This is a genomic window from Desulfofarcimen acetoxidans DSM 771 (assembly GCF_000024205.1).
GTDB lineage: Bacteria > Bacillota > Desulfotomaculia > Desulfotomaculales > Desulfofarciminaceae > Desulfofarcimen > Desulfofarcimen acetoxidans.
This window is the reverse complement of the sequence record NC_013216.1, coordinates 4,319,278-4,376,948: the sequence shown is the minus strand read 5'-3', so window position 1 is coordinate 4,376,948 and position 57,671 is coordinate 4,319,278. Positions and strand designations below refer to the sequence as shown.

The window sequence follows — 57,671 nt, the reverse complement described above, 5'->3', positions numbered from 1 at the left end:
TCCCTGTCCTTCCTGGCTCTTAACGTTAATGTTTCCTCCCATTAATTCAACTAATTGCTTGGCTGCAGCGAGACCGATACCCGTCCCCTCAACATTATTAGCGGTAATGGGCAGGCGGTAAAAAGGATCAAAAATAGCCGGCAATTGCGCAGAGGGGATACCTAAACCGCTGTCTAATATGTTAAAACGGATAAATTTATCAATTTTTTCACAATAAAAGCTTACCTTGCCACTGTTATAATTGTATTTTACAGCATTAGAGAATAAATTCAAAAGCACCTGCCTAAGACGGATTGAATCAGCCAAAACATATTGTTCCATACAATCTCTCGGATTAATTGCAATTTCAATATCATTTTCTTTGGCCAGGGGTTTTATAAAAGCAACCGTTTCCTCAATGATCGGCAATATTTTGACAGGTTCAATTAATATATTTAACTTGCCTGACTCTATTTTTGCCAAATCCAGTATCTCGTTGATAAGCATAAGCAAATGATTGCCTGCCTTGACGATTTCTTTTACACTTTCGCTTTGAGAATTATCCAAAGGCGCTGACTTGTCCATTTGCAATATCTGTGAGAAACCCAGTACCGCATTAAGAGGTGTTCTCAATTCATGGCTCATGTTGGACAAAAATTGGGATTTAGCCATGCTTGCTTTCTCAGTCTCTTCCTTGGCAGCGATTATGGACTTTTCCATTTCCTTGCGCTCGCTGATATCTCTCATGGAAACGGATACAGATTTTAATTCACTGGCAATAGGTGCGATGCGAACCAGATACCACCTGCGGCCGTAAAGGGTATCCATCATATATTCGAAGACATCCGGCTCCTGATTTTCGATAACCTGTTTAATTTTAGACAGATAGATGTCAGATTTATCCGGAGCAATTATACTTTGAATGGGATTGCCTATAACCTGATCTACGGGCATCAGCAATATTTTTTCACTATTAGTCCAAACATTTTTGAAGATGCCGTTTTCATCTACTTCAAAAATTATATCATCAATGGATTTTATCAGGGCCTGCAAATCTGATTCCTTTTTTTTGAGTTTAGCCTGGATATGCAGCAGGTTTTCATTGGCAGTTTCTAATTGCTGCCCCATATGAACCAGCAGGGAGGCGGTTTCCTGCAGCTCATGAACCCCTAAGTCTTTTTGCTTTTGAAAATAATCACCTGCAACAATCCTTTGGATTATATTGTTTATCTCCAGCAGCGGTTGGGAAATGCTATTACTCATCTTATGCGATTTCTTGAAGAGAATGAAGAAAAAGATGCAATATAATAAGACCAGACCCGCCAGCATAGAAGATCCTATTTTAAGCAGTCTGCCGTTCATTTTATCCGCGTTGGAATAGATATTGTTCTCAGGAGCAATAATTAATAGCTTCCATCCGGTGCCGGTTACCGTGGCCCATGATACCGCCTGTTTCATTCCGCCGAGGTTAATACTGGCAAAGCCGGTAGTTTTACCGGCTACTTGCTTGCCAAAAGCAGCTAAATCAGGTCTTTTATAAAGATTAAACTGATCGGGTGCAAAGGCGTCTTTTAAAGCTGCTTCATTATAATGATGATTTGTTAATTCATTTAAGACCCAGTCCTTTTCACCTCTATCAGGCAGAGCGAGAACTGTTCCGTCCTTTCCCAGCAATAAACCATATCCTTGCCAGGGCAAGTCTAAATTTAAAATTTGATTGGTAACAGTATTTATTATTTTGTCAGCATTGGCTGCTGCGACGGGGGATATATCTGATATTTGTTCGGATATAATCAGGCATTCGCGTTGGGCTATTTCCTGCAGATGTGCTCGTACTTCATTTTTTAATAAGGACAGCATTTCTCTTTGCGACCAGTTGTTTGATAAAAAGAACATTCCTATAAAAACCAGTTCAATCAACAGCAGTGGAATCAGAGCATTGCGCAAATAGGATTTCCATATCCATTGCAAAATAAAAAGGTTATTGTCCGGTTTTTCTTTCATATATGTTCCTCACCGTCGTCTTAGTTCATTATGTAATAAATTGTTTTAGGAATATTTCTGTCTGATAGCCAGGATATGTGGTATTATCTTTAGAAATATTTCGATTAAATTGGGATCAAAATGAGTTCCGCTGCCCTTTTTCATTTCAGCAACAGCTTCTTCCAGAGACCAGGCATTCTTATAAGGTCTTTTAGAAAGCAGGGCATCAAAAACATCACAAATTGCGGTAATTCTTCCAGCCAGGGGGATCTCATCGCCTTTTAGACCGGTGGGGTATCCGCTTCCGTCCCATTTCTCGTGGTGGTTGAGAGCTATTTGTTCAGCCATTTGCAGTACATCGGAGGAACTGCCGGCCAGTATTTTAGCTCCCTTAGTGGTATGTGTTTTCATTATTTCCCATTCATCAGGTGTGAGCCGTTCCGGTTTAAGAAGTATTTCATCTGCAATACCTATTTTTCCAATATCATGCATAGTGCTGGCATGTAAAATTAACCGGCATTCTTTGTCCGATAACCCGGCGGCTTTTGCCAGTTCAAAGGAATATTTGCCTATGCGGGTTATATGGGCGCCTGTATCGTTATCCCGAAATTCTGCGGCCCGCCCTAAACGGTGGATTAATTCCACCTGCAAATCCTGCAATTCCTTAGTTCTTTCTTGAACCGTATCTTCCAGTTTGCGATTGTGTTCCCGTACTTCTTTATGCAGCAGGCGAATTTCCAGCATATTTCTGATACGCATCAACACTTCTGCATGATCAAAAGGCTTACCGATAAAATCCTTGGCGCCCATTTTAAAGGATTTAAGCCGGTGCTCCTGGTCATTCTGAGCTGTAATAACTACAACCGGCAGGAAATCATCCTGTTTTTCAAGATTTAACTGTTCTAATACCTGGAAACCATCCATATGAGGCATCCTTAAATCCAAAAGCAGTAAATCAGGATCAAGTTCTTTATACAGAGACAATACTTCTCTGGATTCTGTTGTGGTTTTTATATTCTTGTAACCAGAGATTGACAGCAATTTCTCAAGCAATAAAATATTTGTGGAGTTGTCATCCGCTATTAAAATTGTCGCATGGAATAATTGTTCAGGCAGCATATTAAATTAATCACCCACTATAGCTTAGTAACCGGAAAATTTTTAGATTATTTAATTAATAATTATTTAACTATCATATCATAGAAAATAAGGTTTTTAATTCTGAATTTGCTATATTATAAATTTTATTTAGCAGATAATTATGATGGTATGCCTAGCCATAATGAATTTGAGGCTGTTAGTTGTTTAATATGTGCAAAGAGACGCCTGGTGTCGTTACAATGACAGAAGGCGTCTCTTTGCGGTTTAAAAACTTATTTAAGCTTTTTTCTTATTATCATCTTGAAGTATGTTTTAGACTCTTTCAATTACTCCACAGGCCAATTTTTTGCCCGAGTTGCCTGCGGGTTGAGTACGATAATCATCAGGGTTTAAGTGAATGATCACTGATTTGCCGATTACCTGCTCAGGGGTAAACTTATCGGTAAAAAAGCACATTCTGGCCTGCCCGTGATTGGAAAAAAGTACCGGAAAATCACCTGCATGATTGCCATGCGGCTGCTTTGTCGGGTTCCAGTGTTCTCCTGAAGAAGGAAAAGGGTTTTGCGAATTGCCTGGCTGGCAGTTGCCAATTGTATGAATGTGAAAACCGTGCGGGCCGACCGGGCTTTGACCGTCGACAGCCGGTTTATAAGGAGGAAGTCCGTTAATATCCGCACAAACCCAGCTTCCTCCCGGCGCATCAAAAAAATCCACGGTACCCGATATTTGGGGCCTTAACGGACCGCCTCTTATAGCGGCTCTGGCTGCAGGCATTTCAGCGGGTATACAAAGGGTTTCCCCAATCGTTAAATTGCCGGCGTCCATGCCAGGATTAGCCGCGGCTATTTGTGCTGCTGAAACATTATAATACTGAGCCAGTTTGTAATAGGTATCTCCTGCTTTTATAATATGCGGTATTGAGCCCGAGGGGCATTTCGTTGTCATATATTTCACCTCATGAGCGATTTTGTAAATATAATATTCAGATTAAAGTAAAATTGTTAGCCGGATAAATTCAATAAGGATCCTTGTATTTTGACTTAATAAAGGTGCACAAAAGGGTGTGAAAATTTATACAATAAAGAAAAGTGTTTTACATAATCTGAAAAAGGGGGGGCTGTTAAAATGTGGAGGGTTCTTTTGCCATTGGTAATGACACTTGCAAAAGTTAACCATAGTTCTGTGAAAAGCCAGAAAAGGCTTATTCGGATTGGTAAAGATAATGATGTAGATGCTGAAACAAAGGTTGAAACAAAAGCTGAGGCAACGGCTGAAGCTTTGGTTGAACCTGTGGGAGACGATTGCACGGGAGATAAAGTGGAGGTAACCACACAAACAATTAAGTCAAAGGATGAGGTATTTGAAGTTGATTTGCAGATACCGGAGATATCCTGTATTAAGGACAGTACCTTGCAAAACAGAATAAACAGTCAATTCAATAGTGATGCCTTAGCCTTTAGGAAAGAGACAGAAGTATATGTTAGTGCCTATGTAAGGGAAGCAGAGAAAAATGCTATACCAATTAGTCCCTGCATTGCTAAAACAGAATATAAGGTTCATTATAACAGCAACAATATTCTGAGTATCAGCGTTAAATACTATAGTTATACCGGCGGCGTTCATGGTTCTACGGTAATCAAAACCCTTAACATAAATGTTGATACAGGCAAGATTCTTTATTTAAGCGATTTTTACGGAAGTAATTACGAGGAAATAGTCTTGCAGGCAATTCATAGTCAAATAGAAAATAATGAGGATAAATATTATAAAAATGCAAGAGAAAACCTGAATTCCATTCCCGAAAAACAATCATTTTATTTGTTAAAAGGATATGTGGTAGTTTATTACGGTGAATATGATATAGCTCCGTACGCCAGCGGGATTCCTGAATTTAGAATCCCTATAGCAGTAATGCCGTATTAGTTCCTATTAATTGTTGAGATGCGGCTGTGTCCACAATAAAAGCATTTCCAGAATCAATTATGGGCAGCACAGCCGAAAACTTTTCTTTCCGAAACGTGCTGCTAAAAAATGAATATTGACCTCATGCCTGGCTGATTATAGAATTGAGGCCAGGTTACGAGTTTTTATGGAGAAAGGTTCGATTTATATGAGAATAAAATATAAACTGTCAGTTGATACAGGCGGAACTTTTACTGACCTTTGTCTCTTAAGAGAGGATAACGGTGAGTTTCTGGCAACCAAGGTGTCTTCAACGCCTGCCGATCCTGCTGAAGCTGTTATAAAGGGTATAAAAAAGATTATTAGTTTGGCTGAAGAAAGACTGTTCGACATTGAGAGCGGCTCTCAGGCACTTTCGGGGGAAATTAATGCAAAAAGCTATACCGGTAAGGTATCGCAGAAAGATGTTGCCGGTCAAAAAGATTGCTTAACCGGAGGGAGTTCCCTAGGGCGTTTAATCAAGCGTTTTTCAGGAATAAGCGCTTCTGTCACGGAGGACGCCGCTTCAGCCAATAAGGATTTGCGCAAAGGCAATCTTCTTGAGTCTGTTGAGATGGATATTAATTTTTTCCTGCACGGAACCACTGTGGCCACCAATGCTTTATTGCAGGGATTTGGCGCCAGGTCAGCTTTGCTGATCACCAGGGGTTTTCGGGATTTATTATATATAGGAAGGCAGAACAGGCCCCACCTGTATGATTTTTGGGCAATCAAACCGGAGCCGTTAATTCCCCGTCACCTGACTTTTGAAGTAACAGAGAGAATTTTAGCGTGTGGCGGCGTACATCTTTCCTTAGAGGAAGAGGAAGTGCAAAGGATAATTGAGCAGATCAAGGAAAAGGGAGTAGATTCGGTAGCTGTCAGTTTTCTGCATTCCTATATTAACCCTGTTCATGAACAAAGAGTTAAGGAACTTTTTAATGCGGGGTTTCCTCAAATAAACGTTACCCTTTCCTCCGAAATTTTGCCCGAGTTCAGAGAATACGAGCGAACCTCCACTGCTGTAATTAATGCTTTGGTGCAGCCGGAGGTTGATCGTTATTTAGGGACATTGGAGCAGCAATTGGCAGGAGCAGGCCTGGAGGGTGGGTTTTATGTAATGCAGTCCAACGGGGGGGTAATTAGTGCCAGGCAAGCTCGTGAACAGTCAGTCAGAACTGTCCTCAGCGGCCCGGCAGGAGGCGTATTGGCCGGGGTTTGGTTGTCTCGAATAACCGGGCGCCGTAATCTAATCACGGCAGACATGGGTGGCACGAGTATGGATATTTGTTTGATCCACAATGGGGTGCCTAGATATACTAACGAAGGTGAAATCGGTGGCTATCCCCTGCGACTGCCTATGGTTGATGTTCACACTATCGGTGCCGGGGGAGGCAGTATTGCCTGGATTGACGCGGGAGGAGCTTTACGGGTTGGACCGAGGAGTGCGGGAGCAAGTCCCGGGCCTGCCTGTTACGGCCTGGGAGGAGATGAGCCTACTGTTACGGATGCTAATTTAGTGCTGGGCCGATTGCGGCCTTACGCTGCTCTGGCAGGTGACCGCCTGCTTAACCTTGAATTGGCGAGGAAAATACTGGCGGAAAAAATTGCAGAGCCGCTTAAGCTGACTGTGGAAAAAGCTGCTGAAGGGATAATTCAGGTAGTAAATGCCGGTATGCTGCGGGCTATGAGGGTGGTTTCCGTACAGAGAGGCTATGATCCCAGGGAGTTTGTATTGACAGCTTTTGGCGGTGCCGGCCCGCTTCATGCCGTGGAATTGGCTCGCGAGCTGGGGATGTCTCAGGTTTTGGTGCCCCGCTGCCCGGGAGTTAATTCTGCTTTTGGCATGCTGGCTGCCGATGTGAGACATGATTATGTACGAACACGGCTGGCTATGCTGGAGGAGTTGGAACCGGAGGAACTTGATGCTAATTTTAAAGAGTTGGCTTTGACCGCATTGGCTGAATTGCAGGCTGAAGGTTTTGCGGAACAGGACTGTGTTTTGCAAAGATTTTTAGATTTGCGTTATGCCGGCCAATCATATGAATTAACTATAGCCGCGCCTGCCAGAATCAGCCGCCCTGATATTAATATTTTGAAGACAGAGTTTCACTATGTGCATGAGAAAACTTATGGCTTCAAGCGGAAAGAAACTCCTCTTCAACTGGTGGCTTTGCGTTTGGTGGCTACCGGTAAGCTGCCGCAGATTGCCCCCTTTATGCTGCCCGAAGACTTTAAAGAACCCCTGCCCGTTGAGCAGAGGGAAGTTATTTTTGACGGCATGCCGCTCTTGACGCCTGTCTATAACCGTCAAGTACTGGGCAGGAACACCGTTATCACAGGCCCGGCAGTAATTGAACAACCGGATGCTGCAGCTCTAATCTGGCCGGGTGATTTGGGGCGGTGCGACAAGTGGGGAAACTTGATTATTGAACTGGGCAATTAAATCCGGGGTTGTTATATTATTATTTTTACGTGAGCAGATCTAATTGTCGAAGACAAATTTGGCTGAACTTGCAATGAAGAGGTGTTGAAATGACGATAGATGCAATAACACTGGAGGTGCTGCGTAATTCCCTGCAGTCTGTCGCTGAGGAGATGGGCGTAACCCTGATTCGCACGGCTTTGTCTCCCAACATAAAGGATCGCCGTGACTGTTCCACCGCTGTGTATACACCGGAAGGCGAACTGGTTGCCCAGGCCGAGCATATACCTCTGCACTTAGGATTAATGCCCACAGTGGTACAAGCCGTATTAAAACGCTTTCCCCTTTCGGAAATGGAGCCGGGTGACACTATAATCATAAATGATCCTTATGTCAGCGGTTCACACCTGCCGGATATTTGTTTGATCAGCCCGGTTTATTATTTGGATAAGCCTTTGGCTATAGTGGCCAACCTGGCTCACCATGTTGATGTCGGGGGGGCTGTGCCGGGCAGCATGTCAACCGCCGCACGGGAAATTTTTCAGGAAGGCCTGCGTATACCTCCGGTCAAACTGATGCAAAAAAATAAGATTAACCGTGACTTGCTGGATGTTTTAGCCAACAATGTGCGCACTTCGAAGGAGTTTTACGGCGATATAGAAGCGCAGTTGACCGCCAACCGGGTAGGAGAGATCAGGCTCAAGGAACTGGGGGCGAGGTATGGTTTGGAATTATTAAACCACTATATGAACGAAATAATTGCCTATGGTGAGCGCAGGATGCGGGCCGCCCTGTCTGCCTTGCCTTCCGGCGTATACAGTTATGAAGACTATCTGGAAGGTGACGGTATAACCGATCAACCGGTAAAAATAAAGGTTGCTTTAATCTTGGAAGGGGACAGCCTGACTGTTGATTTTGGTGGAACCGATCCGCAAGCTGTCGGCCCGGTTAATGCCGCCAGGGGAGTAATTATGGCCTGTGTTTACTATACGATCAAGGCGGTAGCCGATCCCTGGCTGCCCTCAAGCGCCGGTATTGGTTACCCGATAAAAGTAATAACTCCTGCCGGCAGCCTGGTCAATCCACTCTTCCCGGCACCTGTGGCACACGCCAATATTAACACTGCGCAGCGGGTGGCAGATGTTATTTTAGGCGCCCTGGCCGGTGCCGTGCCCCAAAAAGTTACTGCGGCCGGTACCGGCAGTATGAGTAATTTTACTATCGGAGGAGTCAATAAGCTGAACGGGTGCTATTACTCTTATGTGGAAACTTACGGCGGGGGGCAGGGAGCCAAGCACAATCAGGACGGTATGGATGGGGTGCATGTGCATATGACCAACACGCGCAATACCCCGGTGGAGGTAATTGAAAATAACTACCCTCTAAGAGTAGAAAAATACGGTTTGCTTACGGATTCGGGGGGGCCCGGTGAATACCGTGGGGGAACAGGTTTAGTCAGAGAAATTACCGTTTTGGGCGCTGAGGCTGTTGTCTCGGTGAGTACCGAAAGAGCTGTGTTTGCACCCTGGGGTTTGTCAGGAGGGTTAGCCGGACGCAGAGCGGGCTACGCCATAAAAAACAGTGCCAGTGCGGAGCATGGGGCCAATTTGGGCGGTAAGTTTACAGGACAGGTTGCGGCAAATACCACAATCGTTTTGGAAACCGCCGGGGGAGGCGGTTTCGGTAATCCTCTGAAAAGGGATCCGAGCAAAGTTCGGCAGGATGTTTTAAACGGTCTGGTCTCTTTTAAAGCAGCCCGTGATTATTACGGTGTGGTTATTTCGAAGAGTTATGTGGTGGATGAGGAGTCAACAAAGCTTTTAAGGGATGAGTTAAGGAGAAGCAGTCCATGAAACATCGCCTGCGGGAAATAGACTATTTGCGCGTCTTCGCCGCGTTTTCGGTTATTGCCATTCATATAACGAGCGGTTACACGGTAAACAGCAGAGCAGCCTTTGTTTTAAATCAGGTTGTGCGCTATGCGGTACCTCTGTTTATTATTCTGTCAGGGTTTGCTGTGTATCATAGCGGTTCCGGGCGGGATTATTCCAGCAGCGGTTTCTGGCGGCGGCGCCTGGGTAAAATCTTGTGGCCCTATGTTTTTTGGTCATTGTTTTATTCTCTGTATGCCTGGCGGGAGTTTTTTCGGGTTTCCGGTTGGGGTGCTTTGTTGCAGCCTGACCGGCTGCTGTTGCTGAGCCGGCAGCTTTTGTGCGGCACCGGGTATTATCACCTGTACTTTCTCTTAATTATTGCTCAGCTCTATCTTTTATATCCGTGGTTAAGAAGATTGCTGCAAAAAAAGCCCCTGTCTTTCCTTGGTTTAACGTTTTTTCTCACACTGCTGTCCCAGGCCGGTATCTATTTGCATCAAATAAAAATCATTACGCTGCCGGATATAGGTATACCGTATGTTAGCCTGTTTCCTCTCTGGTTGTTTTATTTTGTCCTGGGCATGTATCTGGCTGCAGTGAAAGAATGGCAAAGCTTTTTACGGGGCAAGGGGATACTTTGCGTTGTTATCTGGCTGGCAGGCCTGTCGCTTTTGCTGGTGGACAGCAGCCGGACAAAGACGGGTGATTCCTCTGTTAAGCCATCCATTATGCTTTACTCACTGTCAGCTTATTTTTTCTTTTATGGGCTGGCTGTCCGGTTCAAAGCTATGAAAAAGGTCATCCGGATAGGGAAGAGCAGAGTATTTGCAACCATAGATTTGGATAAAACGGTAAACCGGCTGTCTGCCCAATCCTTTCTCCTTTATCTGCTTCACCCGTTGGTATTGGACCAGCTTCTGCTTTTACGAAGCGGGATGCCTTTCCTATGGCAGGGTAAAGCAGGCATGTTCGGTTTGTTTATGGCTGTTGCGGTGATTACTCTTGTTCTAACGTATATTGCCTGTTATATCCCCTTTATACACCTTATCGGTGGTGTTTATGTCAAAGGAACCAAACATAAAATGTGACTAACTACCCTTAGAAGCATTGTTGGAACATTTGGGGTTGCCTTTGTGTTTTATTAGCGGAAATGAATAAAAGAAATATATTGCAGAAATTAATAGATTATGGTATGGTTATGGTGAGGTGATAACGATGCCATATAAACCAAAGTTTAGCTTTACTCCGGAGATAATTTCACTGCTATCAAAAATTGAATATCTGCGTGGCTCAATAACAGGCAAACAAATACCGTTACATATTGAAAAAGATATAAAATTCCGGGCAAGATTAAAAAGTACTCACTACTCAACGGCAATTGAGGGAAATCCTTTAACAATAGGAGAAGTAGAAAGTGTTATTAAACAACGTCCGGGTGAAACTGAAAGCCGTTATGCCCAGGAGGTGAGAAATTATTGGCGGGCTCTTATTTTCTTAAATAAATCAGTTAAAATAAAAATAATCAGTGAAGATTTTATTAAGCGTTTACACCGGATTATAGAGGTGAGAGGCCCGGGCCGAAGAGGAAAGTTGAGTGAGTACAGAGTGGCAACACCGCCGGGTTATTTGTTTTGTGTGCGGGATAATGTTACTGGTGAGATAGATTATATCCCACCGGCATACGAGGATGTTCCAAAGTTAATGGCTGAGTTAGTAATCTGGATTAATACCGATCATTCATTGCCTACACCTGTAAAGGCTGCTGTTGCCACATACCAGCTGGTAACTATACATCCTTTTGATGATGGAAATGGGCGGTTGGCAAGGGCACTGGCTTTATTTATCTTAATGCAAGGTGGTTATGATCTAAGCGGTTATTTCACGGTCGAAGAATACTATGTAAAAAATATACAACTGTATTATGGCAGCTTACAAATGGGGTTGCCGGTGGAGTATTATAATGGCCGCAATGATGCTGACTTAACGCCCTGGATTATTTTCTTTCTCAATACAATGGCTGAAGCATACGAAAACATAGCTAATACGGCAAATCGTTTGCATGAGGCATCACAAGGAAAACTTTTGGAGCTTTCGAAAAAGGAAATTAAACTTTTGCACTTAGCTTTGCGCTTCGAGGATCGTCCTTTAACGCTGGCTGTGATGGCTGAATGGTTCGAAGTAACTAAGAGAACTATGCAGGAATGGGTTAAAGATTGGTTAGAAATAGGATTGCTGCAACCGGCCAGCGGAACAAAGAGAATAACCTCATATAAGTTGGGCGAAAGGTATCAGTGTCTAAAGTTAGAGGATATTAACTGAAAGTCAGACAAAACAGCGGAAAAATGTGGTAAGAGGGAATATGAGAATACAACAGACCCTTAAGCTGCTGCGAACAGCCTAAGAGTTCTAAATAAAACCTCTGCAGTAAGAGAGGGTTTGATTTGAAAATCTCTGGTAATTAACCGCTTCAAATCTCCAGCCCAGCCCTGATCTCTCCGGTTGCTTGACCCGGTTTACCGTCTCCGATGCTTTTCCCGTCCACTTCCACCAGGGGCATGACCACCATCAGCGAGTTAGTCAGAAAACACTCTTTGGCCGAAAACAACTCCTCCGGCAGTACAGCCCTTTCCCGGCAGCGATAGCCGGCGGCAGCGGCTTTCCGCAGCACTTTAGCCCTCATAACTCCGGGCAGCAGGCCGGAAGAGACGTGAGGAGTAACCAGCTCTTTATCCCCGGTTACCAAAAAGATATTGCTGACAGTTCCCTCGGCAAGACATCCGTGAGTGTTTAGAAATAATCCTTCATTCCAGTTGCTGGATATAGCCTCCTGTCTTCCTAAAAGGTTCTCCAAATAGTTGAGAGACTTAAGATAAACCAGGGGAGAGCGCTCGTTCCTCGGGTTTTTCAGAAAACCGGCCCGAAATCCCTGTTGGTAATGCTCGCTGCGATATGCCGGGGCTTTTTTAACGGTTATAAGTATACCGGGCCTGCGTTCGCTTTCCGAGCCCGCAGTAACCGTCAAACGCAGACTGCCCTCCTGTAAACAGTTCTTTTCTATAACTCTGTTTATACCGTTAATGATTCCGGTTTGACAGTCTTCTTCCGATAATAAGAGACCGAGTTTAGGCGCGGAGCTGCTCAGTCTCTGCAGGTGTTCCTCAACAAAAACCGCCCGGCCCTTTTTAACCATGAAAGTTTCAAAAAGCCCGTAGCCATAAAGTAAGCCCCTGTCTGCTGCCGGCAGTGAAGCTGCTTCTGCCGGAATAATTTCACCGTTGCAGCAGACATAAGTTGTATCACCGGGTGTTTTTTGAGCGGCGGGCGGTTGCCCGGTATCCTGAGTGCTGCTTATCTGGACGAAACGCTCCAAGAATACTCCTCCTTCTCCTCTAATCCCAGTGCTTTCATCAAAGCTCTCGCCTTATCCAGCGTCTCAATATACTCGGCATAAGGATTTGAGTCAGCCGTAATACCACCGCCCACCTGGAAGTAAAAACGGCCGTGCCTGGCGATAATAGTGCGAATAACAATATTCAAGTCAGCATCCCCGTCAAAGCCGATATAGCCGATAGACCCGGTATAGATTCCCCGCCGCACAGGTTCCAGTTCTTCAATGATTTCCATGGAGCGGATTTTAGGTGCTCCGCTGATTGAGCCGCCGGGGAAAGCCGCCTCCAGTAAATCTATGGTGGTTTTATCTTCCGGCAGTTCGCCGACTACCGTGGAAACCAGGTGAAATACGGTCGCGTATTCTTCCAGCCGGTAAAGCTCGGGCACCTTTACCGAGCCTATTTTACAGACCCGTCCCAGATCGTTTCTTTCCATATCCACAATCATAACCAGTTCCGCCCTGTCCTTGATGCTCTCCCAGAGTTCACGCCGCATAAGAGCATCCTCAGCTTTTGTTTTGCCCCTGGGCCTGGTCCCTTTAATAGGCCTGGTTTCCACCTGCTTGCCGGTAACTTTTAAAAACCGTTCGGGGGAAGCGCTTATTACCTCTACATCAGCAAAAGACAGGAAGGCGGCAAAAGGAGCGGGATTAATCTCCCGCAATTTCTTATACAGTTTCCATGAATCAGTGGTCTGGCGTATAGAGAAGCGCTGGGACAGGTTAACCTGAAAAATATCGCCTGAGGCAATATAATCAATAGCTTTTTGTACTGCGGAACAATAACTCTCCTGGGTAAAATGGGATTGAGGCAAACTGATTTCCTGCCGCTCGGGATAGGAAAAAATCCTGCCGGGTGTCGCGATCCCGGCAGGCGCGGGCCGGGCGTCCTTTTGAGATTCCGGGCCGCACAAAAGCTTTTCCGTTTCTGCCAGTCTTTTTTCCGCCCGGCGGAAAGCCAGTTCCGGGTCTTTTTCGGGCAGCCCGGTGGAAACAACAAATACTTCCCCGGTCAGGTGATTGACGGCTGCCAGGACATCATAAAAGCCCAGTTGGCAGTCGGGCAGTTCCAGGTCATCCACGGCCCGGTCAGGTATAACTTCTATCTGTCTGCCTAAATCGTAACTGAAGAAGCCCACGGCACCCCCGTTGAAAGGCAGTCCCGTGTCAACCGGAGGCATTTGATATTCGGCTAAAAGTCTTTTCAATTCCTTTAAAGGAGATCCGGTAATGTTTTGCCGCCGTCCGTTGCTGGTTATCGTAATTAGATCGTCTTTAGTTTCGAACAGCAAAAAGGGATCTGCGCCTACAAAAGAATGGTGACCGAGGCCCGGTGATTTCATGCCGGTATCGAGAAAAAAACTATAAGAACCGGATTGCAAACGCTCATACAAGAGAACCGCGTCGGCGGCGACATCTATTTTTTTAAGCAAAGGCAGGGTTTTCACGCCAGAGACCCCCTTTCAATTCTAAAAAATTAGCCAGCAGCTCTTTGCCGGCGGTTGTCAAAATTGATTCCGGGTGAAATTGCACACCCTCCACTGTGTATTCTTTGTGTCTTACCCCCATTAATTCACCTTCCGAAGTTTCCGAAGTGATTTCCAGAACCGGCGGAAGATCTGATTTTTCGACTATAAGAGAGTGGTAACGGGCGGTAGTCATGGGGTTGGGCAGGTCTTTATAAACAGTGCGCCCGTCATGTCTGATCCGGGAGGTTTTGCCGTGCATCATGCGGGGAGAGCGCAGGACCCTGCCGCCGAAAACCTGTCCAATGGATTGGTGTCCCAGACAAACCCCCAGCACAGGAATTCTGCCGGCGAAATAGGAAATAACCTCCATGGAAATACCTGCCTCGTTGGGAGAACAAGGCCCGGGCGAAATGATTATGTGAGAAGGTGAAAGGGCTTCAATTTGTGCCAGTGTGACCTTGTCATTGCGAAAAACCAGAACTTCCTGTCCCAATTCGCACAGGTACTGGTAAAGGTTGTAAACAAAGGAATCATAATTGTCTATTAATACCAGCATGCGTGAACCCTCCTTAAACAAATTTATAGATATAGAAACGGCTTAAAAAATAAAAAAAACCAGCACAAATAAGCTGGTTCTCACTCCGCGTTCTCCGAGTCGTCTCATCTTCTCTCATCTCAACTGATCTAAGCTCAACTAAGCATATAATTTTCAGAAAAATCTAATTACATTTTACTATAAGCTTATTTTATCTGTCAACAGCTTAATTATTAACTTAAACAAATATCAAAGCAGCTTTTGAACGGCCTGGTAGGTGATTGCAATGCCTGTGCCAATAATCAGCAAGCTGCTGGCGGCGGAGAATTTGCTCCAGGCTGCGGCGCTTATAGATTTTCCGGCCAGAGCGGAAAGCTTAACAAAAATAATGCCTACGGTAATCAAGGCTGCTGCACCGCCAACACCAAAAGCCAGTACCAGCAGCAGTCCTTGAAAAAGATGTCCGGTACTGAGAGACATCAGAAGAACCGCTAAAGCGCTGGGACAGGGAATCAGCCCGTTTGTGAAGCCTACCAGGAGTAAATCCAGCAGGTTTACTTTTTGACCTGCCTGTCCGACCGGTGCATGAGCATGAGGATGATGATGCTTGCAGCAGGTGTGTTTTCTGTTAAAGGGGAATAATTTAGTTCCTATGATTGTCATTAAAATGCCGGACAGCAGCTGCAGCCAGATTTCCATTTGTCCGGCATCACTGAGATGAGTGCTTACCTGAGCGGCAGCAAAAGCAAATTGTGTTGTTGCCGCCATAACCAGGATAACCGCGGTGTGGGTGGCCGCTGAGGTTAAACCCAGAGCGACCGCGTCGATAACACGGCCCCGTGACATTATCAGATAAGCCCCCATAAGGCTTTTGCCGTGGCCTGGTTCCAGCGAGTGCAGAGCTCCTATGCCGAAAGCTGTTAAATAATAGAACAGGTTCATTTCCCCACCCCTTTAGATAAGCATATTCATAACAATATGTTTTATATAACCAAAACATATTGACAAAAACTATATTTTTTGATAAATAAGAAGCATACTTAGATAAGAAACAAGATTAGTTGAGTCAATAAATTAAATAATAAGAAAGATTAAATAAGAATAAATATTATTTGGGAGGCGTAATTATGAGTATGGAGGATGTGCTGGATAAGCTAAAGTCTTGTGGTATAAAACTCACTCCGCAGCGCCAGGAAGTGGTCAGAGTCTTTTTGGAAGATAATAAGCACTTTAGTGCCGAGGAGGTATTAAAAAAAGTTCAACAGACCTTTTCCAGCGTCAGTTTTGATACTATTTACCGTACTCTTAATTTATTCAAGGATCTGGGAATAATTATTGAAGTGGACTTTTTTGATGGCTGCCGTCGTTTTGAAATGAACGATGAAAATAATCATCATCACCATTTAGTTTGTTTGAAATGCGGGAAAGCCAAGGAAGTTCATCACTGCCCGGCGGAATGTATTCACAATATCCTAAAACAGAACCCCGGCTTTAAGGTGTCCGGCCATACGTTTAGCATTTTTGGCTACTGCCCAAACTGTCAGTAGTTGTATTCCGCGGTGTCAGGTTTTATTAATTAAATCAGAGCAGATGTATAGATGGTTTCTATTTAGATATATAGTTTGTAGATTATACAGGGTTGGATAGGAGGTTCATTGTGAAGAAATTGTATTTTGGAGTGCTGCTGGTGCTTGCCGCGGTAATAATAACCGCCTGTGGGAATAAATCCGAGCAGGCTCACGTTCAAGCGCTTAAAAACGTAAATGCGGACGGTAAGCTTAAGGTTGTGACAACCTTTTACCCACTTTATGAATTCGCTTCTCAAACCGGTGGTGACCGGGTGAATGTTTATAATTTAATGCCGCCCGGCGCGGAACCCCACGACTGGGAACCCGCACCCAGAGACATGGCCAGCATAGAGCAAGCGGATCTGTTCATTTATAACGGAGCGGGACTGGAGCCCTGGGTGGAGCAGCGGCTGCTGCCTGTTTTAGCCGGCAAAAAGGTGAAAGTGCTGGATGCGTCTGCCGGTCAAAAGCTCATCAGTGCATCAAAAGGTACTTACGACCCTCATTATTGGCTGGACCCGCTGATGGCCAGACATACAGTAGAGAGCATTGCTGCGGCAATATCTGAAATTGACCCGAACAACGGGCAGTATTACCGGGAAAGAGCCTCGGCTTACGGTGAAAAGCTGCTTAAACTGGATAAGGAGTACAGTGCGGCTGCACAAAGCTTTACAAGCAAAGACCTGGTAACCTCGCACAGTGCTTTTGCGTATATGTGCAGGCGTTATGGAATGCAGCAGGTTTCCGTATTGGGTCTGTCGCCGGAGGCCCAGCCTTCACCCGCTCAACTTAAAGAGGTGGTGGAATTTGTTCGCCAAAATAAGGTACGTTGTATTTTTTTTGAGCCTTTAATCAGTTCGCAGCTTTCAGAAACGGTGGCCCGCGAGGCAAAAGTTAAAACCGGTGTCCTAAACACGATAGCCGGTTTGACTGAAGAACAACAGGCTCAAGGTGAAAATTACATTTCTTTAATGTACAGCAACCTGGCGGCTTTGAAGGAGGCCTTGCAGTAGTGGAGCAAATCGCTCTGGTGGAAATAAAAAACCTGTACTATTCTTTTACGGAAAAAACAATTTTGGAAGCAATTAATCTGGAAGTATACCAGGGTGACTACCTGGCTCTGATTGGACCTAACGGTTCCGGCAAGACAACGCTGCTAAAATTGATTTTGGGACTATATAAGCCCCTGCGAGGCGATATCAAACTGTTTGGACAGGATATAGGGCAATTCAGGGATTGGCCCAGAGTGGGTTATGTACCCCAAAAGGCCACTCACTTCGATCACCGTTTTCCGGCTACTGTGGAGGAGGTGGTTGCCGCCGGTCGGTTCGGGCGAGTAGGTGTAGGCCGTCGTTTAACCGCTGCGGATAAAGAAGTTGTGCGGTATTCTTTGGAACTGGTAGGTATGCGGGATAACAGCAGCGCTTTAATTGGGAGACTCTCCGGCGGGCAGCAGCAAAGAGTGTTTATTGCCAGAGCTCTGGCCGGCAGTCCCGAGCTTTTGATATTGGATGAGCCGGTGGTTGGTCTGGATGCAGGCGCTCAAGAACGTTTTTACAGCATGCTCAGCAGTTTAAATAAGGATCAAAATATGACTTTGATTACCGTGTCTCATGATACCGGCGCTATCGGGGCTCAGGTAAACAAGCTGGCCTGTATCAACCGGCGTTTGATTTATCATGGCAGTCCTTTGGACATTCCGGCGGGAGAAACTTTAGCCTCTTTATACGGAATGGCGGTGCGGGCAGTATCTCACCATCATTAAACATAAGGGAGAGCATATTGAATTCAGGGGTGGGTAAATGTTAGAAATGCTTCAATACGATTTTATGGTGCGCGCACTGGCAGCCGGTGCCATTGTGGGTATTATATGCCCGGCAATCGGCGTGTTTTTGGTTCTGCGCCGTTATTCTTTTATGGCGGATACCCTGGCTCACGTATCTCTGGCAGGTGTGGCTCTGGGACTTTACCTGGGTGTAAACCCCTTCGCGGTCACAGTAGGTACGGCCCTGACTGCCGCGCTGAGTATTGAGAGAATGAGGGAAAACCAGAAACTGCCCGGTGAAGCTATACTGGCCCTGGTTATGTCGGCCGGTCTGGCGTTGGCTGTAGTTTTAATCAGTTTGTCGCAGGGTTTCGGCGTTGATCTTATGGGCTATCTTTTTGGCAGCATTCTCACTGTCGGACCGCGTGATGTTTGGGGCATATTATTACTGGGCCTGCTGGTTTTGCTGGTACTGTTCTTCTTATTCAAAGAATTCTTTCTTATGGCCTTTGATGAGGATTATGCCCGTGTATCCGGACTGCCCTATGACAAGCTAAACCTTGTTTTTATTATTTTGACTGCTCTGACCGTGGCCATATCTCTTCGTATTGTCGGAGGTCTTTTGGTAGGCGCTTTAATGGTTATCCCCGTACTGACCTCGCTGCTGGTTTCCCGCAGCTTCAAACAAGTTTTCTTTTTGTCGATGTTTTTGGGGATAAGCGAAATCTTAACCGGTCTCGTTGTTTCCTATTACTGGAACCTGCCTTCCGGCGGCGCTGTAGTTTTGACCGCGCTGGCTGTGTTTTTCGCAGCCTATTCCTCTGGAAAGCTGAGAAGTATTTTTCTCAAAAAGACCCCGGCAGCCCCGAATACGGAAAAAATTGAACCGGCCTAGTTTTGAATAAATGCATTGCTAAACTTAAAGTTGAATTTCGGGTGGTATGGAATTGAAACAATTACAGACAAAATGCTGGCGGGTTGACGCAAAAAAACCTGAGCGGCAAATAATTCAGGCAGCGGCGCAAATTATTAAAACAGGCGGTTTGGTGGCATTCCCTACCGAAACCGTATATGGTTTGGGCGCAAACGCCCTGGACAGCCGGGCCGTGCGGCGGTTGTTTCAAGCCAAGGCCCGCCCCGCGGATAATCCCCTGACCCTCCATGTTGCGGATTTGAAAACCGCCTTTGCCTACTTAAAGGACATTCCGCAGGAGGCTCACGCGCTGGCGGGACAATTCTGGCCCGGTCCTTTAACTCTGGTTTTGCCCTTTCAGGGCCACCTGCCCGCGGAGGTCACCGGCGGCAGGCCGGCTTTAGGAGTGCGCATGCCGGATCACCCGGTAGCCCTGGCCTTAATCGAGCAGTCCGGAGTCCCTCTGGTAGCGCCCAGCGCAAATCTTTCCGGCAGACCCAGTCCTACAACAGCGGACCATGTATTGCAGGATTTGAGCGGCCGTATAGAGGCCGTGTTGGATGGCGGGCCTTCTGAGTGGGGTTTGGAGTCCACAGTGATAGATTTTACCGGCGAAAAGCCGGTGCTTTTGCGTCCGGGCGTGTTGACCCAGGAAGACCTTCGCCCCTTTACAGGCAGCCTGGAACTGACAAACAAGGCAATCCCCTCGGCAAAATATGCCCATTATACTCCACATGCCGCTTTCCTGCTGGTAGAAGGTGAGGATGACCGGGTTGTACTGGAGAAAATAGGCCAGATGGCGCTCCACTACGAAAAACAGGGACAAAAAGTGGGACTTTTGCTGTACGAGGAAGACGCATTTTTATTTCAAAGTTATATCTATACTACAGCAGGCAGCAAAAGCAGGCCTGTCTCTGTGGCGGCAGGTCTTTTTCAAGCCATGCGTGAATTGGATAACCGCTGCGTAGATATAATCATCTGTGCCGGTTTCCATGGGCAAGGCCTGGGCTTAGCCATTCAAAACCGACTGAGATTGGCCGCCGGCAGTAATACAATTAAGGTATAGGGTCAAAGGAAGGTACAAGTCCCCATTAAAAGTTATAGTTCTCAGCCGTTTTATTGAAAATAAAATTATATTGGATTATAATTTACATACATGCCTTAACGGCAAACTGGAGGGAAAAAAGTGAGCGAAATTACCCTGGTCTTGCTGGCAATGGCTTTGGGCACCGACGCCTTTTCCATGTGTATAGGTATCGGTATGGCCGGAGTCAGGCGCAGGCAGACGGCCGTTATAACAATGACAATCTTTATCTTTCATATATTTATGCCTCTGATTGGCTGGTATATAGGGGGGGTTCTCGGCAACCTGTTGGGGCGTGTGGCAGTTGTGGCCGGGGCCGCCTTGCTGGTTTACCTGGGGGGCAGAATGATCCTGGCTGTTTGGCGTGAGGGTGCGGATAATTCGGCCCGTTCAATGATCGACAGCCTGTGGGGAGTAGTGTTACTGTCTGCCGGTGTGAGTATGGATGCTCTAAGCGTCGGCTTTACACTTGGCACCAGAAATGTCAACCTGCTTCAGGCTGCCGGCGTAATTGGTCTGGTAGCCGGCTTAATGACCTTTACCGGGCTGGTTTTGGGACGCTTTATCGGCAGTTGGATAGGTTCACGGGCTCAGATGGCAGGCGGGGCCGTTTTGGTTGGTATCGGAGTAAAGCTTTTCTGGGGTTAGCCTTTATCTGGAGGTGGAAGAATGTCCTCGAAAATACTATTTGTCTGCACCGGCAACACCTGCCGCAGCAGTATGGCTGAAGCGCTGGCCAGGAAAATCTTAAGCATTAAACAATCTGTTCCGGATATTATTGTAGCTTCCGCCGGGGTAGCCGCCTGGCCCGGTGGCCCTGCTTCTCCACAGGCAGTTGAGGCCCTGTGGGAATACCGTATTGATCTTTCCTCACACCGGGCAAAAATGGTGAACTGGCAGGAAGTTGACGGAGCGGATTTAATATTAACCATGACTGCCTCACACCGCCAAATACTCATCTCACGTTTTCCTTCTGCCGCGGGAAAAATATTTACCCTGGGTTCCTATTCAGGTGAGGAAGGGGATATAGTTGATCCTTTCGGTCAGACAGTGGCTGTCTATCGCAAATGTGCCGCTTCGTTATGGGAATTGCTTGAAACGGCCCTGGACAAGTTCTGCCGTCAGCTGGAGAAAGAATAAACATAGGTTTAAAATTTGACAGTATAAAAAGGGAATCCTCTCTTTATGGAGAATTTTAAATAATTAAAGTACAATATGCGAGGAAAGAGGGGTTTTAATTTTGCGAGTTGCCATAGCCGCTGATCACGGGGGCTTTCAGTTAAAAAAAGAAATTATTGAGTGCCTGCGTGCTGACGGTTTTGAGTATAAAGATTTTGGTACATATTCAGAGGAGTCAGTTGATTACCCGGATTTGGCTCTGGCTGTGGCGGAAGCCGTCAAGGCCGGGGATTATGACAGAGGAATAATTTGCTGCGGTACAGGCATAGGAGTCTCCCTGGCGGCAAATAAAGTGCCGGGCATTCGTGCCGCCCTTTGTCATGACACTTTTTCCGCGCGTTGTGCGCGGGAGCATAATGACGCAAATATTTTAACTTTGGGTCAGAGGGTGATTGGCGCCGGTTTAGCTGCGGAAATTGTCAGGATCTGGCTGAATACTGTTTTTGCCGGTGGACGTCATGCCCGCAGAGTAGAAAAGATTGCCCAAATAGAAGCAAAATATAATAAGTAAGCTTTTAGCCTGTTGGGGGGAGAGTAGATGACCTTGTTGCGCAGCTTAGCCGACACTGACCCGGAAATCTTGCGGGCCATAGAATTGGAAACTGAGAGACAGAGAAACAAAATAGAATTAATAGCTTCGGAAAACTTTGTCAGCCGGGCTGTCATGGAAGCACAGGGTTCGGTCATGACGAATAAATATGCCGAGGGCTATCCGGCTCACCGCTATTACGGCGGCTGTGAATATGTGGATGTAGCAGAGAATATTGCCCGTGAAAGGGCCTTAAAGTTATTCGGAGCGGAGTATGTTAATGTTCAGCCTCATTCCGGTTCACAGGCCAATATGGCCGTTTATTTTGCTTTGCTGAAACCGGGAGACACTATATTGGGCATGGATTTAGCTCATGGCGGTCACCTGACACACGGCAGCAAAGTTAATATTTCCGGCAAATATTTTAATTTTATTTCTTACGGCGTGGAAAAAGACACGGGCCGTATAGATTATGAAAAAGTACAGGCCATTGCTTCAGAGTACAAGCCTAAAATGATCGTGGCCGGGGCCAGCGCCTACCCGCGGGAAATAGATTTTGAGAAATTAAAAAAAGCCGCGGACGAAATAGGAGCTTATTTAATGGTGGATATGGCGCATATCGCCGGTTTGATTGCGGCCGGCCTGCACATGAGTCCCGTACCTTACGCGGATGTTATTACCACTACAACACACAAAACCCTGCGCGGGCCCAGGGGCGGCATGATTTTTTGCAAGGAGTGCTACGGGCCGGATATTGATAAGGCTATTTTCCCCGGTATACAGGGCGGGCCGCTGATGCATGTAATTGCGGCCAAAGCGGTTGCTTTCGGTGAAGCACTGAAGCCGGATTTCAAAGAATACCAAAAGCAAATAATTAAAAATGCCGCCGCTCTGGCCGAAGCCTTGACCGGTTACGGTTTTTCACTGGTTTCCGGTGGTACGGATACCCACTTGATGCTGGTGGACTTGCAGAATAAAGGTATAACCGGCATGCAAGCGGAAAATATGCTGGATGAAGTCGGCGTAACCGTAAATAAAAATGCCGTGCCTTTTGACCCTCAGCCGCCGAAAATAACCAGTGGGATCAGAATCGGTACGCCTGCCGTAACCACAAGAGGTTTTGATGAAGAAGCCATGCGGCAGGTAGCGGAAGTGTTCCACTGTGTATTGGATTACTTTGGAGACAAGCATTATCAGGAAAAAGCCCGTGCCCTGGTGCGGCAAATCTGCGGCAGGTATCCTCTCTACTAGGGAAGGGGGTATCATATGAAAAGAATTTCCTGGCACGAGTACTTTATGGGCCAGGCTAAAATAATAGCTCTGCGTTCCTCCTGCTCCAGGCTTTCTGTAGGATGCCTGATCGTAAGAGACAGGAGATCAATTGCCGGCGGGTACAACGGTTCGGTTTCCGGAGATGTGCATTGCCTGGACGACGGCTGCCGCATAGATAACGGGCACTGCGTCCGCTGCGTGCACGCCGAGGCTAACGCCATAGTACAGTGTGCAAAATTCGGCGCTTCGACGGAAGGCACTGATATATATGTAACCCATTTCCCTTGTTTAAATTGTGCCAAACTGATCATTCAGGCAGGTATAAGGCATGTCTACTACGAACAGGATTACCGGATCGATCCGTATTGTATGGAGCTTTTTAATCTGGTTGGAGTTAAGGTGACTAAAATCACCTGTAACTTGTCTGATTACCTGAAGTTAACTGACAGTAATTTGTAAAATTGCATAAAAGCCTTGTTTGGAAAACCGAACAGGGCTTTATTTTACTCTGGGAAATTATGCTTGTGATGGAGCTGTGGCTGCTTGAAAGTCGCTTAAGGCGGCTTTCCCGAGGTTAAGGAGCGTGACTTTTTTTGGAGAAGAAAATCATTGCACTGCCCCGTTTAAACAATTTATCTCCCACCATGGAATCCACAGCCCTGAAGCTGATGGAGGAGGCGGGGGAACTGGCTCAGGCTATTGGCAAATTGCGTGGCTTAAGCGGGGAAAATACCGTTCATAGCCAGGAGGAAATAATGCTGCTTATCACCAGGGAGTTGATGGATGTGGCTCAAACAGCGGTGTCCATGATGTTTGTACTGGAAGAGCAATACGGGGTGGATTTGGAAAAATCCTATGAGAACCATATCAATAAGCTGGTTAAAAAAGGCTATCTAAAGCTTTAAATCCGGGATTAATAATTATAAAAATTTATTTTAAAAATAAGCATATGTATGTTATACTTGCAACGGGAATAAATTTTCCATGGAAGCAAGTATAAACTGCACTTAGCGGTCCGAAAACTGTTGTTTTCTTACCGAGTGCAGTATACAATGTTTTGGGAGTTATAACTTGGCCGGAATTACATATAAGTTAATAAGAACGATTTATTATTTTGCTGCAAGGGGATTCATATGCTGAAAATAATTACAATATTTGGAACCAGGCCGGAGGCTATAAAAATGGCCCCGGTAGTCAAGGAACTTAATAAATTGGCAGATCAAATCGACAGCAAAGTAATTGTCACCGCTCAGCACAGGCAGATGCTGGACCAGGTCCTGGAGCTGTTTTCTATTTATCCCGAGCATGATCTGAACATTATGCGGCAGGGACAGAACTTATTTGACATTACCAGGCGTGCTCTGGACGGCCTGGGAAAAATACTGGAGACAGAAAAGCCGGACTTAGTGCTGGTGCACGGGGATACCACCACAACTTTTGCCGGTGCCTTGGCGGCCTATTATTTGCAAATTTCAGTGGGGCATGTGGAGGCCGGGCTGCGTACCGGAAATAAGTACTCGCCTTTTCCGGAAGAAATGAACAGGCATTTGACCGGAGTCTTAGCAGACATGCATTTTGCCCCTACCGCGGCGTCTGCCGCTAATTTAACACGCGAGGGGGTGCCGGAAGAGAAAATATTTGTTACAGGCAATACCGTTATTGACGCGCTGCGGGCCACTGTCAAGGACGGGTATGTCTTCAGTCAAAACAGTATTTTAAGCGGTATAGCCTATGAGCAAAAAAGAGTCATTCTGGTCACCACACACAGGAGAGAAAATCTGGGTGAACCCCTGAGAGAAGTCTATCGCGGCATTCGACAAATTGCAGAGAACTATCCGGATGTGGAAGTGGTTTTCCCTGTACACATGAATCCCGCCGTTCGCGGGCCGGTGCAGGAAGAGTTGGGCAACAACCCGCAAATCCACCTGATAGAACCGTTAGATTATGAACCCTTCGTCAATTTAATGAATCGCTGCTGCCTGGTGCTGACAGATTCAGGCGGTATGCAGGAAGAAGCACCTTCTCTGGGTAAACCGGTATTGGTTTTGCGAGATACCACGGAACGGCCGGAAGCCTTGGATGCCGGAACCGTATGTTTGATCGGTTGTGACAGAGGGAAATTGGTTGATATGACCGCAAATTTACTGGATAATCAAAATTTATATTATAAAATGGCTAATGCCGTAAACCCTTACGGTGATGGTTTGGCTGCTGAAAGAATCGTGCAGGCGATAAAATTTAAATACGGTCTGACCGATAAACCACCGAAAAAATTTATTCCGGCCTAAAGAAAAAATTTCGAGGAGAGAGAATATTTGAAACTCTCCTTCTTTGTATGATGTTGAAAAGATTTTATTTGAGGCAACATGCCGTTTGGTTTGTTGAGCAGAGGACTTTCAAATTTTCAGAATATATGGCCTAATTATAAATATTTTTCTTAGCAATAAGCAGAATTAATCAATAAAAAGTTGATTAGTTTAGAAAAATGACATAAATCCAGCAAATGAGAAAGGTGTTTTTTAAGAATACACAAAAAAAGTCGTTTGCTGCAAGAAGGAAATGTCCTCATTTGTGTAGAACATATAAGATACAGCAAAGGTAGGTGGGTGTATGTCCGTTTATGGCATGTTTTTGAGTGTAAATTATGGTATACACTTGCTTGAGGTTGGTAGCCATGGCCAAGGAAGGTAAAGGCAAAGGCTTGCAGGCCCTGGCGCTTACATCAACTATCAGTATGGAGATTGCGGCGACTGTTACGCTGGGTTTTCTTGGGGGACGTTATTTGGATCGTCACTTCGGGACAGAGCCCTGGATTATGGTAACAGGTGTGCTCCTGGGGGTGGCACTGGGCATATTGGGTATAGTGCAGACCCTGGAGAGGTTTTTCAAAGATAAGGAGTGAGTTTATGCTGACCCCGGCACCCATACCTGATTTGACTACTCAGTTTTCACGTACCAGAAAAATTACGCTCATAATTACCGGGTTAGTGGTAGCAGGTATTGTCTTGACCTCCGGGTCACCTTTTTTATGGGGTTTGTTAATTGGTCTTGCCGTAGGCCTGTATAATGCATTTACACTGCACAGGCGTTTAGGCAGGATAGGAGAGTTTTCTCCCCCCAGGGCTAAAAAGTATATGTTTAAGGGTATGGCCATGCGCTTTACAACAATTTGTGCAGTGTTGTTTGCGGTAAGGAATATAGCTTGGATAGATTTGCACGGGATAGGAGCAGGTCTGCTCATACCGCCGCTGGTTGCTATATTCGATCTGGCTGTCAGTTCCTTCAAAGAATCTTTTCAGCAAGCTATGGCAAGCCAAGCCATGCAAGTAAATTCCAAATTAAGACGAAAAGGGGGTGAAAATGTATGATGAGTTTGGAACAGGTGGAAGAGCAACTAAATTTTTGGGGTTTTCCTTTAGGACATCATTTGCCGCATATTAACTTAATGGGTTATAACACTCAATATAACCCGAAAACCCTCGTGATGACCTGGATTACCATGATTGTGGTAGCAGTCTTTTTGTTAATGGCCACACGTAATATGAGTATGCGCAAACCTGGTAAACTGCAAACAGTGGTGGAATTGCTTTATGACTTTATCAAAGGCTTAGCTTTTGATAATATTGGGGCTAGAAAGGCCGCGCCTTTAATGCCATTACTTTGTACTATATTTATTTACCTCTTATTCTCCAACCTTTTAGGTTTGATACCTACCATGAGTTCATCAACTGCCGACAAGAACACCACTATCGGCATGGCATTGTTTGTATTTTGTTTGCTTTGGTATCAGGGATTTAAGTACAAGGGCCCCGGTCACTTAAAGCATTTTATCAAGCCATTTCCTTTATTCTTACCTTTAAACTTAATAGAAGAAGTGGCCCGTCCCACTACTCTGGCCTTCCGTCTATTCGGCAACATATATGGCGGTGAGGTTTTGATTGCGGTACTGCTGGGGTTGATACCTACTTCGGTAGTTTTCTTTGGCGGCTTCATTCCATCTGTAATATGGCTGGCATTTAGTATATTTGTTGGTTTTATCCAAGCATTTATTTTCACGATGTTAACTATAGCCTATACTTCTCAGGTTGTAGCGGAACATCACTAAGTTATTTTTAATGTCCATGTTAGGTAACAAAACAGTTATCTATAATTAAATTAAAAAACTTATATTTTTGAAGGAGGCCAAAATCATGGCAGTAGAAGTAGGTTCAGGTTTGGTTGCAATGGGTACAGCTTTAGCAGTAGGTTTAGCTGCTATCGGCGCAGGTGTTGGTGACGGTATGGTTACCGGTAAAACTGTTGAGTCCATCGCTCGCCAGCCGGAGGCAAGAGGCGTGTTGCAAACAACCATGTTTATCTCCGTAGGTTTGATCGAAGCGCTCCCCATTATCGCTGTTGTTATTGCATTTATGCTTCTCGGCAAAATGTAATTTGTGGGGTGAGGGTAGGAAATTTTTATGGTATTACTCGTCCGTTCTATTAAGTCGGTACGGCGGGTTATGCCCGCTGCTGCCTTCTTAATCTATTGCCTTAGTTGCCGGAAGGAGGGGAACTTGTGCTAGACGCTTTAGGTATTAATGCAACATTGTTTGCTCAGATATTTAACTTCATTATACTTTTAATTTTTCTGCGCATTGTTGCATGGAAGCCGCTCATTAACATGATTGAACAGCGGCAAAAACATATTGAAAATACCGTGAACGCAGCTGAAGATGAGAGGAAAAAGGCCGAAGAACTGAGAGCATCTTATCTTGCTGAAATGCAGCGGTCCAAAGAAGGCGCCCAGCAGATTATTGCTGATGCCAATAAAGCTGCGGAAGCTCAGAAAGATCAAATTATTGCCGCAGCTAAAGCCGAATCCGAAAGAATTAAGGAAAACGCTACCGCTGAAATTCAGCGTGAAAAAGAAAAAGCCGTGGCTGAGCTTAGGGAGCAAGTGGCATCACTGGCTATTCTGGTGGCAGGTAAGGTAGTTAGCCAGAAGATTACCGAGGATCTGCAGCACAGTATGGTGCAGGAATTTATTAAAGAGGCAGGCGATCTGCCATGCTAAGAGGTGCTGTGGCCAGACGTTATGCTCATGCCATGTTTGAACTTGCCCTGGAAGGCAATATGCTTGACAGTTTAGAAAGCGATTTAAAGGGTGTCTTAGAGATTATTGAAAGCAACCCTGAACTTAAGAGAATCATTTATCACCCGCAGGTTACCTCCAAAGACAAAAAGGATTTGGTAGGAAATATTTTCTCAGATTATATTTCTCCTGTGGCCAAGAATTCTCTTTTCTTTTTAATAGATCGTCGTCGGGAATCATTTTTAGGTGATATAGTTGCCGCGTTTGTTCTTTTGGCCAACCAGCATCGTAATATTGTAGAAGTGCATGTCACCTCGGCAATTGAAATGAACGAAAAAGAACAGAAAAGCCTGGCCAAAGTATTGGATAAGCTTGCTGGCAAAAAGGTTCAGCCGGAATATGCAGTTGACCCGTCCCTTATCGGTGGCGTGGTTGTCCGTATTGGAGATAGGGTTATTGACGGCAGTGTTAAAACCCGCTTGGCTACCTTGAAAGATCGCCTCATTCAAAACCAAGTTAACTAGATAGGGGTGAACCAGTAGAATGAATTTGCGACCTGAAGAGATTAGCTCTATCATTAAGCAGCAGATAGATAAATACCAGGCCCAGGTTGAAGTAACCAGCGTCGGTTCGGTTATTCAGGTGGGTGACGGTATTGCCCGTGTTTACGGTCTGGAAGATTGTATGTCTAACGAATTGCTGGAATTCCCCGGCGGTACAATGGGCATGGCCTTAAACTTGGAAGAAGATAACATAGGTTGCGTTATTTTAGGACCTTACACCCACATTAAAGAGGGCGACCCTGTTAAGCGTACCGGTCGTATTATCTCAGTGCCTGTTGGTCCGGAACTTATTGGTCGTGTTGTTAACCCGTTGGGTCAGCCTATTGACGGTAAAGGCCCGATTAAAACTGATAAATATCGTTCTATTGAGCGTATTGCACCGGGTGTTGTTACCCGTAAGTCGGTTAACCAGCCCATGCAAACCGGTATTAAAGCTATTGACGCAATGATTCCTATTGGCCGCGGACAGCGGGAATTAATTATCGGTGACCGCCAGACCGGTAAAACTGCTATTGCAGTTGACACCATTATTAACCAAAAGGGTCAAAACGTTGTTTGTATTTATGTTGCTGTAGGTCAAAAGAACTCTACCGTTGCTAACGTTGTGCAGATTTTGTCTGACCACGGCGCTATGGATTACAGTATTGTGGTATCAGCTACTGCTTCCGAGCCTTCTCCGCTGCTCTATATCGCTCCTTACTCAGGCTGTGCCATGGGCGAAGAATTTATGGAGAACGGCAAGGACGTATTAATCATCTATGATGACCTGTCCAAGCAGGCTGCCGCTTACCGTGAACTTTCACTTTTGTTGCGCCGTCCTCCCGGACGTGAGGCTTTCCCTGGCGACGTATTCTACTTGCACTCCCGCCTGTTAGAGCGTGCTGCCAAGTTAAATGATGATTACGGTGGGGGTTCTCTTACTGCCTTGCCGATTATTGAGACCCAGGCCGGTGACGTTTCCGCGTATATTCCGACCAACGTTATTTCTATTACAGACGGTCAGATCTTCTTGGAGACCGACCTCTTTATGTCAGGTCAGCGCCCTGCGGTTAACGTAGGTCTGTCTGTATCCCGTGTTGGTGGTGCCGCACAAACTAAGGCTATGAAGAAGGTAGCCGGTACACTGCGTTTGGATTTGGCTCAGTATCGTGAATTGGCTGCTTTTGCCCAGTTCGGTTCCGATTTGGATAAAGTTACTCAATCCCGTCTGGCCCGTGGTCAGAGAACTACTGAGGTTTTAAAACAGAATCAGTATGTTCCCTTGACAATGGCTGAGCAGGTTATGTCTATATTTACGGCTATTAATGGCTATTTGGACGACCTCTCGATAGAAAAAATCAGACCGTTTGATGATGCATTTCTTAAGTATATGAAAGCCAATAAGCCGCAAATTGCAGATGAAATCAATAAGAGCAAGGAATTAAGCGATAAAACTGTAAGCGAACTCAAGGCTGCTATTGAAGAGTTCAAGAAAACTTTTGCATAAAAGTCATTGGCAGTCGTTGTAAGGTGGTGAAAAATTATGGCTAGTGCACAGGATCTGCGGCGGCGTATTAAGAGTGTTAAGAATACCCAACAAATCACTAAGGCTATGAAAATGGTTGCCGCGGCCAAGCTCCGCCGGGCCCAGGAGGCTGTTGTTGCATCAAGACCTTTTTCCCGGATGATAAAGGATGTATTAGGCCGTGTAGCTAAGTCCGCCGGCGGTGTAAATCACCCCCTGTTGGAAGTACGTGAGCCCAAAAATATAGCCTATATAGTAGTAACTGCTGATAGAGGTCTATGTGGCGGTTTTAATGCCAATGTTATAAAAATGGCATTTAACGAGGTAAAAAGCATTAAAGATCCGGTTTTAGTAGCTGTGGGAAGAAAGTCCAGAGATTTCTTCCGTCGCCGTAATTATAATATTGCCCAGCAGTATGTTGGTTTAGGTGAAAATATAAAGTTTTCACAAGCCCAGGATATTGCAAGGTTTGTTATTGATAAGTATTCTTCTGCAGAATTTGATGTGGTTTATTTGTTCTTCAGCGAATTTGTAAGTGTTATGACCCAGCGTCCCACCATGATTAAACTGTTGCCTGTTGAGCCGCCTCAGGAGAAAGAAGAGGCCAAGCCGGTGGAGTATATCTATGAGCCAAATGCTGAGTCAGTATTGTATGAATTGCTGCCAAAATACGTCGAAACCACTATTTACAGTGCATTATTGGAGTCCAAGGCCGGTGAGCAGGCAGCCCGTATGACTGCTATGGATTCGGCAACCTCTAACGCGGCAGATATGATTGACAGGTTGACACTTGTTTTGAACCGTGCCCGTCAGGCCGCGATTACCAAGGAAATTGCTGAAATCGTCGGTGGGTCTGCAGCATTGGAGTAAAAATTATGAAATAGTTATGGTATTTAAATCTGACGGCAAGGAGGTCGGAAGAATAAATGAGTGAAGGCCGTTTAGTTACAATTATCGGCGTGGTGGTAGACATTGAGTTTCCACCGGGTCAAGTGCCTGAAATATATAACGCTGTAAAGATTCTCGGCAAAGATCAGGAAGGTTCTATACTTCCGGAAGACTATGATCTGACACTGGAAGTAGCCCAGCACTTGGGTAATAACCAGGTTCGTACTGTTGCTATGTCTTCCACCGACGGTCTGGTTCGCGGTATGAAAGCAGTAGACACTGGAAAACCTATTGCTGTGCCAGTAGGCCGTAAGGTGCTAGGTCGTATGATGGGTGTATTGGGTCAGCCAATTGATGGCAAAGGACCGATTGTCTCTGATGAGTATCTGCCGATTCACCGTCCCGCTCCCAAACTGGTAGATCAGTCCACCAGAGCGGAAATGTTGGAAACAGGCATTAAAGTTATTGACTTGATGACCCCCTTCTTGAAGGGTGGTAAAATCGGACTCTTTGGCGGTGCGGGTGTAGGTAAAACCGTTATCGTTATGGAGTTAATTAACAACATTGCTAAGCAGCACGGTGGTATTTCCGTGTTCTCAGGTGTGGGTGAGCGTACCCGTGAAGGTAATGACCTGTACCATGAAATGTTAGAGTCTGGCGTTTTGGATAAAACCATTCTTGTTTTCGGTCAGATGAACGAGCCCCCCGGAGCCCGTCTGCGGGTTGGTTTGACAGGGTTAACCATGGCTGAATGTTTCCGTGATAATGAAGGTGCTGACGTGCTTTTATTTGTGGACAACATCTTCCGTTTTACTCAGGCAGGTTCCGAGGTTTCGGCGCTTCTCGGACGTATGCCTTCCGCGGTAGGTTATCAGCCTACGCTGGCTACTGAAATGGGGCAGCTACAAGAGCGTATTACATCAACAACCAAGGGTTCTGTTACTTCTGTGCAGGCTATTTATGTGCCCGCGGACGACTTGACTGACCCTGCTCCTGCCAACGCGTTTGCTCACCTGGATGCGACCGTTGTTTTGTCCCGTCAGATCGCTGAGTTGGGTATTTACCCGGCTGTGGATCCGCTGGATTCCACATCCCGGATTTTGGACCCCAACGTATTGGGTGCGGAACACTATAACTGTTCCCGTGGTGTGCAGGCTGTGCTGCAGCGTTATAAAGAACTTCAGGACATCATCGCTATCTTAGGTATGGACGAATTGTCTGATGAAGATAAACTTATTGTTGTGCGGGCACGGAAACTGCAACGTTTTCTCTCTCAGCCCTTCCATGTGGCTGAAGCCTTTACCGGTACTCCCGGTGCTTATGTAACACTGAAAGATACTATTCGCGACTTTAATGAGATTGTTGCCGGTAAGTGGGATCATCTCCCTGAGCAGGCTTTTTATATGGTGAGTAATTTAGCAGAAGCCGTTGAAAAGGCCAAGAAATTAGAGGGAAGTGTATAGTATGGCGGAAAAAACACAAAGACTCGATATCGTTACTCCTGAGCGCAAAGTGCTCAGCGAAGACATTGGGTTTGTGGTAGTTCCCGGGGTTGCCGGTGAACTTGGTTTCTTGCCCGAGCACACCCCGCTGGTCAGCGCCCTGAAAACCGGTATCGTAAGGGTTCAGCAGGATGGCAAAGAGTTTAAGATTGCCATCAGCAGCGGCTTTGTTGAAGTTAAAAACAGCAGGGTAGTAATACTTGCAGATGCCGCGGAGCGGGCTGATCAGATTGATAAGAGCAGAGCAGAAGCCGCTAAAGCGAGAGCTGAACAGCGTCTGTCCTCATCTTCTTCAGATATTGACGTGGCAAGAGCGGAAGCGGCTTTGAAAAGAGCTATCAACCGCTTAAGACTGTTGCACTAATCTGCACAGTGTCATGTTGATATACATTGGTATTCTTGCTACAGCTTACGTTAATTTGCATGTGGATGTTAAGGGCTTGACCATGTCTCTTAACAGCCGGCACTTTTGTGCCGGTTTTTTTTTTGCCGTTGGATTAAAAACAAAAAAGTTTTGTATAATACAGTAAAATGATGGTAAAACTAGGCAAAAACCATTTATACGTGACACAGGAGTGTTCAAATTGCCTAAACTTATAGTACAGGGAGGCAGGCGGCTCAGCGGTACCGTTAAAATTAGCGGTGCCAAAAATGCAGTGCTGCCGATAATTGCTGCTGCCCTTTTAACCGGTGAAACCAGTGTGCTGCATGAAGTGCCGGATTTATCGGATGTGTATACTATCTGCTCAGTTATTGAAAGCCTGGGTGCAAAAGCTGTGCGAAAGGATAAAACGCTGCAGATTCAGGTTTCAAATATTGCAAGCAATGAAGCGCCCTATGATTTTGTAAGAAGAATGAGAGCCTCCTTTTTAATTATCGGGCCGCTGCTGGCAAGAACCGGTGAGGCGAGAATCCCGCTGCCAGGTGGCTGTGCTATTGGTGCCAGGCCAATAGACCTGCATCTTAAAGGTCTCAAGGCGCTTGGCGCAAAAATCACCAGTGAACACGGGTATATTCGCGCGACAGCAGCAGAACTCCATGGAGCTCAGATTTACCTGGATTTTCCCAGTGTAGGGGCGACTGAGAATATAATGATGGCGGCAACACTGGCCAAAGGAAGGACTGTTCTGGAAAACTGTGCCGAAGAACCGGAAATAGTGGATCTGGCAAATTTTCTTAATGGCATGGGCGCTAAAATAAAAGGCGCGGGTACAAAAGTAATTCGCATAGAAGGCGTCAACAAATTAAGTGGAACAACACATGTTATAATTCCTGACCGGATCGAGGCAGGTACTTTCTTAGCGGCGGCTGCCGTGACCGGCAGTGAGATAACCGTTGAGAATATAATTTTTGATCATTTAAAGCCGGTTATAGCCAAGTTACTGGAAGCCGGAGTAAAGCTAACAGAGAATGAAGGCAGCATAAAAGTAACCTGTCCCTGCTCTTTGCGGGCGGTAGATATAAAAACAATGCCTTACCCTGGCTTCCCGACAGATATGCAGGCACAAATAATGGCATTGATGACGGTAGCTAAAGGCACCAGCATATTAACGGAAACTGTTTTTGAAAACAGGTTTATGCATGTAGCCGAGCTTAAAAGAATGGGTGCAAGGATTAAAACAGGCGGTCGCACCGCGGTAGTGCAGGGTGTGAGGGAACTGGCCGGAGCGCAGGTGAAGGCAACGGATTTACGTGCCGGCGCGGCACTTGTAATAGCCGGTCTGGCTGCCCGTGGTGAAACTGAAATAGATAATATTTATCATATAGAAAGAGGCTATGACAGGCTGATTCAAAAACTCTTGGATTTAGGTGCGGCAATAAAAAGGGTAGATGAATAATCTGTTATTGGAATAAATTTCAATCATCTGCATATATTTATTAAAGGACCTCGGAGATTATTGCCTCAGTGGCGGTGATTATAATGAGAAGAAAAATATGCGCACTAATAATCCTCATAGCCGCACTCTTAATTGGCATACCAATGGCGGTTACACTAATGGCACCGGTACAGATTAAATCCGCCGGCACATTAGTGCGCCTGTATAGCCACGAAGATGACCAGGTGCATGAAATATCACTGGAAGATTATTTAATCGGTGTTGTAGCGGCCGAAATGCCGGCTGAATATCCGGAAGAAGCTTTAAAGGCTCAGGCTGTTGCCGCGAGAACTTATATTTTAAAGCGCATATCAGTTGCGGGAGTGGAAAACCCTGCTCATCCCGGAGCTGATGTTTGTGATGATCACCGTCATGGCCAGGCCTGGATTTCCGAAGAAGAAATGAAAAAACGCTGGGGGACTGTGGATTTCTACCGTTACTACTACAAATTAAAAGCCGCTGTCAGAGATACGGATAAGGTAGTCATTACCTATGATAATGTTTTGATTGATCCGGCCTATCACGCTTCATGCGGTGGCGGAGGGACGGAAAACGCCGAGGATGTTTGGAAATTCAAAATTCCTTATTTGCGTGCGGTGCCCTGCGCGGGCGATGAGAGCAAATCAGAAAGAACAATTCATATACCCCTGTCCGAGGCGGGAAAAAGATTGGGAGTGGAACTTCAGACAATGCCGGTTTCAACAGAAAGAAGCCTCATAGCGGTAGTGGAAAAAACAGCAGCCGGTTATCCTAAAGTTCTTAGAATAGGTGATAAAGAAATACCGGCCACAACAGTCAGAGATAAACTGGAGCTGCGCTCAACCAAATTCTCATGGGAAATAGCTGCCGGTCAATTGAGTATTACAACAACCGGTTACGGACATGGTGTTGGAATGTGTCAGTATGGAGCCAGAGAATTTGCGCTGCAAGGCAAAAACTATCGAGAAATTTTAACTCATTACTATACCGGAGTGAAGCTGGTTAAAATGACTAATTGAATGTATAAAAAGGAAATAAAAGGGTCACAATAAGCCCAAAGAGGTGAAGCTATATTGTGGCCTTTTAACAATAATTTAAAAGAAATGTTTCTTAGCGGCTGGTTTATCTATGCGGCAATATCAGTAATCCTGCTGGCTATGGTCATGATTCCGGCTATAAGCGGACAAATCTCCCAGTGGCAGATTAACAGATTGATAAATGTAGTTGTATCGGAAGAATCAAACAAACAGCCATTAACGGCAGTCATAGAAGACGACAGCAAAGACAGGCAAGAGAATAATGCCATACAATCAAGTGATAAAAAAGCCACTCTTGAGAGACCAATAGGTGAAGAAAAGCAAACAACCGCGGAAAATAGCCGGAATAAAGAAAATATAGACAGCAAAGAAAAACAGCCCGTTGCGGCGGCAGGGACGACAAACAAAATCAATAATGAGCAGGTAATACTGACTAATCTGGCCAGACCTGTGGAAGGAGCTGTAATTACGGGCTATGGAGAAGGTTACTCAGAGTTATATCAAGACTACCGATTCCATGACGGTTTGGATTTTGCCGCCAAACCGGGCAGCCAGGTAAAAGCCGCTGCTAAAGGAACAGTTGCGGCGATAACAGAAGACGACTTTGGCGTAACCATCATAATTGAGCAAGGAACCGATTATACTACGAGATATTCTTGTCTGTCCCAGGCAAAAGTTGTTAAAGGGCAGTCAGTTAAACCCGGAGATTTAATCGGAACTGTTGGCAGCGGCACAGGTGATTTAAAGGACACACACCTGCATTTTAGCCTGCTGCTGTCTGGAAAAATCACCAATCCAACGCCATTTTTTGATTTTAACTAAAAAATGCTATAAATTACCTGATAAAAAAAGAGCAAATGCCATAAAATGGCTGGGATTTGCTCTTTTTTTTTGTTATCCTATAGTAGGAGTATAAAAAGGGGGATGGTGTTGTGCGTAAAGTAATTTTAATATTGATTGCCAGTCTGCTAATACTGCTGCCGACACAGGCTTTCGCCAAAGAATTCAGTGATGCTAAAAGTCACTGGGCCTTACCGTCAATCAGTGAGTGTACAGCTGTGGGGATAGTTGAGGGATATCCTGACAGTACCTTTAAACCGCAGAATTCGGTTAGCCATTTGGAAGCCCTGGCCTTAATCATAAAAAGTATGGGACTGGAGGAGCAGGCCAAAGCACTGGATTTAAAAAAAGGGGGTTACAGCTTTCCGCAAGGAGTTTCCTGGGGCAAAGAGTACATCGCGATGGCCGCTGATAAATCTATAATCAATAAAGAGAAAATGGCAAATTTGAAACAGGACGCGCCGACTACCAGGGTTGAGATTGCGGTAATGTGTGCCAATGCCCTGCATTTATCCGGGGATGCCGCGGAGATGTCCTTTTCCGACAAAGAAGAAATACCGGAATCATTGAGAAGCAGTGTGGCCGGGGTTGTAAAAAACGGTATTATGGTTGGTCAACCGGGCAATAAATTCGCACCCTCCGATAAGGTTACCAGGGCGGAGATTGTTACCATGATCAGCCGCTTATTTGAAAAAGGTTTAATCAATCCTGATCCCAGCAATTACTTTATTAATGAAGTTGCGGGAATTGATAAAACTAACCAGTTGATTGCGCTGCGTAAATCAGATACTGTTACCCACCCGTATATTCTGGCCGATGATTGCGTTATTTATCGGGACGGTAAAAAGGCTGAGTTAGTGGACTTTCAGGAAAATGATAATGCAAAAATAGTTTTGAACGACAAAGGCCGTGTAATATATTTAGCCCAATTTACCGGGCAGCTTCAGGCAAATAACGGCACAAATACTGATACAAATACCGGCACAAATACTGATACTGGCTCAAATGTGAATAATTCACAATCATCGTTTTCAAGTGGCAGCGGTATGATTGATTCCATAATATATGGATATCCAATTAAGGTTATAATAACTAAAAGTGAAGGTGGTTCAGACTTATATGAGCTTGAATCGGTTGTCAAGATTTCAGTTAACGGCGTGACCAAAGACACAGCATCACTGGTTAAAGGCAGCATAATCGAATATGATTATACCGGCAATAAAATAAGTGAAATCAGAGTGCATTCGGCCTCACTGGAAGAAACAGGCAGTCAGAAGACTGATAAGGCTTATATAATCAATCTTACTTTTGATCATTTGACATTGCATTTTGAGAGCGGCTTGGAAATAGGCTATTATATTGATCAGAACGTTCATTTCTTTAAGGATAATCAACAGATAAGTATGAGTGGTCTTAAAAAAGGTGATTTAGTGGAAGTGAAGAGGTATTCCAACCGGGATGAATTAATATCAATAACAATAATGAGCGGAAAACCCCGTAAAATTTTCGGTACAATTATATCTAATGTGGATAATTGCTTAACTGTTGAAGACTATGACGATGTAGAGACCGATTATGATGTGGGCAGTAATGTGGAAATAACCAATAAAGACGGTATTGATCTTACGGTTACAGACATAGATATAGATGATAAAGTAGAAATTACTCTGACAGACAGCGGCAAAGTGGATTCTATAGTAGTTGACGAGTATGGTTCCAATATCTCGGGGACAATCATTACACTGGATACATCAGGGGACTATTCTTTGACTTTAGAGCGAAGCAGCGGCTCATATAAAAAATATGAGGTAAAAGATAATGTGAAGGTAAAAGAAGGTACAAAATCTCTTGATTATGATGATCTGGCAGAGGGAAATGAGGTTAAGCTCTATACAAACGGCAGCAATGAAGTGACCGATATAGTGCTTGTTGACGACAGCAGAGTCATTAAAGGTACTGTTGCATCAGTAGATGATGAGGGCACATATGGCATAACTATAAAAAAACTGGACAAAATAACATCTAACTATGAAGTGGATGATGATGTAACAGTAAAAGAAAATAGTAAATCGCGTGATTTTTCTGATCTGGCTAAAGGCGATGAAGTAGAATTAACTATTGATGACGATGATGTGGTAACGAAAATAATAATTACCGAGGGTGACAGCTCATCTGTTTCAGGCGTAATTACTGATTTTAACTGGGATGATCAAGAGATTGCCATTGAAGAAGATGATGATGAGAATGATTATGATATAGCTGACGACGCGAAGATTACTAAAGACGGTGATGAAATCGGCCCTGAGGATCTCCTGATTGGTGCTGAAGTTGAACTGGAGATAGAAGACGGTGAGGTTGTTGAGATAATTATCGAAGACGATGAGGACATTGAGACCAGCGGTGAGATTACGAAAGTTTACAGCGATGCGATAAAAATAGAACAGTCCAGCGGCAATGAGTTTAAGCTCTATTTTGAAAGCGATGCCTCATTGGAGGATGAAGACGGTGATGATATGGATATTGATGATTTGGATGTGGGGACGGATGTTGAGCTAAGGTTAAGGGACGGTAAAATTCGGAGTCTGAATGAAGTTTAGATTTTAAGCGGCAGGTAACTACTACCTGTCGTTTTTTATCTGCAATTAAGCATTTCCTGCTTCCTGCCGCATATATATGTAGTAGCTTTTTTGTAAGCGCCAGGGAGGTAAGGCCATGCAGGAGTACATACAGAAAAGGGTTCTGGATATTTGCGCCTACATCCTGGATACCCAGGCCACCGTGCGACAGGCTGCCAATCTATTTAATGTGAGCAAAAGCACCGTACATAAAGATATGACGGAGAGATTGCCTTCACTTAATAAAGAGCTAGCTAAAAAGGTTAAACAGATACTGGAATATAATAAATCGGAACGCCATCTTCGCGGTGGAGAGGCCACGCGCAGAAAATACAAAGATATGGCATAAAAAAGGCAAAAATTTTAAAGGATTTTGGCAAAAAATGAAGAATACATACCCTTATTTTATAAATTGACTGGGCTTAAGAAAGTCGTTTTAAACGATTTTCGAGCAGCCACCCGGCACTCGTGTTCACTGAAAATTATGCGCTGCTAATCTTAATTTATTCACAGATTCATCACAAGCATAATTTTCCGGAGCGGAGTAAAACAGTGCCGGGAATTGTTGTTATCAGAAAGGGGACAAGTATTATTATGCGTGGCTTTGGCGCTGATATGGGAATAGATCTGGGCACAGCCAATGTACTGGTATACGTTAAAGGCAGCGGTGTTGTATTGCGTGAGCCATCTGTTGTGGCTATAGATAAAAATAACGGCACTATCATTGCCGTGGGTGCGGACGCGAGGCGCATGCTGGGAAGGACCCCCGGCAATATCGTAGCCATCAGGCCGCTGAGAGATGGCGTAATCGCCGACTATGATGTTACAGAAAGAATGCTGCGTTATTTTGTACAAAAAGCCGGCGGTAAAAAAATATTTTTAAAACCCCGCGTAATGGTTTGCATTCCGTCAGGTGTTACCGGTGTGGAAGAGAGAGCGGTTAGGCAGGCCACTTTGCAGGCGGGAGCAAGACAGGCCTACCTGATAGAAGAACCGGTTGCGGCTGCTCTGGGTGCCGGGCTGGATATTTCTGAGCCAACCGGTTCAATGGTTGTCGATATCGGAGGCGGCACCACCGATGTGGCCGTGCTTTCTCTTGGCGGTATCGTATGCAGCCGGTCACTGCGAGTGGGCGGGGACAAGTTTGATGATGCCATAGTGCGCTTTATAAAGAAGGAATACAATCTGCTGATAGGTGAACGCACCGGTGAGGAAATCAAGATGGATGTGGCTTCTGCCTACCCGCTGGAAGACAGAAGTATGGAAATCAGAGGCCGTGACCTGATATCCGGCTTGCCTAAGAGCATAACCGTTACTACCGGCAGCGTTTATCGTGCCATTCAGGAAGCATTGGACGCGGTGGTGGGCGCCGTAAAAGAGGTATTGGAGCAGACCCCGCCGGAGCTGTCTTCGGATATAGCTGACCGGGGAATTATTTTGACCGGCGGCGGTGCTTTGCTAAATGGCATAGATACTCTGATTTCGGATAAAACAGGGCTGCCTGTTTATGTAGCTGAGGATCCTCTCTCCTGTGTGGCAGTTGGTACGGGAAAGGCGCTGGCTACTTTGAGTGTACTGCAGCAGGCTGAGAGCAAGAAGACGATAAGAAAAAAAAGGTACACTACCGCTTAGGCGGAGTGTATTTTTTTTCTTTTTAAGTGAAACATTCCGGGCTTCTATGTCGTCTATTATTCTAGGCAAGAAAATCGCTTAAAAAACAGTTAACCCTCTTAATAATCAAATAGGATAATTAAAAGGGAAATTAATTAAAGTTGTAGAATTAATAAGTTAAGCAGTGTCAATGTTTCTGGATATGTTTGGGGGGATGTTATTGAATCAATACATAAAGTTTTCTGTTCTGCTGGCCGGTTTAACACTGTTTTTTTGTCAGGGAATAGTTTTAAATCCTTTCCGGTGTACAGCAGAGGAGCAGATTTCGTTTTTAAATGACCGGGCCAGGGATATTGCCGGAGCAACGGCAGTAAACACTCCGGGATTTTTAGTTCCCGGCGGTCTAAGCGGGGAAGGGCAAATAGTTGCCATTGCCGACAGCGGGCTGGATAAAGGTTCTCTGGAGGACATTCACCCCGATTTAAAAAGCACACCCGGCAAAATGCCTAAAGTGGTAATGCTCAAGTCCTGGGCAGGCCGTGACGTGCCGGATGACCCGATTGGTCACGGTACTCACATGGCTGCTACGTTGGCCGGTACAGGTGCCGCTTCCGGAGGCAAATTTCGCGGCATCGCCCCTGGCGCCAGCTTGTACTTTCAGGCTATTTTAAATAAGTATGGTGAATCGCAGCCGCCGGAGAATCTGGCGGATCTGTTCCGGCCCGCCTACCAGGCGGGAGCCAGAATTCATGTGGACGGGTGGGGCGGCGGATCGGATGTTTACCGGGAATCATCCTCTCAGGTGGATGATTTTGTGCGCAGCCATCCGGATTTTCTGGTTATCTTTGGTGCAGGCAACAGCGGGCCTTCGGACAGGACGATTACTGCTGAGGCCAACAGTAAAAATGCTCTGGCCGTAGGGGCCTCCGTTTTGCCCCGGCCGGCTCTGGTGCCCGGCGCAGGCGATACTTCCTCCCAGGCCGTGTTTTCCTCACGCGGTCCCACAGGCGACGGGAGAATCAAGCCCGAACTGCTGGCTCCCGGTTCAGCCGTGATCTCTGCCCGTTCCAGTTTGATAGAAGGAAACTTGACCGGGTTTCCCGAATACACGAGCATGCAGGGGACAAGCATGGCATCGGCGGTTGCCGGGGGGTCGGCAGCTCTGCTGCGCGAATATATGAAGAAATATCTGATTATACCAGATCCGTCGGCGGCGCTGCTGAAGGCGATTTTGATTAACGGGGCCAGAACTGCTGAAGGCGGGCCTTCCAAAGAAGGCTTTGGCGTGCTTGATTTGTCCGCAAGCACAATTGCCCTAAAGGACGGTGCTTTTCAATTTACCGATGAAATTGCCGGAGTGGCGCAGGAGGAAGAAAAGACATATACCTTCCATGTCGCTGATCCTTCGGCGCCTGTAAAGGTAACTCTGGACTGGACTGATCCGCCTGACACCGCGGGCAGCGGGAGCACACTGGTTAACGATCTTGATTTAATTGTTAAGACACCGGACGGAAAAGTCTTTTATGGCAATCATTTTCTGGGTGCCAATACCCCGGACCGGTTAAATAATGTTGAGCAGGTATTTCTGCCCTCACCCGAGCCGGGTGAGTATACAGTTCATGTGGTCGGTGCGGCCGTGCTTAAGAATACAGGGTATAACAGCAGTAAACCGGCGCAGGACTATGCGCTTGTTTACGGGCAGGCGCCTGTTGAGGGAGTGCTGCAAAAGACTGCCGGCAAACCTGTTATTAAAAAAGACGGTAAAACACTGAGCATGCCCCAAAAACCGCTTATTAATCTGATAGATGACGGTATTATTGCGGCGGATGACGCGCACCTGTTTACCGGAGCGGAAGTCCTTATGACTGAAAAGCAGGTTTATTTAGTATCTCGAGTCTGGCGGGCCAATGCTGTGAAGGTGCTTAACACTGCTGAAGGAACGGTTTTTTCGGAAATCAATCCTGATAACAGGTTGGGAGGCTTCTATTTAGCTCCGGACGGAGCGGACCTTTTGTTAAATGACAGTCCGTCTTCTCCCGATAAATTTCCCACGGGAGTTGAAATCAATGCCGTAGTCAACCCGCTTGACCAAAAAATCAGATGGGCGCGTGCTGCCAACAGCGAGCGTAAAGGTGTAATCTTGGAAGTGCAGGATGAAAACGGCTTAAAGAAGATATCTCTTGCCGGCGATAAGACTTCCTATCAGGTTATGCCCGGCGCCGTTTATTCCTATGAAGATGATTACGGAAAATCTGAGCTGGCTGATATGCCCTTTGGTACCGGGGCGCTGGATGAATTGGAGGACGTGTTGCCCGGTATGCCGGTTACCTTCAGGCTTGCACCCTCCACCAGACAGGTGCAATACCTGGCCGTGCAGAGGCAGGTAATTCTTGGGACTGTGCGCGGAATCACCGCTGCTGGTGAAATTAAAATGGAAAACGGTTCTCTTTTGCGGCTTTTTCCGGGTGCTCCGGTAAATAAAGATAAGGAAAGTTCTGATGTAAGGAGTTTGAAACAAGGCGACCACATATCAGCCGTAATTTTGCCTGACACAGGAGAAGCTATTGGATTAGTAGCCTATAGCAAGGTGTTTTATGGAAAGGTTATTGACTGCAGCAAAAAAAGCGGCAAGCTCTATTTACAGGATGACAGTGGTTCCTATCTTTCGTTTGATCTTTCTCCCCAGTCAATTATATATCGTTGGGGTGTGAGAGGCTCTGCTGAGTCAATTGATGTCGGGCTCAGAATCAGGATCACTGTGGACCCGCTGCAAAATGAAGTGTGGCGCTTGGATATAGCGGATACTGCTTTTGAGCAGGGAACACTGGCAGGCTATAATAAGACAGACAATATTATTACCATGAAAGAATCCGGTAAGTATCTGATTTCCGATTCGACCAGGTTCTCCAAAAACGGGTATCAGGTTACGCCGAATGATTTGCTGACCGGTGAGAAGATTGAATTGGAATATGCCGCGGTTCCGCAGCTCGGCAATGTTTTGCTTTCCGTAAGCGCTCAAAATAAGGTGCCGGCTCCTTTATTGACAACCGCCGGTTTATTTGCGGACAACAAATTAAAATTGTCAGGCAAAACCGATCCTGACACTAAACTTTATATAAGAAATAAAGATGGTTTAATCCGGACACCGGTTGTGGACGACTCGGGAAGGTTTACTTTTAGCATGCCAATAAGGGAAAAAGAGGACCAAACTATTAACCTGGTGGTTTTAAACGAAAAAACCGGGGGAATTAACGGCAGTCACTTAACCCTGGCTAATCTTAATAACAATCCTATAAATGCAATGTCTTGGGCAACAACTGAAAAAAAGACGACATTGATGAGCGGTACCTTGTTTGATTGGCCCTTGACCAGGAGCGAAGCCACAGTTGCAATGTCACAGGTGTTTAACTGGTCTGATATAAGCAGTAGGAGGCTTTCTTTTTCCGATATAAATCATTTATCGCTGCCTTACCGGACAGCTATTGCCGAAGCCAGTGCCCGCGGTATCTTTAAAGGCTATGCGGACGGCAGCTTTCACCCCGACGGTATTCTGAATCGCGCTGAGGCCGCAGTGATTTTAGCGGCATTAATAAAGGATTTGAATATTAAAAGCCAGCCTGCTTCTGCCGGGGTTTATTCGGACATTGGTGAAATACCGCATTGGTCTGCTTCTGCTGTTGACTTGACTACAGCCTCAGGCATTTTTCACGGACATGCCGACGGCAGCTTTGCACCGGACGAGACGGTTACCGCAAGAAAATTTGAAACTCTTTTGGAGCGTGTGATTGAATTATATATAAAATAACTAATACCCCGGCAGATGCCGGGGTATTAGTTATTTTATATTCTATTTTTTTTCTATCCATAAAACTATTACCCTCTTACCGGCATCAGCTTCATATGAATCCATAGTCCTCTTAAAACCTGCCGCCTGGTTTTCTAATTGCCTGCGCTCTTCTGTATCAGTCGATGCACTTATTCTGGCTTGCAGTTCGGCATATTGTACAGAAGCTTTGTTGTAAGAAGAAGTTATGTCCCTGTTTTCATCTTGTCTGTCCATCGTCGTGCCTAATCCGGACAGCCCGTTGATGAGCTGTTGTGCCTGCTCAGCCGGAGTAGCCAATCTCATGAGCAAGCCGCCTTCCTCGGGAAACAGCTGGTTTGAGGCTCCTGCGCCGGCGGCCAAGGCTACTGCTTTTATCTTGGCTTCGGACAAGTCATTTACCGAGATTTTTAAGACGGTACTGGTTATCACCATATTTTTACTGAGAAATGCGGTTTTCTCTGCATATGAAGGTGTTGCTTTAACAGAAGGGGAACTTTGACCAACTTCTGTAGGCTTCTTGGTTGTGCCTGACGGAACCTCTCCGGTGTTGCTTTCCGTGTTTGTCATAGCCGTGCCGTTCTTTTTGACATCGTTGCCTGACGTGGTTTCTTTAGATGAAACATCAACTTTTGATTCATTTGCGTTACTGTCCGGCTGTTGCTCGGCATCTTTGGACCGGTTTGGATCATGCGTCTCAGGTTTAACTTCTGCCGCAGCGCCGTTATCAGTTGAGGCAACTTGTGAGGGCCGCGCCGCATTCGGCTTATCATTGTTGGCTACCGGCAGCAAGCTGCTTGTAATCCCTGAGGACATGCCTGCCATAAGCAGTATTGCGGCAACCGCGGCAATTGTTCTGCGCCAGGCGGCAGGAAGCAGGTGGAAAACTTTTTTGCGCTCCTGTTTTAGTTGCCCCATGATATTGGCGCATAAATCAGGCGGTGCTGTTATATCCTCACTCTTAAAACTATTCATAGCGGTGGAAAGCCTTTTTTGCAAAGCAAACTCGCTGCTGCAGGCTTTGCAAGCCGACAGGTGATCTTTTATAGCACGGTCGTCTGGTTTATTGTCGAGACTGCCGTCTACGTAGAGTGATAATAAATTCATTGTTTTTTGGCAGTCCATAAATCATCACCTTCTCCCTGCACTTGCAGTTGTTTTTACTACGGTGTCACTCGCCATATTCTTTAAACTCCGCCTCATTGCTTCACGGGCCCGACTGAGTCTTGACTTAACAGTACCAAGACTGCAACCCAACATTTGTGCCACTTCCTCATAACTGTAGCCTTCAATTTCGCGCAGTACCAGGACAGCCCGGTGTTCCTCCGACAATGTTCTCAACGCACTGTAAACCATACTGCTGAACTCTTTTTCCTCCAGCAGCTGCAACGGATCTCCGTCCCCCGCAGCTACCTCGCGCTTTAGAGAATCACCGTCCTCACTCTGGTAGTGTTCATCCAGAGACAAAAGCTGATGAGAGCTTTTTTTGCGCTTGTGATTCAGCCAAACATTGACGGCAATGCGGTGCAGCCATGTTCCAAAATTAGCTTCGCTGCGAAAGCTCGCCAGAGCTTTGTAGGCCCTGATAAAGGCTTCCTGAGCTAAATCCTGGGCATCATCACGATTTCCGGCCAGATTGACGCACAGAGCAAAAACCTTGTTCTGGTAAATGTGCACCAGTTCTTCAAAAGCAGCCAAATCGTTTCTTTGAGCTTTTTTTACCAGAATCCTGGTATCGGTCACGGAAAGCCACTCCTAACAAAGCAGAAACTCCCCGTTTTACCTAATTAGACACAGGTAGGCCGGCTAAAGTTCCAGCCAAGGGAGGCTCTGCAAAAAAATGTTTGAAAAATTAAGGAAGGTTTTGTGTTAAATAATTGATTGGCATATTATAATTATGTAGCTTCTATTATAGCACATATTCGGGTTATAGTTAGTTGTATACTATTAGCAATATATCTATCTTGGTTAGTTGTGTGCGGCTAAAACTTGTACGAATCAAGCAATCTGCCATATGTCTGTAAGACTGTTTATTTGTTAGAAGAACTTTTGCATAAAGCATGCAATCTATATGTAGATAAAAAGCCTCCACGCAATTATAAATGTATAGAGCTATCGTGTCAAATGCAATGTTTTCAGACAGAAAATTATTAAAACGAAAAAAATTTTAAGATTGACGGAACTTTTAAAGAGTTAGGGCTGTCTAACTAATCAGGTAGCAAAAAAGGGCGAATATTTTACACGGCAGGAATTTGAATGCCGATGTAGAATATGTTATTTGGCCCGATTGCACCACCGTATGGGCTAGTTATTAAAGAAACGGCAAAAGTGGCTGTTCATCTGACACGATTGCTGTAGAGTAAAGTTTATTAGGAGGTGATGCGAGTATTAAAGCCGGTTGTATTAATGGGGTAAAGTGACCGGTGCCTAAGAAAGCCCCTAAGCAAAATTATTAAATCTATTTAGGAGGGAAATAAGTGAGGAACAAGAAAAGTAGAAAATTTATGTCTGTTCTGCTGACATTGGCTATGATGGTAACCATGTTGATGCCTTTAGCTTCTCCGGCGGCAGCAGCAGATGATTATTCATCCTTAAAAGCTCCCACTGTGGATGATAACGCTGTAAGAGAATTAGGTACAGTATTTATGCACTTCACTGCAGGTCAGTTAGAAAATGGTGACTCAGTTACTTTCCGTTTGCCGTCCGATTTTATCTGGACCACAGCGGGAGTAGGATCTAACGAGACAACTGCTAAGGCAGCTTATCAAGCAACATGGGCATTTAACCACACAGCAAGTTCCGATAAATATGGTACTGCAAACTATATTGAAGTACCTGCAGTTTATTCCGGCGACAACAACGGTTTGTATGACGGAACTCAAATGCTTAAATTATCCCCTGTAAGCGACAAAGAAGTAAAAATGGAAGTTGTTGGTACACCTGTTTCCGGTCAAGATTGCTGGATTTATCTCTATGTAAAAACCGCATTTGTAGCCAGCGGACATACCGGTGAAATCCCTGTAATAATTGATTCTCCGCCAGGTTCCGGTTTCTCAGATGGCAGCGTAGCCGTTGGTACTGTTAGTGACGGTGCTGTAACTGTTAGTGTCAGCAGTACTGATTCCTTCAGCGATAGCGATGAAATCAAGCTGCGTATTACTGAAGACCGCGAAGGTTCTTTAGAAGATGGAAATGATTCCTTGAAATTTAAGCTTCCTAACGGTTTTGTATGGTCCGGTACCCCTACAGTCGAAACTATTTGGGGTGATGCTGGTCTTAAAACCGAAATACTTGCAAATTATGAAGGTATTAATGATGATGAGTTTGTAATCAACCTGCCGAAGGGTTATGCTACCACCAAGGCAACCAGCGTAGAAATTACCATTGATATTAGCGTAGATGATGAGACTGACGCCAAAACCGGTGACGTTACTATGAAGATTAATGGCGATACCGATGTTACACCTTCCGAACTGGTAGTTGGAAAATATGGCGACTATGAAACCAGCATTGAATGCACTGAAGCTCCTACCGTTATTGCCGGTATGCTCGAACAAAAAATCGGTGATATCGTGATTAAAGAATCAGTTGCAAAAAGTATTTCTGACGGTCGTACCCTGACCTTGGAACTGCCTGACAATGCTAAATGGGGTAAATTAGACTCTGACAACGACAGCAGTTTAGACGTTAAACCCGAATCTTTCCCCGGTACTGACGGCAAAACCGCCAAGTTTAAGTTTAACGGACCTTCCAGCGATGCTGCAGAATTGACACTGGAAGATATGGAAGTTGTTCTTGAGCCGGGCTACACCGGTGACCTGACAGTAACTGTGGCCGGTACCGCCGGTTTGACAGGCGAACTGACCGTAGCTAAGATTGTTGCTCCTATAACAGTTGAAGCTTCTGCTGCTCCGGAAGTGAAAATCGGTGCTGTGGCAGATGCCGGTGATGTAACCATCACTGAAAATGAAGCTGGTGCAATCAAAGATAACAACTATTTAATTCTTGATCTGCCGCAGGGTGTTCGTTTCGCAAGCACTCCTGACGTAGAAGTTGTTGAAGGTGACCTGAAAATCGCCTCTGGCAGCGTGAAGACTCAGAAAGACGGCGAAGAAGATGACAACCAAGTATCTATCACCATTGATAGCGACAGCAGCACAGCAAGTAAGATAGAAGTTACCGGTATTAGGTTAATCGTTGACCGCACTGTTCCTGAAGGAGACGTAGTCTTCAAGATTAAGGGTGATGCAGTAGCAGAAGTTAACGATAAGTCTGAAGTTGAAGATTACTATGGTACCATCACCGGTGGTGCTGTATATGTTGACTCAATCCATGCTTTCGATGTTGATTCATCCGACAAGCAAATCTTCCCGAAAACCACCACTGCTGCTAAGACCGTTAATGCCAAGTGCGTAACTCCTGGCGATAGCAATTATAAAGCAGATGCAGCCTTTGTAATCGGCCAGACCACCTTCACAATGAATGGTGTAGAGAAGACTATGGACGTTGCTCCTTACCTGAAAGACGACCGCACCTTCCTGCCTGTTCGTTTTGTAGCTAATGCTCTGGGTGTAGACGATGCTAACATTATGTACAATGCTGTTGACCAGAGTGTTGTAATCATCAAGGGTGACCGCGTGGTTAAACTGACCATCGGAAGCACCACCATGCTTGTAAACGGTGTAGCGTTCACTATGGACACTGCTCCTGAAATCGTAGACCCGGGCCGCACCATGCTGCCGTTGCGTTGGGTTGCTCAAGCTCTTGGCGCTAGCGTAGAGTGGGATGCAGCTACCCAAACTGTAACCGTAAAAACTCTGTAATTAGCTGTTGAAAAAATATAAAAACCGGGCTCACATGAGCCCGGTTTTTATTAACTATTTAATATATTACCTTATATGTTTGAATTATACAATTAATCGTAATATTACATCTTGCCAAAGAATGTGTAATTTTATGGAGGGATAGAAATGCTAGCAAGTAAAAAATCAATTCCGCTCATATTAGCAATCATGCTGGTTGCAGTGATGCTTTTATCATCACCTGTCCTGGCCGCCAGTCCCTATACTTCCTTAAAATCACCGAATGTGGCTGATAACGGAGTAAGAGAACTGGGGGTTATATTTGCCCATTTCACAGCCAACCAACTGGAACAAGGGGATATTGTCAATTTTATTTTGCCGGATAATTTTATTTGGACTACAGCAGCTATAGGTGCGGGTAAAAACAGTGCACAGGCAGCCGCGCAAACTACTTCCGAATGGAACGCAAGTGTTGTGAGCGCGGCCTATTATGTGCGTTATGGGACTGCTAACTATGTTGAGGTGCCTGCATCCTACTCAGGGGATAGCAATGGGTTGTATCAAGGTACCACCAAAGTACTGGCTTTTACCAGAATCAATGATGAAGAAGTAAGGATGCAGGTAATAGGGACACCTACTCCGGGCCAGGATTGCAGCTTCTACATTTATTATAAGCGTATCTTTGTACCCAGCGGCTTTTCCGGTCAAATACCTTTGAAGTTTGACTCACCCTCCTCCTCTGGGTTTGTCGGCGGAACTGTTTCCGAAAATAAGTCAGGCAGTGATGTAAAAAAGATTTCACAATCTCAGCAAAATGATGAGGAAAAGTCTGTTCAACCCCCGAATGATGAATCCATGAAATCAATCTTTGTTGTCGGTCAGGATTCATTTACTCTTAACGGGTCTAAGATATCCATGGATGCCGTACCTTACATAAAGGGCAGCCGTGTATACTTGCCTGTCAAGTATGCGGCGCAAGCGCTGGGTATTAATGACGCAAATATTAAATGGAATGAGGAAGAGCGGAGTGTTGTAATAAGCAAGGAAGAACAGGTTGTTAAAATGATCATAGGGAGTACTAAGATATATATTAATGACAATCCGGTAACTGTTGATGCAGTTCCCGAAATAGTGACACCAGGTCGAGCCATGGTCTCGCTGCGGGTTCTGGCGGAGGCATTGGGCGCAGACGTGCAGTGGGATGAGTCCGGCAAAGAAATAACTATAAAAACAAAGCAAAATGCAGATTATTTACAGAAACAGGATTAATAAAAGTCATGATTATATTGTTGACAAACCAGGACAGGGAAATTATACTTATGATAGTAGACAGTTAAGCTACTTAACTAATTGTGATGTTTTTGAGGGGGTTGATTAATGCGTAGATTCACCTTGATACCGGTTCTGGTTTTACTGACCCTAATGATGGCGATAATCCCTGTCCAGGCCGCGGAAAGAGAACCTGCCACGCCTGAATTTACAATGCAGCAGGCTGTGGAAAAAGCAATGTTTCTGAATAAAGGTCTGAAAAGTTCTCAGTATGATGCCGACCGCAGCGAAGAAGTGCGCGATTATGTATCGGACAAAGTCGAATATAACGCCACCGGTCCGGCACCCAATTCTAAAGCGGAAAGTTTAGTTATAAGTGATGTTCAGGCGGGAATCAACGCCAGCATGGCTAAGAAAAACCTTATGGTTCAACAAGACAGCGTGGTAATGTCTGTTTACAATGCTTATGACACTATTTTGCAGGCGCAGGAAAAAGTTAAGGTAGCCGAGCTTACTCTTAAACAAAAGGATTGGCTCAAGCGCATGGCTCTGGTTGGTCAAAAGGTAGGTACAGTGGATATTATGGCCGTTGTTCAGGCAACAACCAACTATGAGTCGGCAAAATCCTCGCTGGAAGCGGCAAAAAAAGCATTGGATGATGATTACCAGAAATTTAACCAACTGGTGGGACTCTGGCCCGATGACCGTCCGGTACTTGTAACCATTCCTGAGATAACTCCTCTGGAGGTTGCCAATTTGGATTATGAAGTAGCTAAAGCTCTTGATGTCAGCCCAACGGTCTGGTCTGCTCAAAGAAAAATTGATTTAGCTAAGTTGACTAAACAATTATATGACTTTACTGATTCTAATTCCGAACCCTACAAAGTCAAGCAAATAGATGTGGAGAAAGCCGAGGTAGCTGCAACTGATACTAAAGACAGTGTAAGTAAACTGGTGCGCACATTGTATTATTCCGCTAAGCAGTTGGAAGAGCAGTATGCCGGATCTCAGGAATCACTCCGGCTGGCGGAAGAATCACAGCGGGTGGCGAAAGTGAAATTTGAGGTAGGTATGGCTACCAATACGGAATTATTGGAAGCTGAATTGGGTTTGGCTCAGGCTAAACAGAGCTTGTTAAATATCAGCTGTCAGCATGAAATCCAGGTTATGGCCTTTAAAAAGCCCTGGGCTTATAGCTCCGGAAGCTAATAATATATTAAAATAATTAATATTATCTAAATAAAAGAGGGTGTTATTAACACTCTCTTTTATTAGTTAGTGTTTTTTCTAAGTCAATCCTTGACACGGGAGGAAAGGCAGCATTATACTTAATAATGTAAATCATTTAATCTATTAATTATATATTTATGGTGGAGGAAAAGTGATGGCGGGAGATAAATTAGAAATATACATGAAGAGGTGGGAGGATGTTTTTCAGAGCATCATTCGCAGGCTACATAATGAATTAGGAAAAAATCTTGTGAAAGGTATTACAGGCAGCCAGGTTTTTGTTATGAAAAAAATACATGAACGGGGTCGCTCTACAGTTTCAGAAGTGGCGGAAGATTTATGTGTTTCATTAAGTGCTGTTACGTCTCTGGTGGATAAGCTGTGTAAATTCGATTATGTGAACCGCCAGAGAGATGATAATGACCGCCGCTTGGTTTGGTTGGAGTTAACGCCAAAGGGCAATGATATCCTGGGGACTTGCCTTAGTGCCAGAAGGCAGGTGGTTCAAAGGTATCTGAGACAGTTGCCGGAAGAGGATATTGAGAAGCTCCTGGACATTTATGAGAAGCTATTAAAAATAATGCAGGCTGAGGATGCCGGGGATAAGTAAGGAGTGAATAATTTGAGGAAGTTAGTTGTGATAATAGCATGCCTGGCAGTCGGACTTTTTATTTTAACGGGTTGCCAGTCCACCAAGAGTACGGCGAATAAAAATTCCGCTGTCTCTGTGAATACCGCTAAAGCAGTCAGAGGTCAGTTGGATGATTCCACAACTGTCAGCGGCAAGCTGGAGGCGCTTGCCTCAGCCGATGTAGTGCCTAAAGTGGCCGGCAAGGTAAATAAAATCCCGGTAGATATAGGCAGTGAGGTTCACGCGGGAGATTTATTGGCAGCCCTTGATGCTCCTGAGCTGCTGGCCGCGGTGCAGCAGGCCGAGGCCAATTTGGAAAAGGCCAGACAATCTGATTTGATAACAATGAAAAACCAGGCACAGTCAAATCTTGCTACAACGGAAACCACCTTAAAAAATGCCGAGGCAGATTATAACCGGGCAAAAGCGCTTTATGAGCAGAAAGCTGTGTCCCAGCAGTCATTTGAACAGACGCAAAAAGCCTATGAACTGGCGGAGAGCGCGTATAATTTGGCCAAACAGAACCTTGACACCATAGAAAACGGCACTATTCCTAATACGATCAAGGTAAGTGAGGCGGCTCTGGCTCAGGCCCGGGCCAATTACTCCAACATGATCATTACCGCTCCTATCAGTGGTGTGATCACTGCTAAAAACGTCAACATCGGTGAAAAAACTCCTACAGATAAACCGCTAGTAAGTATTGTGAACCTGAATAAAGTGGTAGTGGTGACCAACATTAGTGAGAATATTGTTAATAAAATAAAAGTTGGTCAAAAAATCCCTGTTTTATTGCAGGCTGTTTCAGACAAGCCTTTTCAGGGAGAGATAACCAACATTTCCTATGCAGCTGACACTGCGACAAAAGCCTACCCTATCAAAATACAGATTGACAACCCGGAGCACAAGTTAAAGCCGGGTATGTTTGCCGAGGTTAAGTTGGAAGGAAATAAAGAAAGTTTTCTCCTGGTACCACGTGAGGCTGTATTGAATACCGATAAAGGCAGCTTTGTATTCACAACCGATGGACAAAAGCTGCAGCGCAAAGAAATCAAAACCGGCCGTTCGGACGGTAAGAACATTGCTGTTATCTCAGGTTTAAACGAAGGCGAGGTTATTGTCGCAAGCGGAGTTGACTCTTTGCAGGACGGTATGAAGATTGTGCTTCAAAACAAATCTAAATAAGGGCCGTTAAGAGGTGGTATTGTGAAGAAGAAGATGATATTTATCCTGGTCACCATTCTGATGATTGTAAGTCTGGCCGGGGTAGCTCTTTACTACTGGTATCAGAGCAATCACTATGTAATTACCGAGGATGCCAGGGTGACCGGTACTTTATATAAAGTCAGCCCTCAGGTGGCGGGAAAATTCCTGGAACTGAATTTTGAGGAGGGAGATATTGTTCAAAAGGGACAGGTATTGGCCAGGCAGGATGATACAACTCTCTCAGAGGATCTTAATCTTGATTTGACGCTGGTCAGAGCACCAATTGGCGGCATGATTCTTAAGAAACTGGCCCATGTGGGTGAAGTGGGAGCAGCCGGGCAGTCTATAGCCATGATGGCTGATCTTAATGATTTGTATGTTGAGGCTAATATGGAAGAAACCGACATGTACAAGCTAAAAGTTGGTCAGGCAGTTGACTTTACAATTGACAGCATACCCGGTCACAGGTTTACAGGAGAAGTAACTACTCTGGGAGAAGCTACAGCTGCTACCTTTTCATTGCTGCCGACACAGAATACCAGCGGCAGCTTTACAAAAGTGGTTCAGCGCATACCGATAAAGATTAAGATCGATGATTTCAAAGGACAGCATCTGCTGCCGGGGATGAATACGATAGTGAGGGTGCATTTGCAGTAGGCTTGGCCTTATAAAAGATGGAGTATACATTGAATGTCTTGTAATAAAATGGATTTATGTTATAATTACCTCATCAATAGCATGTAGAGATAATTTATGAGAATTGCCTTCTGATATAATTTCTTTACATGGAAAAGGTGGGGTGTTTTTATGTCTATTCTAATGCCTGAGCGGAAATTTAATGTAGATGATTATATGAATTTGCCTAATGATGAGCGGTATGAGCTAATAGAGGGGGATTTGCTAGTGGTTCCGAGACCTGTCCCAAGACACCAGAAAATAGTTTTTAATATTATTTTTGAATTAGGGCTTTATATTAAGCAGAATCATACTGGGGAGTTTTATCAGGAAGTGGATGTAATTATGGGTAATAACGTAGTGGCGCCGGATATAGTGTTCATTTCTCAGGATAGAACAAATATTATCGGTGAACGAAATGTGCTGGGTGCGCCTGATTTAGTAATAGAAGTATTATCCCCCTCCACCAGAGTCAATGACAAAAAGAAAAAAAGCGCATTGTATTGCCGGTATGGCGTAAAGGAATACTGGTTGGTTGATCCTGAGGCCAGCCTGGTAGAGATTTTTTATTTAAACGATATGGGCTGGCGCTGGGGTGGTGTTTTCGACTCAGAGGATGTCCTAGTTTCGGATTTATTGCCCGGTTTTGAACTTCCTGTAACAAAGATATTTGAGGTTTAAATTATTTTTGGTTCCTTAACAGGTTTTGTCACTTAAAACATAAAAGTAACGTTCGATAACTAGTCCCGACTCGTAAAAGTTACCAAAAGGAGGAGTCCCGCGTTGTATTGAATTACTATTTAAGACAGTTCTTTTGCAAAGGGGGCTCAGTTGCTGAACATGCGTTATATCAAGCAATATGTGAATAAGACCGCTGCGGCAATAAGCGCGGCAGCAATTCTTACTTTTGGAGGAATGGTGCAGCAGGACAGCTTTTTAACAGCAGCGGAAGCGGTACCGGCCAAGGCCTTCACCAGCCAGTTTGCTGATGTGGCGAACCACCCTTGGGGGGCCGCGGATATGCAGAAAATGATTCGCCTGGGTATACTGCAGGGTTACAGTGAGAACAACTCTTTTTACGCCAAACCGGAAAAACTTATTAGCAGGGCAGAGTTTGCTTCTCTGCTGGCCCGCAGCATCGGGTTGCCGGATAAAACCGGTGAACTGCCGTTTGAAGACTCCAAGAGCATTCCCGAATGGGCCAGGGGTTCGGTAGGGGCGCTCTATGAGAAAAAGATAGTGCAGGGTGAAAGCGGCCTTACCGGCAAACCTTATTTTAAGCCACAGGAAAATGTGACGCGAGCAGAAATAGTAGCCATGGTCTCCAGAGCGTTAAATTCCGAGCAAGAAAGTGAGGTAACCAATCCCTTTAAAGATGTGCATGAGAATGACTGGTATTATAAAAATGTTTTAGCAGCCAACAAGCTGGGAATTGTCTCAGGACGAACTGCCGGTACCTTTGTTCCTAATGGTACGGCAAAAAGAGTAGAGGTAATGGCTATATTGTCCAGGTTTTTAGAGAAAGACATATCCAGGGCCGATCCGGACAGTGATATAGTTGACACGGTAAAAGATTTTCATGACCAATTGAAGGATATGTATAATAGGAACAAAGGTGACAAGGATTTACTGGCGATGACAACCGGTGAAGCAGAACTTGGCTTAAGAAACGGCGGTGCCGGCATATGGGAGTCGATTCCCTGGGAAGGTTCTTCTGTGACCATAAGGCATCCCTTTGGTGCAGCCTCGGTAGCCAGCAAAAGCGATCGACTGGCAGTGGTCAATTACAGTGTAAGTGTGAGTATATCTCCGGATGATGATTCTGCGAATATAAAGTCGGGTATAAGCGAGAAAGTTTATTTAACTAAAATCGATAACAAATGGGTAATCTACGCTATTGACTTGATATCCGCAAATACTGAATAACAAGTTAAACAGTTATGAGAAAATAGGAACCCCAAAAAACATGTTTGTTGAGAGACATATCAAAGAAGCCCGGGGCTCTGAGGAGGTTCCCGGGTTTTTGTATTATATTTCCTAAAAAAAATAGGTTGTTAAAAAAAGCTAATCCATGTAAAATTAATTAAGCAGCTTAACAATTAAAATCGGGGGTGTGTCAAACTTTCATGTGGAGGTATCTATACAAGTTAAGCATATACGCGGCAGTGGCTTTGGTTTTAATGACAGTCACTACTCCGGCTCATGCAGTAAACCCGCTTTATTTTAATGACTGGTGCCAGGGTAAGAGCAATCAGGTCTTGCCGTCCGGTTATCCTGCCTGGCTGGAAGACAATGCGCAGGATAAAGAAAATGTGGCAAAGGCAATAAAATTTGAATTATATACCGGTTACCCGGATCAAACTTTGAAACTGACGGATAACATAACCAGAGCAGAGTTTGCTGTTGCCCTGGCCAGGGTTCTTGATACCGGCAAAGATGGGGGCAGCACTTGGTACGCTAACAGATTAGATGCCCTGGTGGCTGAAGGCATTCTAAAAGGAAAAACCGGTGACTGGTCATCTCCGATTACCAGGGGTGAAATGGGGCAGTGGACGGGTAGGGCTGCCGGCAAGTACAAGGCTGATATTAAGATAAATAGTATCAGCTTTACCGATACAGTTGACAGTGATATATTAACTGCGGCAAAAGCAGGTATAATCAGCGGTTATAGTGACGGTTCTTTTAAACCCAAGGATAATGCTCAAAGAGTACATGCTGCTTTGATGCTGGTACGCCTGGCAGAGGCTTTGAACAGCAAACCGCTGCCAAATGAAACTGACTTGAGTAATATTGCCCAAAAAGCTTATGAGCAAGAACAAATTGCCAGAAAGGCCTGGGTACAGGCAAAGACAAAAACCCCCAATTATACCCCTGCGGAGGAATATGAATCCAGCTTGAATTTAAAGTGGCTGGCTTTGGCTGAAGTGGAGTACCAAAAGTTAAAGCCTAATTACGGCTGGGCGGAGGATAAGCTTTCTTATTCCGCAAAACCTGTAGAAATGCACCGGACAACCGCAATAATTGAGATATCCGGCAGAGTGCAGAATTATGATAAAGCCGGCAACAAATTATACGATGAATTGGATTATAAGGGCAGCCAGTACTTCATTAAAAGGGACGGCAAATGGGTGCTTACACACGGAGAACCGGTGCATTGAGGTAACTAAAGGTATTTTTTATGATGAATCCGTGAATAAGTTATTGATTAAAGATAGCCTGGGGTTAATACAAAACCACCGGCTATTTTTAGTTGTTAAAATAAGTATGGATAGTCCATGTTTTGTGGCCTGCAAAACTTATACCAACAAGACCAGCAATTCTTTACGCAAAATTAAGAGAAAAATAAAGGAGAAGAATAATTTCTGTAGAAATTTAAAATAAATAAGAGTGTTATCTCATAGTGGTAAATAAAGGTATAATATTTACTCTTTGATAATATTTTAAGGAGAAACGAAATGGCTAAAAAGTCAGAGAAAAGGAAATTCCAAAAGGAAACCGGTGCAAACGTACAAAATAAAGAGAATGGCGCATCATTAACGGGCA

General features: G+C 45.1%; 53 protein-coding genes (2 of these 53 only partly in view). 44 read left to right on the top strand and 9 right to left on the bottom strand.

Annotated features, from left to right (window positions below; genetic code table 11):
• The 3 genes from DTOX_RS20255 to DTOX_RS20245 all read right to left on the bottom strand — a co-directional run.
• Positions 1–1,983 carry the 5' portion of an ATP-binding protein gene (locus DTOX_RS20255; RefSeq protein WP_015759535.1) on the bottom strand. 57 nt of this gene lie to the left of the window's left edge, so the window shows 1,983 of its 2,040 coding nt (coding positions 1–1,983); it begins with the start codon at positions 1,981–1,983; the stop codon falls past the left edge of the window.
• 45 nt (positions 1,984–2,028) lie between these two features.
• Positions 2,029–3,081: an HD-GYP domain-containing protein gene (locus DTOX_RS20250; RefSeq protein ID WP_015759534.1), complete on the bottom strand. Its 1,053-nt coding sequence runs from the start codon at positions 3,079–3,081 to the stop codon at positions 2,029–2,031.
• A gap of 294 nt (positions 3,082–3,375) precedes the next feature.
• On the bottom strand, positions 3,376–3,888 hold the full coding sequence (locus DTOX_RS20245; protein ID WP_042317532.1) for a superoxide dismutase family protein: 513 nt from the start codon (positions 3,886–3,888) through the stop codon (positions 3,376–3,378).
• A gap of 300 nt (positions 3,889–4,188) precedes the next feature.
• Here DTOX_RS20245 and DTOX_RS20240 point away from each other — a divergent pair, with 300 nt between their 5' ends.
• From DTOX_RS20240 to DTOX_RS20220, 5 genes are all read left to right on the top strand, one after another.
• A complete protein-coding gene (locus DTOX_RS20240; protein WP_015759532.1) occupies positions 4,189–4,986 on the top strand; it encodes a DUF3298 and DUF4163 domain-containing protein in 798 nt (265 codons plus the stop codon).
• Between the two features lie 187 nt (positions 4,987–5,173).
• Positions 5,174–7,450: a hydantoinase/oxoprolinase family protein gene (locus DTOX_RS20235; protein WP_162013547.1), complete on the top strand. Its 2,277-nt coding sequence runs from the start codon at positions 5,174–5,176 to the stop codon at positions 7,448–7,450.
• Between the two features lie 89 nt (positions 7,451–7,539).
• Entirely contained in the window at positions 7,540–9,282 is a 1,743-nt protein-coding gene (locus tag DTOX_RS20230) for a hydantoinase B/oxoprolinase family protein (RefSeq protein ID WP_015759530.1), read from the top strand.
• Positions 9,279–10,391, top strand: a complete 1,113-nt coding sequence (locus DTOX_RS20225) for an acyltransferase (protein ID WP_015759529.1) — start codon at positions 9,279–9,281, stop codon at positions 10,389–10,391. Before DTOX_RS20230 ends, DTOX_RS20225 begins: the two co-directional genes overlap by 4 nt.
• Before the next feature lie 127 nt (positions 10,392–10,518).
• On the top strand, positions 10,519–11,622 hold the full coding sequence (locus DTOX_RS20220; protein WP_015759528.1) for a Fic family protein: 1,104 nt from the start codon (positions 10,519–10,521) through the stop codon (positions 11,620–11,622).
• 148 nt (positions 11,623–11,770) lie between these two features.
• On the opposite strand, the gene DTOX_RS20215 is transcribed toward DTOX_RS20220, so the two are convergent.
• From DTOX_RS20215 to DTOX_RS20200, 4 genes are all read right to left on the bottom strand, one after another.
• On the bottom strand, positions 11,771–12,673 hold the full coding sequence (locus tag DTOX_RS20215; RefSeq protein WP_015759527.1) for an aminotransferase class IV: 903 nt from the start codon (positions 12,671–12,673) through the stop codon (positions 11,771–11,773).
• Entirely contained in the window at positions 12,652–14,139 is a 1,488-nt protein-coding gene (pabB, locus tag DTOX_RS20210) for an aminodeoxychorismate synthase component I (protein ID WP_015759526.1), read from the bottom strand. The genes DTOX_RS20215 and pabB overlap by 22 nt, the downstream gene beginning before the upstream one ends.
• Complete coding sequence (locus DTOX_RS20205; protein WP_015759525.1) at positions 14,117–14,716, bottom strand: anthranilate synthase component II; 600 nt, start codon at positions 14,714–14,716, stop codon at positions 14,117–14,119. Before DTOX_RS20205 ends, pabB begins: the two co-directional genes overlap by 23 nt.
• A gap of 228 nt (positions 14,717–14,944) precedes the next feature.
• Positions 14,945–15,637, bottom strand: a complete 693-nt coding sequence (locus tag DTOX_RS20200) for a HoxN/HupN/NixA family nickel/cobalt transporter (protein ID WP_015759524.1) — start codon at positions 15,635–15,637, stop codon at positions 14,945–14,947.
• Positions 15,638–15,822: 185 nt separating this feature from the next.
• On the opposite strand from DTOX_RS20200, the gene DTOX_RS20195 reads away from it, so the two are divergent.
• The 29 genes from DTOX_RS20195 to DTOX_RS21795 all read left to right on the top strand — a co-directional run bounded on the left by DTOX_RS20195 (position 15,823) and on the right by DTOX_RS21795 (position 44,297).
• Positions 15,823–16,242, top strand: coding sequence for a Fur family transcriptional regulator (locus DTOX_RS20195; protein ID WP_015759523.1), 420 nt, complete (start codon positions 15,823–15,825; stop codon positions 16,240–16,242).
• 110 nt (positions 16,243–16,352) lie between these two features.
• Positions 16,353–17,276: a metal ABC transporter substrate-binding protein gene (locus DTOX_RS20190; RefSeq protein WP_015759522.1), complete on the top strand. Its 924-nt coding sequence runs from the start codon at positions 16,353–16,355 to the stop codon at positions 17,274–17,276.
• The gene (locus DTOX_RS20185; protein ID WP_015759521.1) at positions 17,276–18,028 is read left to right on the top strand and encodes a metal ABC transporter ATP-binding protein; all 753 of its coding nucleotides are present in this window, start codon (positions 17,276–17,278) and stop codon (positions 18,026–18,028) included. Before DTOX_RS20190 ends, DTOX_RS20185 begins: the two co-directional genes overlap by 1 nt.
• Before the next feature lie 37 nt (positions 18,029–18,065).
• Complete coding sequence (locus tag DTOX_RS20180; RefSeq protein WP_015759520.1) at positions 18,066–18,923, top strand: metal ABC transporter permease; 858 nt, start codon at positions 18,066–18,068, stop codon at positions 18,921–18,923.
• A 52-nt stretch (positions 18,924–18,975) separates the two neighbouring features.
• Positions 18,976–20,007 carry an L-threonylcarbamoyladenylate synthase gene (locus DTOX_RS20175; protein WP_015759519.1) on the top strand — a complete coding sequence of 344 codons (1,032 nt, stop codon included), beginning with the start codon at positions 18,976–18,978 and terminating at the stop codon, positions 20,005–20,007.
• Positions 20,008–20,127: 120 nt separating this feature from the next.
• Positions 20,128–20,673 carry a manganese efflux pump MntP gene (locus DTOX_RS20170; protein WP_015759518.1) on the top strand — a complete coding sequence of 182 codons (546 nt, stop codon included), beginning with the start codon at positions 20,128–20,130 and terminating at the stop codon, positions 20,671–20,673.
• Positions 20,674–20,694: 21 nt separating this feature from the next.
• Entirely contained in the window at positions 20,695–21,165 is a 471-nt protein-coding gene (locus DTOX_RS20165) for a low molecular weight protein arginine phosphatase (RefSeq protein WP_015759517.1), read from the top strand.
• Positions 21,166–21,265: 100 nt separating this feature from the next.
• A complete protein-coding gene (gene rpiB / locus DTOX_RS20160; protein WP_015759516.1) occupies positions 21,266–21,715 on the top strand; it encodes a ribose 5-phosphate isomerase B in 450 nt (149 codons plus the stop codon).
• A 27-nt stretch (positions 21,716–21,742) separates the two neighbouring features.
• Positions 21,743–22,984, top strand: a complete 1,242-nt coding sequence (gene glyA, locus DTOX_RS20155) for a serine hydroxymethyltransferase (protein ID WP_015759515.1) — start codon at positions 21,743–21,745, stop codon at positions 22,982–22,984.
• Between the two features lie 15 nt (positions 22,985–22,999).
• The gene (locus DTOX_RS20150; protein WP_015759514.1) at positions 23,000–23,464 is read left to right on the top strand and encodes a ComE operon protein 2; all 465 of its coding nucleotides are present in this window, start codon (positions 23,000–23,002) and stop codon (positions 23,462–23,464) included.
• Positions 23,465–23,598: 134 nt separating this feature from the next.
• Entirely contained in the window at positions 23,599–23,910 is a 312-nt protein-coding gene (locus tag DTOX_RS20145; RefSeq protein ID WP_015759513.1) for a MazG-like family protein, read from the top strand.
• Positions 23,911–24,138: 228 nt separating this feature from the next.
• The gene (wecB, locus tag DTOX_RS20140; protein WP_015759512.1) at positions 24,139–25,293 is read left to right on the top strand and encodes a non-hydrolyzing UDP-N-acetylglucosamine 2-epimerase; all 1,155 of its coding nucleotides are present in this window, start codon (positions 24,139–24,141) and stop codon (positions 25,291–25,293) included.
• A gap of 386 nt (positions 25,294–25,679) precedes the next feature.
• Positions 25,680–25,907 carry an AtpZ/AtpI family protein gene (locus DTOX_RS20135; protein WP_015759511.1) on the top strand — a complete coding sequence of 76 codons (228 nt, stop codon included), beginning with the start codon at positions 25,680–25,682 and terminating at the stop codon, positions 25,905–25,907.
• A 4-nt stretch (positions 25,908–25,911) separates the two neighbouring features.
• Positions 25,912–26,373, top strand: coding sequence for an ATP synthase subunit I (locus DTOX_RS20130; RefSeq protein WP_015759510.1), 462 nt, complete (start codon positions 25,912–25,914; stop codon positions 26,371–26,373).
• On the top strand, positions 26,370–27,110 hold the full coding sequence (atpB, locus tag DTOX_RS20125) for a F0F1 ATP synthase subunit A (RefSeq protein ID WP_015759509.1): 741 nt from the start codon (positions 26,370–26,372) through the stop codon (positions 27,108–27,110). Before DTOX_RS20130 ends, atpB begins: the two co-directional genes overlap by 4 nt.
• An 85-nt stretch (positions 27,111–27,195) precedes the next feature.
• Positions 27,196–27,435: a F0F1 ATP synthase subunit C gene (gene atpE, locus DTOX_RS20120; RefSeq protein WP_015759508.1), complete on the top strand. Its 240-nt coding sequence runs from the start codon at positions 27,196–27,198 to the stop codon at positions 27,433–27,435.
• Between the two features lie 125 nt (positions 27,436–27,560).
• Positions 27,561–28,058: a F0F1 ATP synthase subunit B gene (gene atpF / locus DTOX_RS20115; protein ID WP_015759507.1), complete on the top strand. Its 498-nt coding sequence runs from the start codon at positions 27,561–27,563 to the stop codon at positions 28,056–28,058.
• Positions 28,052–28,600 carry a F0F1 ATP synthase subunit delta gene (locus DTOX_RS20110; RefSeq protein ID WP_015759506.1) on the top strand — a complete coding sequence of 183 codons (549 nt, stop codon included), beginning with the start codon at positions 28,052–28,054 and terminating at the stop codon, positions 28,598–28,600. Before atpF ends, DTOX_RS20110 begins: the two co-directional genes overlap by 7 nt.
• A gap of 19 nt (positions 28,601–28,619) precedes the next feature.
• On the top strand, positions 28,620–30,125 hold the full coding sequence (atpA, locus tag DTOX_RS20105) for a F0F1 ATP synthase subunit alpha (protein ID WP_015759505.1): 1,506 nt from the start codon (positions 28,620–28,622) through the stop codon (positions 30,123–30,125).
• Between the two features lie 36 nt (positions 30,126–30,161).
• Complete coding sequence (gene atpG, locus DTOX_RS20100) at positions 30,162–31,013, top strand: ATP synthase F1 subunit gamma (protein WP_015759504.1); 852 nt, start codon at positions 30,162–30,164, stop codon at positions 31,011–31,013.
• Positions 31,014–31,069: 56 nt separating this feature from the next.
• A complete protein-coding gene (gene atpD / locus DTOX_RS20095) occupies positions 31,070–32,494 on the top strand; it encodes a F0F1 ATP synthase subunit beta (protein ID WP_015759503.1) in 1,425 nt (474 codons plus the stop codon).
• A 1-nt stretch (position 32,495) separates the two neighbouring features.
• Positions 32,496–32,897, top strand: a complete 402-nt coding sequence (locus DTOX_RS20090; RefSeq protein WP_015759502.1) for a F0F1 ATP synthase subunit epsilon — start codon at positions 32,496–32,498, stop codon at positions 32,895–32,897.
• A 220-nt stretch (positions 32,898–33,117) separates the two neighbouring features.
• On the top strand, positions 33,118–34,371 hold the full coding sequence (gene murA, locus DTOX_RS20085; protein ID WP_015759501.1) for a UDP-N-acetylglucosamine 1-carboxyvinyltransferase: 1,254 nt from the start codon (positions 33,118–33,120) through the stop codon (positions 34,369–34,371).
• Between the two features lie 83 nt (positions 34,372–34,454).
• Positions 34,455–35,408: a stage II sporulation protein D gene (gene spoIID / locus DTOX_RS20080; protein ID WP_015759500.1), complete on the top strand. Its 954-nt coding sequence runs from the start codon at positions 34,455–34,457 to the stop codon at positions 35,406–35,408.
• Between the two features lie 54 nt (positions 35,409–35,462).
• A complete protein-coding gene (locus DTOX_RS21800) occupies positions 35,463–36,248 on the top strand; it encodes a M23 family metallopeptidase (protein ID WP_015759499.1) in 786 nt (261 codons plus the stop codon).
• 110 nt (positions 36,249–36,358) lie between these two features.
• Positions 36,359–38,863, top strand: a complete 2,505-nt coding sequence (locus DTOX_RS20070) for an S-layer homology domain-containing protein (RefSeq protein WP_015759498.1) — start codon at positions 36,359–36,361, stop codon at positions 38,861–38,863.
• A 115-nt stretch (positions 38,864–38,978) separates the two neighbouring features.
• On the top strand, positions 38,979–39,230 hold the full coding sequence (gene spoIIID, locus DTOX_RS20065; protein WP_015759497.1) for a sporulation transcriptional regulator SpoIIID: 252 nt from the start codon (positions 38,979–38,981) through the stop codon (positions 39,228–39,230).
• A 245-nt stretch (positions 39,231–39,475) separates the two neighbouring features.
• Entirely contained in the window at positions 39,476–40,513 is a 1,038-nt protein-coding gene (gene mreB / locus DTOX_RS20060; RefSeq protein WP_015759496.1) for a rod shape-determining protein, read from the top strand.
• 193 nt (positions 40,514–40,706) lie between these two features.
• Positions 40,707–44,297 carry a S8 family serine peptidase gene (locus DTOX_RS21795; protein ID WP_422698385.1) on the top strand — a complete coding sequence of 1,197 codons (3,591 nt, stop codon included), beginning with the start codon at positions 40,707–40,709 and terminating at the stop codon, positions 44,295–44,297.
• Positions 44,298–44,339: 42 nt separating this feature from the next.
• Here the strand turns inward: DTOX_RS21795 and DTOX_RS20050 are convergent, their stop codons facing one another.
• Both DTOX_RS20050 and DTOX_RS20045 read right to left on the bottom strand, forming a co-directional pair.
• Positions 44,340–45,440, bottom strand: a complete 1,101-nt coding sequence (locus DTOX_RS20050; protein ID WP_015759494.1) for a zf-HC2 domain-containing protein — start codon at positions 45,438–45,440, stop codon at positions 44,340–44,342.
• Between the two features lie 6 nt (positions 45,441–45,446).
• Entirely contained in the window at positions 45,447–46,058 is a 612-nt protein-coding gene (locus DTOX_RS20045; protein WP_015759493.1) for a sigma-70 family RNA polymerase sigma factor, read from the bottom strand.
• A gap of 734 nt (positions 46,059–46,792) precedes the next feature.
• Between DTOX_RS20045 and DTOX_RS20040 the strand changes: the two genes are divergently transcribed.
• From DTOX_RS20040 to DTOX_RS19990, 10 genes are all read left to right on the top strand, one after another.
• Positions 46,793–49,138: a copper amine oxidase N-terminal domain-containing protein gene (locus tag DTOX_RS20040; protein ID WP_015759492.1), complete on the top strand. Its 2,346-nt coding sequence runs from the start codon at positions 46,793–46,795 to the stop codon at positions 49,136–49,138.
• 147 nt (positions 49,139–49,285) lie between these two features.
• Positions 49,286–50,386: a copper amine oxidase N-terminal domain-containing protein gene (locus DTOX_RS20035; RefSeq protein ID WP_015759491.1), complete on the top strand. Its 1,101-nt coding sequence runs from the start codon at positions 49,286–49,288 to the stop codon at positions 50,384–50,386.
• Positions 50,387–50,494: 108 nt separating this feature from the next.
• Positions 50,495–51,595, top strand: a complete 1,101-nt coding sequence (locus DTOX_RS20030) for a TolC family protein (protein WP_015759490.1) — start codon at positions 50,495–50,497, stop codon at positions 51,593–51,595.
• A gap of 175 nt (positions 51,596–51,770) precedes the next feature.
• Positions 51,771–52,226, top strand: a complete 456-nt coding sequence (locus DTOX_RS20025; RefSeq protein ID WP_015759489.1) for a MarR family winged helix-turn-helix transcriptional regulator — start codon at positions 51,771–51,773, stop codon at positions 52,224–52,226.
• Between the two features lie 12 nt (positions 52,227–52,238).
• Positions 52,239–53,432: an efflux RND transporter periplasmic adaptor subunit gene (locus DTOX_RS20020; RefSeq protein ID WP_015759488.1), complete on the top strand. Its 1,194-nt coding sequence runs from the start codon at positions 52,239–52,241 to the stop codon at positions 53,430–53,432.
• A gap of 21 nt (positions 53,433–53,453) precedes the next feature.
• Positions 53,454–54,110 carry an HlyD family secretion protein gene (locus DTOX_RS20015; protein ID WP_015759487.1) on the top strand — a complete coding sequence of 219 codons (657 nt, stop codon included), beginning with the start codon at positions 53,454–53,456 and terminating at the stop codon, positions 54,108–54,110.
• Between the two features lie 150 nt (positions 54,111–54,260).
• On the top strand, positions 54,261–54,809 hold the full coding sequence (locus DTOX_RS20010) for a Uma2 family endonuclease (RefSeq protein ID WP_015759486.1): 549 nt from the start codon (positions 54,261–54,263) through the stop codon (positions 54,807–54,809).
• A 159-nt stretch (positions 54,810–54,968) separates the two neighbouring features.
• The gene (locus tag DTOX_RS20005; RefSeq protein ID WP_242652638.1) at positions 54,969–56,054 is read left to right on the top strand and encodes an S-layer homology domain-containing protein; all 1,086 of its coding nucleotides are present in this window, start codon (positions 54,969–54,971) and stop codon (positions 56,052–56,054) included.
• 200 nt (positions 56,055–56,254) lie between these two features.
• Positions 56,255–57,286, top strand: a complete 1,032-nt coding sequence (locus DTOX_RS21790; RefSeq protein WP_015759484.1) for an S-layer homology domain-containing protein — start codon at positions 56,255–56,257, stop codon at positions 57,284–57,286.
• A gap of 297 nt (positions 57,287–57,583) precedes the next feature.
• Positions 57,584–57,671, top strand: partial view of an O-antigen ligase family protein gene (locus DTOX_RS19990; protein WP_015759483.1) — the beginning only. The gene runs 2,312 nt beyond the window's last position; 88 of the gene's 2,400 nt are visible here — the first part of the coding sequence; it begins with the start codon at positions 57,584–57,586; its stop codon lies off the right edge, out of view.

Coding starts and splice junctions, on each gene's coding strand:
- DTOX_RS20250 (WP_015759534.1), bottom strand. CDS start 3,081: ATGCTGCCTGAACAATTATTCCATGCGACAATTTTAATAGCGGATGAC.
- DTOX_RS20245 (WP_042317532.1), bottom strand. CDS start 3,888: ATGGACGCCGGCAATTTAACGATTGGGGAAACCCTTTGTATACCCGCT.
- DTOX_RS20240 (WP_015759532.1), top strand. CDS start 4,189: ATGTGGAGGGTTCTTTTGCCATTGGTAATGACACTTGCAAAAGTTAAC.
- DTOX_RS20235 (WP_162013547.1), top strand. CDS start 5,174: ATGAGAATAAAATATAAACTGTCAGTTGATACAGGCGGAACTTTTACT.
- DTOX_RS20230 (WP_015759530.1), top strand. CDS start 7,540: ATGACGATAGATGCAATAACACTGGAGGTGCTGCGTAATTCCCTGCAG.
- DTOX_RS20225 (WP_015759529.1), top strand. CDS start 9,279: ATGAAACATCGCCTGCGGGAAATAGACTATTTGCGCGTCTTCGCCGCG.
- DTOX_RS20220 (WP_015759528.1), top strand. CDS start 10,519: ATGCCATATAAACCAAAGTTTAGCTTTACTCCGGAGATAATTTCACTG.
- DTOX_RS20205 (WP_015759525.1), bottom strand. CDS start 14,716: ATGCTGGTATTAATAGACAATTATGATTCCTTTGTTTACAACCTTTAC.
- DTOX_RS20200 (WP_015759524.1), bottom strand. CDS start 15,637: ATGAACCTGTTCTATTATTTAACAGCTTTCGGCATAGGAGCTCTGCAC.
- DTOX_RS20195 (WP_015759523.1), top strand. CDS start 15,823: ATGAGTATGGAGGATGTGCTGGATAAGCTAAAGTCTTGTGGTATAAAA.
- DTOX_RS20180 (WP_015759520.1), top strand. CDS start 18,066: ATGTTAGAAATGCTTCAATACGATTTTATGGTGCGCGCACTGGCAGCC.
- DTOX_RS20165 (WP_015759517.1), top strand. CDS start 20,695: ATGTCCTCGAAAATACTATTTGTCTGCACCGGCAACACCTGCCGCAGC.
- glyA (WP_015759515.1), top strand. CDS start 21,743: ATGACCTTGTTGCGCAGCTTAGCCGACACTGACCCGGAAATCTTGCGG.
- DTOX_RS20150 (WP_015759514.1), top strand. CDS start 23,000: ATGAAAAGAATTTCCTGGCACGAGTACTTTATGGGCCAGGCTAAAATA.
- wecB (WP_015759512.1), top strand. CDS start 24,139: ATGCTGAAAATAATTACAATATTTGGAACCAGGCCGGAGGCTATAAAA.
- DTOX_RS20135 (WP_015759511.1), top strand. CDS start 25,680: ATGGCCAAGGAAGGTAAAGGCAAAGGCTTGCAGGCCCTGGCGCTTACA.
- DTOX_RS20130 (WP_015759510.1), top strand. CDS start 25,912: ATGCTGACCCCGGCACCCATACCTGATTTGACTACTCAGTTTTCACGT.
- atpB (WP_015759509.1), top strand. CDS start 26,370: ATGATGAGTTTGGAACAGGTGGAAGAGCAACTAAATTTTTGGGGTTTT.
- atpE (WP_015759508.1), top strand. CDS start 27,196: ATGGCAGTAGAAGTAGGTTCAGGTTTGGTTGCAATGGGTACAGCTTTA.
- DTOX_RS20110 (WP_015759506.1), top strand. CDS start 28,052: ATGCTAAGAGGTGCTGTGGCCAGACGTTATGCTCATGCCATGTTTGAA.
- atpA (WP_015759505.1), top strand. CDS start 28,620: ATGAATTTGCGACCTGAAGAGATTAGCTCTATCATTAAGCAGCAGATA.
- atpG (WP_015759504.1), top strand. CDS start 30,162: ATGGCTAGTGCACAGGATCTGCGGCGGCGTATTAAGAGTGTTAAGAAT.
- atpD (WP_015759503.1), top strand. CDS start 31,070: ATGAGTGAAGGCCGTTTAGTTACAATTATCGGCGTGGTGGTAGACATT.
- DTOX_RS20090 (WP_015759502.1), top strand. CDS start 32,496: ATGGCGGAAAAAACACAAAGACTCGATATCGTTACTCCTGAGCGCAAA.
- spoIID (WP_015759500.1), top strand. CDS start 34,455: ATGAGAAGAAAAATATGCGCACTAATAATCCTCATAGCCGCACTCTTA.
- spoIIID (WP_015759497.1), top strand. CDS start 38,979: ATGCAGGAGTACATACAGAAAAGGGTTCTGGATATTTGCGCCTACATC.
- mreB (WP_015759496.1), top strand. CDS start 39,476: ATGCGTGGCTTTGGCGCTGATATGGGAATAGATCTGGGCACAGCCAAT.
- DTOX_RS21795 (WP_422698385.1), top strand. CDS start 40,707: ATGTTATTGAATCAATACATAAAGTTTTCTGTTCTGCTGGCCGGTTTA.
- DTOX_RS20050 (WP_015759494.1), bottom strand. CDS start 45,440: ATGGACTGCCAAAAAACAATGAATTTATTATCACTCTACGTAGACGGC.
- DTOX_RS20035 (WP_015759491.1), top strand. CDS start 49,286: ATGCTAGCAAGTAAAAAATCAATTCCGCTCATATTAGCAATCATGCTG.
- DTOX_RS20030 (WP_015759490.1), top strand. CDS start 50,495: ATGCGTAGATTCACCTTGATACCGGTTCTGGTTTTACTGACCCTAATG.
- DTOX_RS20025 (WP_015759489.1), top strand. CDS start 51,771: ATGGCGGGAGATAAATTAGAAATATACATGAAGAGGTGGGAGGATGTT.
- DTOX_RS20010 (WP_015759486.1), top strand. CDS start 54,261: ATGTCTATTCTAATGCCTGAGCGGAAATTTAATGTAGATGATTATATG.
- DTOX_RS20005 (WP_242652638.1), top strand. CDS start 54,969: ATGCGTTATATCAAGCAATATGTGAATAAGACCGCTGCGGCAATAAGC.
- DTOX_RS21790 (WP_015759484.1), top strand. CDS start 56,255: ATGTGGAGGTATCTATACAAGTTAAGCATATACGCGGCAGTGGCTTTG.